At 63.4% G+C, this 57,024-nt stretch carries 48 protein-coding genes, 1 tRNA gene and 1 pseudogene (1 of these 50 only partly in view); 28 read left to right on the top strand and 22 right to left on the bottom strand.

Features of this window, described 5'->3' with window-relative positions:
* A protein-coding gene (gene mqo, locus ACLCGK_RS17785) for a malate dehydrogenase (quinone) (protein ID WP_410952571.1) crosses the window boundary here: on the top strand, positions 1–1,389 show its 3' portion. The gene continues 186 nt to the left of window position 1, outside the view; the window shows 1,389 of its 1,575 coding nt (coding positions 187–1,575); the start codon falls outside the window, past its left edge; its stop codon occupies positions 1,387–1,389.
* A 209-nt stretch (positions 1,390–1,598) separates the two neighbouring features.
* Here mqo and ACLCGK_RS17780 read toward each other — a convergent pair.
* Together ACLCGK_RS17780 and ACLCGK_RS17775 are read right to left on the bottom strand one after the other, a co-directional pair.
* Positions 1,599–1,675, bottom strand: a tRNA-Pro gene (locus tag ACLCGK_RS17780).
* Positions 1,676–1,755: 80 nt separating this feature from the next.
* Positions 1,756–1,977 (bottom strand): YgdI/YgdR family lipoprotein, encoded by a 222-nt coding sequence (locus ACLCGK_RS17775; protein WP_013971697.1) that lies wholly within the window; start codon positions 1,975–1,977, stop codon positions 1,756–1,758.
* A gap of 188 nt (positions 1,978–2,165) precedes the next feature.
* On the opposite strand from ACLCGK_RS17775, the gene moaB reads away from it, so the two are divergent.
* A complete protein-coding gene (moaB, locus tag ACLCGK_RS17770; protein WP_013971698.1) occupies positions 2,166–2,705 on the top strand; it encodes a molybdenum cofactor biosynthesis protein B in 540 nt (179 codons plus the stop codon).
* A 22-nt stretch (positions 2,706–2,727) separates the two neighbouring features.
* Entirely contained in the window at positions 2,728–3,915 is a 1,188-nt protein-coding gene (gene glp, locus ACLCGK_RS17765; RefSeq protein WP_410952574.1) for a gephyrin-like molybdotransferase Glp, read from the top strand.
* Here the strand turns inward: glp and ACLCGK_RS17760 are convergent.
* Positions 3,904–5,151: a glycosyltransferase family 4 protein gene (locus ACLCGK_RS17760; RefSeq protein WP_015269519.1), complete on the bottom strand. Its 1,248-nt coding sequence runs from the start codon at positions 5,149–5,151 to the stop codon at positions 3,904–3,906. The genes glp and ACLCGK_RS17760 overlap by 12 nt on opposite strands.
* 346 nt (positions 5,152–5,497) lie before the next feature.
* Between ACLCGK_RS17760 and yegS the strand changes: the two genes are divergently transcribed.
* Positions 5,498–6,385 carry a lipid kinase YegS gene (yegS, locus tag ACLCGK_RS17755; protein WP_367245546.1) on the top strand — a complete coding sequence of 296 codons (888 nt, stop codon included), beginning with the start codon at positions 5,498–5,500 and terminating at the stop codon, positions 6,383–6,385.
* Here yegS and ACLCGK_RS17750 read toward each other — a convergent pair.
* The 3 genes from ACLCGK_RS17750 to ACLCGK_RS17740 all read right to left on the bottom strand — a co-directional run bounded on the left by ACLCGK_RS17750 (position 6,369) and on the right by ACLCGK_RS17740 (position 8,796).
* A complete protein-coding gene (locus tag ACLCGK_RS17750; protein ID WP_013971702.1) occupies positions 6,369–7,028 on the bottom strand; it encodes a response regulator in 660 nt (219 codons plus the stop codon). The genes yegS and ACLCGK_RS17750 overlap by 17 nt on opposite strands.
* Complete coding sequence (locus ACLCGK_RS17745) at positions 7,018–7,914, bottom strand: sensor histidine kinase (protein ID WP_410952570.1); 897 nt, start codon at positions 7,912–7,914, stop codon at positions 7,018–7,020. The genes ACLCGK_RS17750 and ACLCGK_RS17745 overlap by 11 nt, the downstream gene beginning before the upstream one ends.
* A gap of 372 nt (positions 7,915–8,286) precedes the next feature.
* On the bottom strand, positions 8,287–8,796 hold the full coding sequence (locus ACLCGK_RS17740; RefSeq protein WP_367245549.1) for a histidine kinase: 510 nt from the start codon (positions 8,794–8,796) through the stop codon (positions 8,287–8,289).
* Positions 8,797–9,146: 350 nt separating this feature from the next.
* Between ACLCGK_RS17740 and ACLCGK_RS17735 the strand changes: the two genes are divergently transcribed.
* Positions 9,147–10,082, top strand: a complete 936-nt coding sequence (locus ACLCGK_RS17735) for a chemotaxis protein CheV (protein WP_013971705.1) — start codon at positions 9,147–9,149, stop codon at positions 10,080–10,082.
* Positions 10,083–10,138: 56 nt separating this feature from the next.
* Positions 10,139–10,942, top strand: a complete 804-nt coding sequence (locus ACLCGK_RS17730; RefSeq protein ID WP_410952569.1) for an MOSC domain-containing protein — start codon at positions 10,139–10,141, stop codon at positions 10,940–10,942.
* 129 nt (positions 10,943–11,071) lie between these two features.
* On the opposite strand, the gene ACLCGK_RS17725 is transcribed toward ACLCGK_RS17730, so the two are convergent.
* Positions 11,072–12,997 (bottom strand): transglycosylase SLT domain-containing protein, encoded by a 1,926-nt coding sequence (locus ACLCGK_RS17725; protein WP_015269526.1) that lies wholly within the window; start codon positions 12,995–12,997, stop codon positions 11,072–11,074.
* A 221-nt stretch (positions 12,998–13,218) separates the two neighbouring features.
* On the opposite strand from ACLCGK_RS17725, the gene ACLCGK_RS17720 reads away from it, so the two are divergent.
* Positions 13,219–15,147: an ATP-binding cassette domain-containing protein gene (locus ACLCGK_RS17720; RefSeq protein ID WP_264209835.1), complete on the top strand. Its 1,929-nt coding sequence runs from the start codon at positions 13,219–13,221 to the stop codon at positions 15,145–15,147.
* Between the two features lie 125 nt (positions 15,148–15,272).
* Here ACLCGK_RS17720 and ACLCGK_RS17715 read toward each other — a convergent pair whose 3' ends face one another.
* Positions 15,273–15,713 carry a universal stress protein gene (locus ACLCGK_RS17715; RefSeq protein WP_013971709.1) on the bottom strand — a complete coding sequence of 147 codons (441 nt, stop codon included), beginning with the start codon at positions 15,711–15,713 and terminating at the stop codon, positions 15,273–15,275.
* Positions 15,714–15,823: 110 nt separating this feature from the next.
* On the opposite strand from ACLCGK_RS17715, the gene ACLCGK_RS17710 reads away from it, so the two are divergent.
* The 7 genes from ACLCGK_RS17710 (at position 15,824) to ACLCGK_RS17680 (ending at position 24,288) form a co-directional block, all read left to right on the top strand.
* Positions 15,824–16,261, top strand: a complete 438-nt coding sequence (locus ACLCGK_RS17710; protein WP_015269528.1) for a hypothetical protein — start codon at positions 15,824–15,826, stop codon at positions 16,259–16,261.
* Between the two features lie 646 nt (positions 16,262–16,907).
* Complete coding sequence (fadB, locus tag ACLCGK_RS17705) at positions 16,908–19,055, top strand: fatty acid oxidation complex subunit alpha FadB (protein WP_023661155.1); 2,148 nt, start codon at positions 16,908–16,910, stop codon at positions 19,053–19,055.
* Positions 19,056–19,086: 31 nt separating this feature from the next.
* The gene (fadA, locus tag ACLCGK_RS17700) at positions 19,087–20,262 is read left to right on the top strand and encodes an acetyl-CoA C-acyltransferase FadA (protein ID WP_013971712.1); all 1,176 of its coding nucleotides are present in this window, start codon (positions 19,087–19,089) and stop codon (positions 20,260–20,262) included.
* A gap of 77 nt (positions 20,263–20,339) precedes the next feature.
* Positions 20,340–20,591 carry a DUF1653 domain-containing protein gene (locus ACLCGK_RS17695; RefSeq protein WP_023661154.1) on the top strand — a complete coding sequence of 84 codons (252 nt, stop codon included), beginning with the start codon at positions 20,340–20,342 and terminating at the stop codon, positions 20,589–20,591.
* 100 nt (positions 20,592–20,691) lie between these two features.
* Entirely contained in the window at positions 20,692–23,301 is a 2,610-nt protein-coding gene (gene topA, locus ACLCGK_RS17690) for a type I DNA topoisomerase (protein ID WP_015269531.1), read from the top strand.
* Between the two features lie 187 nt (positions 23,302–23,488).
* Positions 23,489–24,004, top strand: a complete 516-nt coding sequence (locus ACLCGK_RS17685; RefSeq protein WP_004376432.1) for a DUF6586 family protein — start codon at positions 23,489–23,491, stop codon at positions 24,002–24,004.
* 50 nt (positions 24,005–24,054) lie between these two features.
* Positions 24,055–24,288 (top strand): hypothetical protein, encoded by a 234-nt coding sequence (locus ACLCGK_RS17680; protein ID WP_410952568.1) that lies wholly within the window; start codon positions 24,055–24,057, stop codon positions 24,286–24,288.
* 49 nt (positions 24,289–24,337) lie between these two features.
* Here the strand turns inward: ACLCGK_RS17680 and sulA are convergent, their stop codons facing one another.
* Complete coding sequence (gene sulA / locus ACLCGK_RS17675; protein ID WP_013971717.1) at positions 24,338–24,814, bottom strand: SOS-induced cell division inhibitor SulA; 477 nt, start codon at positions 24,812–24,814, stop codon at positions 24,338–24,340.
* Between the two features lie 13 nt (positions 24,815–24,827).
* Entirely contained in the window at positions 24,828–25,436 is a 609-nt protein-coding gene (gene lexA, locus ACLCGK_RS17670; protein ID WP_004376420.1) for a transcriptional repressor LexA, read from the bottom strand.
* A 215-nt stretch (positions 25,437–25,651) separates the two neighbouring features.
* Between lexA and ACLCGK_RS17665 the strand changes: the two genes are divergently transcribed.
* The 4 genes from ACLCGK_RS17665 to nagZ (ACLCGK_RS17650) all read left to right on the top strand — a co-directional run bounded on the left by ACLCGK_RS17665 (position 25,652) and on the right by nagZ (ACLCGK_RS17650) (position 29,144).
* Complete coding sequence (locus tag ACLCGK_RS17665) at positions 25,652–26,365, top strand: TetR/AcrR family transcriptional regulator (protein WP_410952567.1); 714 nt, start codon at positions 25,652–25,654, stop codon at positions 26,363–26,365.
* A gap of 40 nt (positions 26,366–26,405) precedes the next feature.
* Positions 26,406–26,930 (top strand): L,D-transpeptidase family protein, encoded by a 525-nt coding sequence (locus ACLCGK_RS17660; protein ID WP_410952566.1) that lies wholly within the window; start codon positions 26,406–26,408, stop codon positions 26,928–26,930.
* A 22-nt stretch (positions 26,931–26,952) separates the two neighbouring features.
* Positions 26,953–27,951 (top strand): beta-N-acetylhexosaminidase, encoded by a 999-nt coding sequence (gene nagZ / locus ACLCGK_RS17655; protein ID WP_177328668.1) that lies wholly within the window; start codon positions 26,953–26,955, stop codon positions 27,949–27,951.
* A gap of 194 nt (positions 27,952–28,145) precedes the next feature.
* Positions 28,146–29,144, top strand: coding sequence for a beta-N-acetylhexosaminidase (gene nagZ / locus ACLCGK_RS17650; protein WP_178075723.1), 999 nt, complete (start codon positions 28,146–28,148; stop codon positions 29,142–29,144).
* Between the two features lie 196 nt (positions 29,145–29,340).
* Here nagZ (ACLCGK_RS17650) and ACLCGK_RS17645 read toward each other — a convergent pair whose 3' ends face one another.
* The 3 genes from ACLCGK_RS17645 to mfd are packed head-to-tail and all read right to left on the bottom strand — an operon-like array spanning position 29,341 to position 36,715.
* Complete coding sequence (locus ACLCGK_RS17645; RefSeq protein WP_410952565.1) at positions 29,341–32,682, bottom strand: SNF2-related protein; 3,342 nt, start codon at positions 32,680–32,682, stop codon at positions 29,341–29,343.
* A 1-nt stretch (position 32,683) separates the two neighbouring features.
* Positions 32,684–33,256 (bottom strand): CsiV family protein, encoded by a 573-nt coding sequence (locus ACLCGK_RS17640; RefSeq protein WP_410952564.1) that lies wholly within the window; start codon positions 33,254–33,256, stop codon positions 32,684–32,686.
* A 9-nt stretch (positions 33,257–33,265) separates the two neighbouring features.
* Entirely contained in the window at positions 33,266–36,715 is a 3,450-nt protein-coding gene (gene mfd / locus ACLCGK_RS17635) for a transcription-repair coupling factor (RefSeq protein WP_410952563.1), read from the bottom strand.
* 167 nt (positions 36,716–36,882) lie between these two features.
* Here mfd and ACLCGK_RS17630 point away from each other — a divergent pair, with 167 nt between their 5' ends.
* The 3 genes from ACLCGK_RS17630 (at position 36,883) to sthA (ending at position 41,154) form a co-directional block, all read left to right on the top strand.
* Positions 36,883–38,346, top strand: a complete 1,464-nt coding sequence (locus tag ACLCGK_RS17630) for a glyceraldehyde-3-phosphate dehydrogenase (RefSeq protein ID WP_031324543.1) — start codon at positions 36,883–36,885, stop codon at positions 38,344–38,346.
* 212 nt (positions 38,347–38,558) lie between these two features.
* The gene (locus ACLCGK_RS17625) at positions 38,559–39,557 is read left to right on the top strand and encodes an FAD:protein FMN transferase (protein ID WP_410952562.1); all 999 of its coding nucleotides are present in this window, start codon (positions 38,559–38,561) and stop codon (positions 39,555–39,557) included.
* Positions 39,558–39,759: 202 nt separating this feature from the next.
* Entirely contained in the window at positions 39,760–41,154 is a 1,395-nt protein-coding gene (gene sthA / locus ACLCGK_RS17620) for a Si-specific NAD(P)(+) transhydrogenase (RefSeq protein WP_013971726.1), read from the top strand.
* Positions 41,155–41,196: 42 nt separating this feature from the next.
* Here sthA and ACLCGK_RS17615 read toward each other — a convergent pair whose 3' ends face one another.
* Positions 41,197–41,919, bottom strand: coding sequence for a glycerophosphodiester phosphodiesterase (locus ACLCGK_RS17615; protein ID WP_013971727.1), 723 nt, complete (start codon positions 41,917–41,919; stop codon positions 41,197–41,199).
* Between the two features lie 31 nt (positions 41,920–41,950).
* Positions 41,951–42,535 carry a PilZ domain-containing protein gene (locus ACLCGK_RS17610; RefSeq protein ID WP_410952561.1) on the bottom strand — a complete coding sequence of 195 codons (585 nt, stop codon included), beginning with the start codon at positions 42,533–42,535 and terminating at the stop codon, positions 41,951–41,953.
* A gap of 93 nt (positions 42,536–42,628) precedes the next feature.
* Between ACLCGK_RS17610 and ACLCGK_RS17605 the strand changes: the two genes are divergently transcribed.
* The 3 genes from ACLCGK_RS17605 (at position 42,629) to ACLCGK_RS17595 (ending at position 45,873) form a co-directional block, all read left to right on the top strand.
* Positions 42,629–43,879, top strand: a complete 1,251-nt coding sequence (locus tag ACLCGK_RS17605) for a lipoprotein-releasing ABC transporter permease subunit (protein WP_015269543.1) — start codon at positions 42,629–42,631, stop codon at positions 43,877–43,879.
* Between the two features lie 7 nt (positions 43,880–43,886).
* Positions 43,887–44,570: a lipoprotein-releasing ABC transporter ATP-binding protein LolD gene (gene lolD, locus ACLCGK_RS17600; protein WP_169774647.1), complete on the top strand. Its 684-nt coding sequence runs from the start codon at positions 43,887–43,889 to the stop codon at positions 44,568–44,570.
* Positions 44,571–44,631: 61 nt separating this feature from the next.
* Positions 44,632–45,873: a lipoprotein-releasing ABC transporter permease subunit gene (locus tag ACLCGK_RS17595; protein WP_015269544.1), complete on the top strand. Its 1,242-nt coding sequence runs from the start codon at positions 44,632–44,634 to the stop codon at positions 45,871–45,873.
* Positions 45,874–46,091: 218 nt separating this feature from the next.
* Here the strand turns inward: ACLCGK_RS17595 and ACLCGK_RS17590 are convergent, their stop codons facing one another.
* Together ACLCGK_RS17590 and cinR are read right to left on the bottom strand one after the other, a co-directional pair.
* A complete protein-coding gene (locus ACLCGK_RS17590; protein WP_367245539.1) occupies positions 46,092–47,444 on the bottom strand; it encodes a heavy metal sensor histidine kinase in 1,353 nt (450 codons plus the stop codon).
* Positions 47,441–48,121, bottom strand: a complete 681-nt coding sequence (gene cinR, locus ACLCGK_RS17585; protein WP_015269546.1) for a two-component system response regulator CinR — start codon at positions 48,119–48,121, stop codon at positions 47,441–47,443. Before cinR ends, ACLCGK_RS17590 begins: the two co-directional genes overlap by 4 nt.
* A 264-nt stretch (positions 48,122–48,385) precedes the next feature.
* Here cinR and queF point away from each other — a divergent pair.
* Positions 48,386–49,207 (top strand): annotated as a pseudogene (queF, locus tag ACLCGK_RS17580) (NADPH-dependent 7-cyano-7-deazaguanine reductase QueF); the annotation flags it as partial.
* A 129-nt stretch (positions 49,208–49,336) separates the two neighbouring features.
* Here queF and ACLCGK_RS17575 read toward each other — a convergent pair.
* On the bottom strand, positions 49,337–49,600 hold the full coding sequence (locus tag ACLCGK_RS17575; RefSeq protein WP_015269548.1) for a DUF4404 family protein: 264 nt from the start codon (positions 49,598–49,600) through the stop codon (positions 49,337–49,339).
* A gap of 122 nt (positions 49,601–49,722) precedes the next feature.
* Positions 49,723–50,286: a phosphonoacetaldehyde phosphohydrolase-related protein gene (locus ACLCGK_RS17570; protein WP_039614142.1), complete on the bottom strand. Its 564-nt coding sequence runs from the start codon at positions 50,284–50,286 to the stop codon at positions 49,723–49,725.
* 200 nt (positions 50,287–50,486) lie between these two features.
* Between ACLCGK_RS17570 and ACLCGK_RS17565 the strand changes: the two genes are divergently transcribed.
* On the top strand, positions 50,487–51,194 hold the full coding sequence (locus ACLCGK_RS17565; protein ID WP_015269550.1) for a VacJ family lipoprotein: 708 nt from the start codon (positions 50,487–50,489) through the stop codon (positions 51,192–51,194).
* 164 nt (positions 51,195–51,358) lie between these two features.
* On the opposite strand, the gene ACLCGK_RS17560 is transcribed toward ACLCGK_RS17565, so the two are convergent.
* Entirely contained in the window at positions 51,359–51,658 is a 300-nt protein-coding gene (locus ACLCGK_RS17560; RefSeq protein ID WP_013971739.1) for a PilZ domain-containing protein, read from the bottom strand.
* A 281-nt stretch (positions 51,659–51,939) separates the two neighbouring features.
* Here ACLCGK_RS17560 and rssB point away from each other — a divergent pair, with 281 nt between their 5' ends.
* The gene (gene rssB, locus ACLCGK_RS17555) at positions 51,940–53,124 is read left to right on the top strand and encodes a two-component system response regulator RssB (protein ID WP_015269551.1); all 1,185 of its coding nucleotides are present in this window, start codon (positions 51,940–51,942) and stop codon (positions 53,122–53,124) included.
* Positions 53,121–53,603: an anti-sigma factor antagonist RssC gene (gene rssC / locus ACLCGK_RS17550; RefSeq protein WP_013971741.1), complete on the top strand. Its 483-nt coding sequence runs from the start codon at positions 53,121–53,123 to the stop codon at positions 53,601–53,603. The genes rssB and rssC overlap by 4 nt, the downstream gene beginning before the upstream one ends.
* Before the next feature lie 139 nt (positions 53,604–53,742).
* Here the strand turns inward: rssC and ACLCGK_RS17545 are convergent, their stop codons facing one another.
* The gene (locus tag ACLCGK_RS17545; protein WP_410952560.1) at positions 53,743–55,575 is read right to left on the bottom strand and encodes an alkaline phosphatase D family protein; all 1,833 of its coding nucleotides are present in this window, start codon (positions 55,573–55,575) and stop codon (positions 53,743–53,745) included.
* Positions 55,576–55,815: 240 nt separating this feature from the next.
* The gene (tal, locus tag ACLCGK_RS17540) at positions 55,816–56,742 is read right to left on the bottom strand and encodes a transaldolase (RefSeq protein WP_100413496.1); all 927 of its coding nucleotides are present in this window, start codon (positions 56,740–56,742) and stop codon (positions 55,816–55,818) included.
* Between the last annotated feature and the right edge of the window lie 282 nt (positions 56,743–57,024).

The raw sequence follows: 57,024 nt of genomic DNA, 5'->3' as shown, positions 1-57,024 counted from the left end.
GCCGAAGAAAGCTCCAATGCCTGGAACAACGCCGGCACCGGTCACTCCGCGTTCTGCGAGTTGAACTACACCAGTGTGGGCAAGGACGGCAATATCGATATCAGCAAGGCCGTGGGGGTCAACGAGCAGTTCGAGGTGTCCAAGCAGTTCTGGGCCTACCAGGTCGAGCAGGGCGTGCTGAGCAACCCGAAGTCGTTCATCAACAACGTGCCGCACATGAGTTTTGTCTGGGGTGACGACAACGTCGCCTTCCTGCACAAGCGCGTCGACGCCCTGCAGCACAGCTCGCTGTTCCGCGGCATGGAAATCTCGGAAGACCACGAGCAGATCCGCAAGTGGGCGCCGCTGGTGATGGAGGGCCGTGACCCGGGGCAGAAAGTCGCCGCCACGCGCATGGCCATCGGTACCGACGTGAACTTTGGCGAAATCACCCGCCAGTTGTTCGCCGCGATGACCCGCAACCCCAATGTGTCGCTGAACCTGCGTCATGAGGTGCGTGACATCGTGCGCAACGACGACGGCACCTGGCATGTGCGGGTGGTCGATCTGGCCAACGGCGGCGAGGAAAAGGCCGTCAACGCCCGCTTCGTGTTCATCGGTGCCGGTGGTGGCGCGCTGAAGCTGCTGCAGAAGTCGGGCATTCCTGAAGCCGAAGGCTACGCCGGCTTCCCGGTCGGTGGTCAGTTCCTGATGACCGACAACCCCGACCTGGTCGCCCGCCACCAGGCCAAGCTGTACGGCAAGGCCTCGGTTGGCGCGCCGCCGATGTCGGTACCGCACCTGGACACGCGGATGATCGATGGCAAGCAGGTGCTGCTGTTCGGCCCGTTCGCCACCTTCTCCACCAAGTACCTCAAGCACGGCTCGCTGCTGGACATGTTCGCCTCGCTGAACAGCCACAACGTGCTGCCGATGGTCAATGCCGGTATCGACAACATCGACCTCAGCACCTACCTGATGGGGCAGCTGATGCTCAGTTTCGATGACCGCATGAACGCGCTGCGCGAGTACTTCCCCAACGCCAAGAACGAAGACTGGAAGTTGCTGCAGGCCGGCCAGCGGGTGCAGGTGATCAAGAAGGACCCGGTCCTGGGCGGTGTGCTGCAGTTCGGTACTGAAGTGGTGGCGGCGCAGGACGGCAGCATCGCTGCGTTGCTGGGAGCTTCGCCGGGTGCCTCGACAGCGGCGCCGATCATGCTGACCGTGCTGGAAAAGACCTTCAAGGACCGTATCCAGTCGCCAGCCTGGCAGGCCAGGCTCAAGGAAATCGTGCCGAGCTATGGGCAAAAGCTGAACAACAACCTGGCGCTGACCAACCAGACCCGGGCATGGAGCAGCGAGCGCCTGCAGTTGCTGTATGTGCCGGTGGAGGCCGAGCAAGCGTTATGACCGCTTGACGCAGCCCTTTGTAGGAGCGGCCTTGTGTCGCGAGAGGGCTGCGAAGCAGCCCCGGCGATATCAGCGATGCCGGAATCTGGGGCCGCTTTGCGGCCCATCGCGACACAAGGCCGCTCCTACAGGGGGCGCGCGCGCTGGGGCAGGGCACTTTTCAACGCACAACAAAAAGCCCGCACAAGGCGGGCTTTTTGACGAGGATTTGGTCGGAGAGACAGGATTCGAACCTGCGGCCTTCTCGTCCCGAACGAGACGCGCTACCTGGCTGCGCTACACTCCGATGAAGGAAATCCTACTGCATACTTTTTTTGCACGCAAGCCCTTGTTGTTAAAAGGGCCTTTGCAAAAAACAGGCTGCGATCAGAGCTCTTTGACGGTGCGGATCTGGTCCTTGTTCAGGCGCGTGCGCTTGCCGTCCAACTGCTCGAATTCGTAGAAGCCGGAGTCTTCATCATACTTCGGTGTGTCGGTGGCCTGGATTTCGCGACCGTCGTTCAGGGTAATGACGGTTGGCGATGCGCAGCCAGCGAGGGCGCCCAGGCCCAAGGCGAGCAGGAAGGCGGGTAGGGTCCGTTGAATCATCGTGTTTCTCCAGTGCGATGGTGCTAGATGACATTAAGACGCAGGGTGTCCACGCAAGTTCCGTCTACAGTGCAGCATAGCGGCAAACCTGTGGCATTGATCGAGGGCAAGGGCCACGGGCGTCAAGCTGTGATGGGCGCGTGCTGTGTTATAACTGCGGCCATCCCATCTTCTTGTGACGGACCCCCATGAAAGCCAAGGCAGATACCCCCTTCGTGCCGCTGAACATCGCCGTGCTCACAGTCAGCGACACCCGCACCTTCGACACCGATACCTCCGGCCAGATGTTCGTCGACCGCCTGAGCGCGGCTGGCCATCGCCTGGCCGAGCGCGTGCTGCTCAAAGACGACTTGTACAAGATTCGCGCCCAGGTCGCCACCTGGATTGCCGATGACAGCGTGCAGGTAGTGCTGATCACCGGCGGCACCGGCTTTACTGGCCGCGACAGCACGCCCGAGGCCGTGGCCTGCCTGCTGGACAAGCAGGTAGAAGGTTTTGGTGAGCTGTTCCGGCAGATTTCCGTGGCCGACATCGGCACCTCCACCGTGCAGTCCCGCGCCCTGGCCGGGCTGGCCAACGGCACCCTGGTGTGCTGCCTGCCGGGTTCGACCAACGCGGTGCGCACGGGTTGGGACGGCATCCTCGCCGAGCAGCTGGACGCCCGTCATCGCCCGTGCAACTTCGTGCCGCACCTGAAGCAGGCAGCGGCCTGCGACAGCCGTGGCTGAGGTTACCCAGGCCCGGCCGCTGATGCCGGTAGAGCAGGCCTTGGAGCAGCTGCTGGCATTGGCCGAAGCGGCACCGATCCGTGATACCGAGAACCTGCCACTGGCCGAGGCCGAAGGCCGTGTGCTGGCCACCCACCTGGTGGCCTCGCTCGACCTGCCGCCTTGGCCGAACAGCGCCATGGACGGTTACGCCCTGCGCCTGGCCGACTGGCAGGGCGAACCACTGCCGGTCAGCCAGCGGATTTTCGCCGGCCATGCGCCGCAGCCGCTGCAGCCGGGTACCTGCGCACGCATCTTCACCGGGGCACCGCTGCCCGAAGGTGCCGACTGCGTCGAAATGCAGGAAAACACCGAAGTGGCGGAGGATGGGCGGGTACGCTTTCTCGAAGCGCTGAAGACCGGGCAGAACATTCGTCCCCAGGGCCAGGAAACCCGCAAGGGCGAACAGGTGATGAGCGCCGGCACCCGGCTTGGGCCGATCGAGCTGGGCCTGGCCGCGACCTTGGGCCACGGCCGGCTGGATGTGGTGCGCAAGGTGCGGGTGGCGGTGTTGTCCACCGGTGACGAACTGGTCGAACCTGGCCTGCCGCTGGGGCCGGGGCAGATCTACAACAGTAACCGCCGACTGCTGGTCAGCTGGTTGCAGCGGCTGGGCTGCGAGGTGGTTGATGCGGGCATCCTGCCGGATGACCTGGCACGTACCCGCACCTGCCTGGCTGAACTGGGCGATGTCGACCTGATCCTGTCAACCGGCGGTGTCTCGGTGGGTGAGGCCGACTACCTCGGTGCCGCCCTGCGCGAAGCCGGCGAGCTGGCCTTGTGGAAGCTGGCGATCAAGCCGGGCAAGCCGCTGACCTTCGGCCACTTCCAGGGCGTGCCGGTAATCGGCCTGCCGGGTAACCCAGCCTCGACCCTGGTCACCTTCGGCCTGCTCACCCGGCCCTACTTGTTGCGGCGTCAGGGCGTGACCGATGTTACGCCGTTGCGCTTTGACATGCCGGCCGGCTTTGACTGGCCCAAGGCTGGCACGCGCCGCGAGTACCTGCGCGCCCGCATCGAGCAAGGCCAAGTGCGCATCTACAAGAACCAGAGTTCGGGCGTACTGCGCAGTGCGGCCTGGGCCGAGGGGCTTGTAGAAGTGCGTGAAGGCAGTACACCGAAGCAGGGTGACAGCCTGCCCTTCATTCCCTTCAGCGAACTACTTGGCTGAGCGGCCCAGCCAGGCACTGGCCAGCGGCGCGGCCTCGACCGGTGCCGCCAGGGCCAGGCGCATGTGCACGTTCTCCAGTTGCTGGGCGGCCACGCTCCAGTCGTGGCGCTGGCGGGCAAACTGGCGCCCGGCGTCGCTCAACTGGCTCATGCGCCAGGGCTGGTTGAGCAACTGGGTGATCAGCAGCGCCAACTGGTCGCCATCCTCACTGCCCAGGTAGTGCTCACCGTTGTTCGCGGCCAGGCCTGAAACGCCCTTGCCAGTGGTGATTACCGGCAAGCCGGCGGCCATCGCTTCGAGGATTTTTACCTTGGAGCCACCGGCATAGCGCAGTGGTGCGAAGAACAGTGCCGAGCGCCGCTGCAGTTCACGCAGGTCGGGGCGGTAGCCGAACCATTCGATGCGCGGGTCGTTCCAGTGCAGTTTCCAGCTGGCCGGCATGGCATGCCCGGCAATCGCCAGGCGCACCGCCGGGTTGCTCATCCAGACCTGCGGCATGATGTCTTCCAGCGCCCATTCGATGGCCTCCAGGTTGGCACCATACTCGAAGTTGCCAACGAACAGCAGGCGCTGGCTGTGCAGCGCGGGTTGCACATGCTGGTAGAAATCACAGTCCACGCCATTGACCACCACGTTCACCGGGCGCCCGCTGATCTGCGCGATCAATTCGGCATCGTGGGCGCTGACTGCCACCAGTTCGGTGGGTTGGTGCAATACCCGCTGTTCCCAGCGTCGATAACGCCAGCGGTCGAAGGCGTTGAGCGGGCGTAACCATAGCGGCAGGCGATCGTGGTTGGCGCCCCCCATCACTGATTCCAGGGTGTGCTCGCTAAGCATGTACGGCAGCCCGCGTGCCTGCAGGGCTTTTTCGAAGGGCTGGAAGCTGTAGCTGTGCTCGATCTGGATCACGTCCCAGGGCTCGTCCAGCAATTGCTCGAAGCGGTGCCGCAGGCAAGGGGCCAGACCATTGATAATTGCGCGCATGGGGTAAGCGATAATCGGCGAGGCCAGCAGGTTGAGCGGGCTGTGCAGGGGCCGTCGGGGCAGCACGATCAGGCGCTCGAGCAGCGGCTCCAGGGCCTCGCGGGCGGCATCGTCAAGGGGGATCTTCGATTGCACCAGCAGGGTAATCCGGTGGCCCCGCTGTGCCAGTGCGCGTATCAGGTGGTATTGCCGGGTCTTGCTGCCGCTGGTGGTTGGCCAGGGCAGGTACGGCAGTGTCCAGAGAATGCGCATGACCCGGAATCCTCGCTAAAGGCTGCGGATAGCAAGACGCGCCCATGGGCAGCAGTGGTAGAACCACTGCCGGGGGCGCGTCCGTGGCAATAAAGTGTATCTGCTGAGCATAGCCGTGCATTGCCAGGCGTGTGGGAAAAGACAGGCCTACGCAATTAAATACTGGGAGCGGCCTAATGCCAGTCAGTTAAGGTTTCTACAGGCTTTACTGGGGCTGCAAAGCAGCCCCGAATTGCTTAACTGACAGGCACTGGGGAGCGGCCTGCTATTTTTTCGGGCGCATGCAACGATCCGCGACTGCAAAGGGTCGAGATCTGGGTTGATCACTTCACGGAGGCGCACAAACATGCGAGCGGGCAAGGCAATGCTGATCCTGCATGGCAAGCAGGCCATGAACGAAGACGTGCGCAGCGCCGTGCATGGCCTGCGCGACAGCGGCTGGGTGCTGGATGTGCGGGTCACCTGGGAGGCCGGTGACGCCCAGCGCCTGGTCACCGAGGCGCTGGCCGCCGGCTACGACCACATCGTCGCCGGAGGCGGGGATGGCACGCTGCGTGATGTCGCCGAGGCCATGGGGCTGGCAGGTACCAAGGCCAGCCTGGCGTTGTTGCCGCTGGGCACGGCCAACGATTTTGCCAAGGCCGCCGGCATACCCCTGGAGCCTGCCACGGCCCTGGCCTTGCTGAACATACCCGCACGGCCAATAGACCTGGGCCAGGCCGGCGACCAGCTGTTCCTCAACATGGCCACGGGCGGTTTTGGCAGCCAGGTCACGGCCAATACCTCCGAAGACCTGAAGAAAGTACTGGGCGCGGCCGCCTACCTGTTCACCGGGTTGTCGCGCTTCAGCGAACTGCAGGCCGCCTCGGTAGAGCTGCAAGGGCCAGGCTTCGACTGGCAGGGTGACCTGCTGGCGCTGGGCATCGGCAATGGCCGCCAGGCCGGGGGTGGGCAAGTGCTGTGCCCCGAGGCCCTGGTGAACGACGGCTTGCTCGATATCGCCATCCTGCCGGCACCTCAAGAGATGGTCGGGACGTTGCGTGAGCTGTTGGCCGGTAACGGTCTGTTCGTCAGGGCCAGGTTGCCCTGGGTGGAGATCAAGTGCTCGCAGGGGCTGGACATCAACCTTGATGGCGAGCCAGTGCAGGCCGAAAAGTTACGCTTCCAGGCCAAGCCCGCTGCATTGCGGCTACACCTGCCGGAGGGGTCTCCGTTGCTCAGTCGTCCAGGCTGATGATTTTCTCGCGCACGGCGAACAGCACCAGGCCGGCCACGTCATGGATTTGCAGGCGTTTCATGACTTGCGAGCGGTGGGTTTCCACTGTCTTGATCGACAGGCCCAGGCCGGTGGCGATTTCCCGGGTGGACTTGCCACGCACGATCAGGCGCAGGATCTCCAGCTGTCGCGCCGTGAGATTATGCCGCTCGCCAGCTGGTTGCTTGCCCTGCCTGGTGTGCAGCAGCGCCTGGTTGATGACCGTATGAGCGACGGCTGGGCTGAGATAGCGCTCGCCGTTGCGCACCGCGGCCAGGGCCTGTTCCAGCTCGGTGGCGCTGGTGTCCTTGAGCAGGTAGCCGTGGGCGCCACTTTCCAGTGCCCGCATGATCAGGTCCGGGTCGGTGTGCATCGACAGGATCAACACTTTGCAGGTGCTGCCGCTGGCGCGTAGTTGGGTGAGGGCGTCCAGGCCGCTGGTCGAGCGCATGGAGATGTCCAGCAAGACTATGTCCGGCGCCAGCGTGCGCACCTGTTCGAGCAACTGGCTGCCGTCGTCGGCTTCACCGATCACGTCATAGCCGGGAATGTCGCACACCAGTGCGCGCACACCGGCGCGAATCAGCGAATGGTCGTCTACCAGCAGCAGTCTACAGGTCATGGGTTGCAGTGCTCCTGGCGCGTTGCTGAGTGCGCGGTGGCCATGGGAACATCGCCTCGATGTGCGTGCCCAGGCCGAGCTGGCTGGTGATGTCCAGGCTGCCCTGCAACGCGGTTACCCGCTCCTGCATACCGGCCAAGCCCCGCTGGCCTGCTTCGGCCGGTTGCCTGGCGGGCACGAAGCCGCGGCCATCGTCTTGGATTGACAGCGCCAACCCCTCGGGGGTGCGCTGCAGGCGGATGACCAGATTGCGTGCCTGGGCGTGGCGCAGCATGTTGGTCACGGCTTCCTGGGTAATGCGGAACACCGCCATGGCCACGGCCTCGTCGATGCCCCCCAGGCGCTGGTTGCATGCCAGGCTCCAGTGAACGCCGCTGTTGCCCAGGGTGCGCACCAGGTGTGCGCGCAGGCTGGCTTCCAGGCCCAGGCTGGCCAACTGCCGCGGGTTGAGCAGGGCGGAGACATCGCGCACGTTGCCCAAGGTGTCATCCAGCGTGCTGCGCAGCGCGTCGCAGTGGCCTTGCAGCTCGTCGGGCATGCGCTTCTGCAGCCACTGCAGCTGCAGCTTGGCGGCGGTGAGCAACTGGCCGATGTCGTCGTGCAGTTCCCGGCTCAGGTGCTGGCGCTCGCCTTCCTGGACTCTGAGCATGCGCTCGGCCAGTTCCGCCGGGCGCAGGCTGATCGACCTGGCACCCAGGGCCAGGTGCACGGTAGCGCCCAGTGTGGCGACCAGTTGCAGCACCAGAAGGCTGGCCGGGATCACCTGATCGGCCAGGTACAGCAACAGGTTGGCGACCAGCGAGGCCATGCACAGCCCGACAGTTGCCCAGCGCAGCAGGGTAGTGCGGGAGCAGCACCGCGAAGAAGTCTTCAAGCGTGGAAACATAGGTAGGGAAGCCACTGAAGTATTGCTGATGGAGGCCTTGCACAATCCATGTCAGAGGCTTTGGAGCAGTACTTGCCTTTTTCTTTCAAACACATGATCTTGCGACCTTGCTGCTCGCAAGCGTTTTTGGGGGTGCATATTACCACTTCGCAGTGCATTGGTCGCGATCGGGTAACGCCATGAAACGCCGGCGGGGCGGGCGCTGGAGGGTGGCAAAGTGCCGCTTTGCTTGATCGCGCAACAGGCACTTGCCATGGAACTTGTGCGCTGTTGATTCAACTTGGCCCCCCCCAACCTGAAAAGCCTCGAGAATTTTCCAGATTCGGCCAGGGTGGGCCTGAATAAGCGTGCCCGGCTGCATTTTGCGCCAGTTCAATAGGTAGCAGATGAGCGGCCGGAGTGCGTGCTGCCTGCCGTCTCGGAATGCGGGTGGATGCATACGCTGCCTTGCTCATCGCAGGGTGTGCAAGGTTGTGCAAACGTTTGCTGCACGGCCTTGGCCAGTTCACCCAGCAGCACCAGCTGCTCGCCGATGTCCAGGTTAAGCCGCCCGGTGCAAGGGTCGACCAGTTCCAGCTGCCAGGCTAGCAGGGTCAGGCAAGCCCCTACTGCGGGCAGGGCTTCGCGCTGCAGGCAACCGACCTGGCAGGCCGGTGCCAGCAACTGCTGCAGGGCGGTGGTGTAATGGGCGATTTCACGCAGGCCCAGATGTGCGGCCTGTCGAGCGAGGTTGTCTAGGGCATTTTCCAGGTAGTGGCAAGCATCCGGGTCGTTGTCGATCAGTTCCAGATGCTGCAGGCATTCCTGGGCCTGGGTCAGCAGTACCTGGGCATCCAGCAGGAAACCCTGCAGGGCGTTATCGAACGACAAGGCGCTGTCCATCATGATGCCCCCGCGCGTGGGGCTGGCACAGGGGACGGGCACGCCAAAACGATAGCTAGCAAAAGCCTGACTCCATTCATGCAATGAGAATGGCGTCACATTAATGGCTAAAGGATATCGCGAACATCAGGTTTCACCCGATTGTGGCTAAGGGTTTCCCTGATAAGGGCCTCAGGTGGGGAACTTTTACTGTCCCGCTGAATCACCCGCGCTTCCCGCAGTAAAGCATGATGGTAAAGTGATATCAATTGCCTTCACGGCATTTTCCCGCAAGGGTCAAGGTGTGCGTGAAGCCGCCGATACAGGGTGGCTGATTTCACTTTTTCCGACTTAAGCCTGGGGGCTTTCCAATGGCTGGCATTCTCGACACGGTAGACCAACGCACGCAACTGGTGGGTGAGAACCGACTGGAAATCCTGATGTTTCGCCTGGCCGGCCGCCAGTTGTTCGCGATCAACGTGTTCAAAGTGCAGGAAGTGCTGCAGCTGCCCAAATTGACCCTGATGCCCCAGCGCCACGCTTTCGTCTGCGGCGTAGTCAACCTGCGCGGCCAGACCCTGCCGGTGATCGACCTGTCCCAGGCGATCGGCATGCGCCCGCTGCAGCCGGGGCCGGACAGCACCATCATCGTCACCGAATACAACCGCTCGGTGCAGGCTTTCCTGGTGGGCGGTGTCGACCGCATCGTCAACATGAACTGGGAGGCGATCATGCCGCCGCCGTCCAGCGCCGGACGCCAGCATTACCTGACGGCCATCACCAAGGTCGATGACAAGCTGGTGGAAGTGATCGACGTGGAGAAGGTGCTGGCCGAGATCGTGCCCTACAACGCCCGGGTTTCCGGCGACAAACTCGCCGATCCGGTGCTGGCCCGGGCCCGCGGCCGCGAAGTGCTGCTGGTGGACGATTCCAGCGTGGCCCTGGCGCAATTGCGCGACACCCTGTCCCAGCTGGGCGTGAAGCTGCACGTGGCCAGTGATGGTCTGAAGGCGCTGCGCATGCTCAAGGGTTGGGCCGACGCTGGTGAGGATGTGTGCGAGAAGCTGCTGATGGTGTTCACCGACGCCGAGATGCCGGAAATGGACGGCTACCGGTTGACCACCGAGATCCGTGGCGATGCCCGTTTGCGCCGGCTGTACGTGGTGTTGCACACCTCGCTGTCGGGCAGTTTCAACGAATCCATGGTGAAGAAGGTAGGCTGCGACAACTTCCTGTCCAAGTTCCAGCCCGATCGCCTGGTCGACGTGGTCAAGCAACGCCTGTTGCTGGATGCCGCTACTGCGTGATCCCGGCCCCTGCCGGGTATAAGCTTGGCGTTTTGGCATGACGCGAGGCGGCAGGGATGTTTCTCAGTGAGCTGTATCGGTACCCGGTGAAGTCCGGGCAGGCGCAACGCCTGCAGGCTTCACCGGTGGGGTTGCTGGGGTTGCAGGGCGACCGGCGCTGGATGGTGGTGGAGGAAGAAAACGGACGCTTCCTTACCCAGCGCGCCTGGCCTCATCTAGGCCAGATCAAGGCAAGTGATGATGACAGCGGCCAGTTGCTGCTGGAATCACCTGGGCAAACTCCCTTGCGGGTACCTGTGCCACCTACCGATGACGCCCTGCGCGGCGTGACCATCTGGCGCGATACCTTGCGTGTGCCGGATGCGGGCGATGCGGCGGCGGCCTGGCTCAGCCAGTTGCTGGGCAAGGCCGTGCGCCTGGTGTATTGCCCGGAGCAGCGCGCGCGTTATCTGCCCAATGGCTATGGCTTCAACAGTGACCGGGCGGCGTTCCCCGACGGTTTCCCGTTGTTGCTGATCAACCAGGGATCGCTGGAAGAACTCGACCGCCGTATCGGCCGGCCCATGGAGGTGCTTCGCTTTCGGCCCAACCTGGTGGTGCAGGGGGCCGAACCGTTTGCCGAAGATGGGTGGAAGCGGATCCGTATCGGCAGCCTGGAATTTCGCGTGCTCAAGCCCAGTGTGCGCTGCATCTTTACCACCATCGACCCGGCTACCGGCGAGCGTACCGAGGACCGCGAGCCGATGGCCACACTCAGGACCTTTCGCGAGAAGGAGGGGGATGTACTGTTCGGGCAGAACCTGGCGGTGGATGGCGGTGGGCGGTTGGAGGTAGGGATGAAGGTCGAAATCCTGGAGTAGCTGTGTTGCCTGTTCCGGCTCTTTCGCGGGCTTGCCCGCTCCCACAGGTACTGCACCGCATTCAAACCCGGTGCAATACCTGTGGGAGCGGGCAAGCCCGCGAAAGGGCCGGCACAGGCTCAGTAGCAATCACATGTCATCGAAATACCGCTCATGCCAATCCACCAGTGGCTGCGGCGAGTTCAGCTTCTGCCCATAGATCACCGAATACGACAGTACGTTCTGCACATACTGGCGCGTTTCGTCGAACGGGATCGACTCCACCCACACATCGAAGCTCAGGTGCTTGGCGCCTTTGAGCCACTGTCGCACGCGTCCCGGCCCGGCATTGTAGGCTGCCGAAGCGAGCACCCGGTTACCGTTGAACTGGCTGTGCACCTGGCTCAGGTAGGCCGCGCCCAGCTGGATGTTCTTGTCCGGGTTGAGCACCTGCGCCGGTGATGCCAGCGGGATACTGAACTTGCGCGCGGTTTCCTTGGCCGTGGCCGGCATCAACTGCATCAGGCCGCTGGCACCGACCGGGGAACGGGCATCCTCCATGAACGCACTTTCCTGGCGGGTAATGGCGAAGACCCAGCTCGAATGCAGGCCGCGGACCTTGGCCTCGCGCACCAGGGTGTCGCGGTGGGCCATCGGGAAGCGGATGTCCAGGTCGTCCCAGTACTGCGCCTGGCTGATGGTGCGAATGGCCGGGAAGTACCAGCGCAGGTCGTAGCCCAGGCGCGCCTGGGCGACCATTTCGTCGCGGCTGAAGTGGCGGCTGACGTGGTACCACTCGCGGCGGCCTTCGACGATCTGGCCACGGGCGTGGAACTCCAGGGCACGGCGGATGCCCGGGGTGTTGCGGACTTTGTTGACCAGCTGCGGGCTGAGCACCAGCGGCTTGTTGTTCAGCTGGTAAGGGGTTTGTGCCCGGTCGGCGGCGAGGAAACCGTAGAAGTCACGTTCGCGCGCCACGGTCTTGTACAGCAGCGGGATCTGTGGGTTGTTCGGTTGCGCCAGCTCCAGGCTGCGCGCCTGCCAGTACTTCCAGCGGCTGCTGTTGGCCAGGTCCTGGGGCAGGCGGCGGGTCAGCTCGTAGGCGTCTTCCCAGCGGCCCAGGCGCAGCAGCAGGCGCAAGCGCCATTCGCTGACGGTGTTGTCACGCAGCTCGGGGTCATAACGGGTCATCAGGTCGAGCGCGCGCGGGTCGTAGCGGCGCGCCAGGGTCAGGCCGATTTCGCGGGCGATGGCCACCTTCTCGTCGCGTGAAAAGTGCATGCGCTGGGCGTAGTCGTCGAGCAGCGCCATGGCCCGCTCCGGGTCCTGTCGGGCCAGGCGGCGCAGGCCGAGGCTGACCACGTCGGACATGGCTTCGTTGGCCGGGGTGAAGCGCGACGGCTGGTTGAGCAGCTCGGGTTTCTGCGCCACATCTACCAGCAGGCGCCCCTGCGGCGCGAGGGTGGTCAGGGTCTTGACCAGGTTGTTGGCCAGGCCGTAGTTGCGCGCCTGGGCCGCCAGCTTGGTGCGTTGCCAGCGCTTGGCCTCGGTCAGTTGGCCCTCGGCCGCCCACATGCCGAACAGTGTGTCGCAGGTAGCCGGCTGCGACTTGCCGACGTTCCACAGTTTGTCGGCCGTGGCAAAACCCTCGGCGCGCAGGCCGTGGCTGAGCTGGTACTGGCCGTTGAGGCAGTCCAGTTCGGTGAAGTTGAGCTTGGGGTCGTAGTACTTGACGAAAGTGTTCCATTCGCCGCGTTCGGCCAGCCAGCGCAACCAGCGCAGTTTCATCCAGTTGGCCTGGGGCAGGTCGCCATGCTTGGCAAGGAAGCCTTCGATTTCCTGGTTGCTCGCGGTTTTCAGGCGGGCGGTGAGTTCGTCGTAGGCCAGGTAGGGCGTCAGCGGGTAGTCGCTGAGGGCCTGGGCATAGCGCAGGTACGGGCCTTTGTCGCCTTTGGCCAGCGCGCGCTTGGCCTCGTCATAGTACTGGCGTTGCAGGGTAAGATCGGCGGCCTGCGCCGCGCAGGTGGCGGCGGTGAGCAGCAGGCAGGATGCAATATGTAACAGGCGGCTGCGCATGATACGTCCGGGCAGTTGAACCATGGGGAAGTGACGGCGGAGCCAGCACTGTTGGAAGCTATTGCCTTAGCTTAGCTGTTTGCCGGCGGCGGGTGAAAGCACTGTGCTTGTATCGGGATATTAAGTTCGACCAGATGTCGCAAAGCCCTTGCCGGATGACCAGGCGGATGCCGTCGGGGGCCAAGTCAGGTAGAATGCGCGCCCGATTTATGGAGACCAACATGACCCTGCTCAAATTCAGCGATGTGTCCCTCGCATTCGGCGCCATGCCGCTGCTGGACAAAGTGTCCTGGCAGATCGCTCGTGGCGAGCGGGTGTGCATCATCGGCCGCAACGGCACCGGCAAGTCGAGCATGCTGCGCCTGGTCAAGGGCGAGCAGAAGGGCGACGACGGCGAAATCTGGCGTGCCCCGGGCCTGAAGATCGGCGAGCTGCCGCAGGAGCTGCCGGTGGCCGACGAGCGCACGGTGTTCGACGTGGTGGCCGCAGGCCTGGATGGTGTGGGCGATCTGCTGGCGCAGTTCCATCACCTGAGCCTGAACATCCAGGGTGATGAAGACCTGGAAAAACTCATGCACGTCCAGCACGAGCTGGAAGCCCGTGACGGCTGGCGCCTGCAGCAGGTGGTGGAAAGCACCCTCAGCCGCCTGCAGCTGCCGGCCGACAAGACCCTGGCCGAACTGTCCGGTGGCTGGCGCCGTCGCGTGCTGCTGGCCCAGGCGCTGGTGTCGGAGCCCGACCTGCTGCTGCTCGACGAGCCGACCAACCACCTGGACATCGGTGCCATCGCCTGGCTCGAAGAGGCCCTGCGCGGCTTCAATGGCGCGGTATTGTTCATCACCCACGACCGTTCGTTCCTGCAGAACCTGGCCACCCGCATCCTGGAACTGGACCGCGGCGGCCTGATCGACTGGAACGGCGACTATGCCAGCTTCCTGGTGCACAAGGAGGCCGCACTGGCCGCCGAGGAAACCGCCAACGCGTTGTTCGACAAGCGTCTGGCCCAGGAAGAGGTATGGATTCGCCAGGGCATCAAGGCCCGCCGTACCCGCAACGAAGGCCGCGTACGCGCACTGAAGGCCCTGCGCGTGGAGCGCAGCGAACGCCGCGAGCGCCAGGGCAAGGCCAACATCCAGATCGAGGCGGCGGAAAAGTCCGGCAAGCAGGTAATGGTGCTGGAGAACGTCAGCTTCCATCACCCGGAAGGGCCTGTGCTGGTCAAGGACTTCTCCATGGTCCTGCAGCGTGAGGACCGCATCGGCCTGCTGGGCGCGAATGGTACCGGCAAGACCACGTTGCTAAAGCTGATGCTCGGTGACCTGGAGCCGACCGCAGGCAAGGTCGAGCGCGGCACCAAGCTGGAAGTGGCCTATTTCGACCAGATGCGCCACCAGCTCGATCTGGAAAAGACCGTTATCGACAACCTGGCCGAAGGCCGGGACTTCATCGAGATCGACGGCCAGAACCGCCATGTGCTGAGCTACCTGGGCGATTTCCTGTTCAGCCCTCAGCGTGCCCGTACGCCAGTCAAGGCGCTTTCGGGTGGCGAGCGGGCACGGCTGTTGCTGGCCAAGCTGTTCAGCAAGCCGGCCAACCTGCTGGTGCTTGACGAGCCGACCAACGACCTGGACGTGGAAACCCTCGAGCTGCTCGAGGAGGTGCTGTCCAACTACAAGGGCACCGTGCTGATGGTCAGCCACGACCGGGCCTTCCTCGACAACGTCGTCACCAGCACCCTGGTGTTCGAAGGCGAGGGCAAGGTGCGTGAATACGTCGGTGGTTACGAGGACTGGATTCGCCAAGGGGGCTCGCCGAAGCTGCTGGGCGTGACCGAGAGCAAGGGCGGCAAGTCCGAGCTCAACAGCGCGGTGGTGGAGAAGGTAGAGGCCAAGCCGGCGCCAGCGCCTGTTGCAGAGGTGGCCGAGGGTTCGAAGAAGAAGCTCAGCTACAAGCTGCAACGTGAGCTGGAAATGCTGCCGGGGCAGATCGACGAACTGGAGCAGCGCATGGCCGAGGCCCAGGAAGAAGTGAATGCGGCGGGCTTCTATCAGCGGCCGATTGCGGAAACCTCGGCAGTGCTGGCCAAGATCGAGAAGCTGCAGAGTGAGCTGGATGTGCTGGTGGAGCGCTGGGCCGAGCTGGAAGGCTGATCGGCGTTAGCCAGGCCCGGCCATTTCGCGGGCTTGCCCGCTCCCACAGGATCACCACAGCTTTCAAGGCTTGTGGAGAACCTGTGGGAGCGGGCAAGCCCGCGAAGAGGCCGGCACCGGTTGAATCATTCCTTCTTCTGCAACCGCACCGCCAGTACATCGCACGGCGCACCATGCAGCACGTCATTGGCCGTGGACCCCAGCAGCAACGCCAGGCCATGACGGCCATGGCTGCCGACCACGATCAGGTCGCACTTCTGGTCCTTGGCCAGCTGGTGGATTTCCTGGCGCGGCTGGCCATAGGTCAGGTGCGAGTCGCCGCGGTGGATGTCCGGGTATTTGTTGAACAGGCGGTCCATGCGCTCCTTGGCCTGGTCGAACTGCTGCTGTTGCAGCTGCGACAGGTCCATCGGCACGTCGCCGCCGAACGCCATGGCCATCGGCTCGACGATGTGTACCAGCGAAACCTTGGCATTCGACGGCGCGGCCAGCGCCATGGCGCGCTTGATCACCGGGTCGCATTCTTCGGTCAGGTCGACGGCGACCAGAAGATGTTCGTAGGACATGAGCGGAACTCCTGACAATCGCGATAGAAGAAGTATGGTCGCTTTCGGGCGGGTCTTCCGTGAAAAATGGCTAACCAGCTCATTTGCAACGTTTTATGGGAACTACTGATATGACGGTATTGCTGGTGGTGTCAATCCTCGCGCTGATTCTCAGCCCGCTTTCCTGGCTGCGCACCTCGCGCAAGCAGAGCGAGCAGATGAAGCTGCGCCTGGAGGCTCGGCGCATGGGTTTGGCCATGCAGCTGGCGCCGCAGCAGTGGCCGCACTGGCTGGAAAAGGAGCCGCCAAGCCCGTGCCCGCAATACCACCGGGCCCGTCGCCGCGGGCATGAGGACAGCTTCTGCTTCTGGCAGATCACCCCGGGGGTGTGGTGGAACCAGTGGCGTGAACCCTGCGAGGACCCACGCTTCATGGAGGCCTTGGCACGCTTGCCGGCGAGTGTCTACAAGGTCGAGGCCGATGCCCGGATGATCGCGCTGTACTGGACCGAGCGGGGTGATACCGCTGTGTTGCAGGATATTGCCCACGTCCTCGAAGCCCTGGCTTGAGACCTGTCTTGCACGGGCCCTGTAGGAGCGGCCTTGTGTCGCGATCGGGCTGCGCAGCAGCCCCTGGGATATCAGAGAAAAGCAAAGATTGCCGGGGCTGCTGCGCAGCCCGATCGCGACACAAGGCTGCTCCTACAAGGGTATGCGGCGCTTCTTAAACCTCTATAACGACAAAGCGGCGGCTTGGCCGATCCCCTGAAGGGGTGGGGTGCCAAGTCGCCGCTTTGCGTTCTGCTGCGCAGAAAAGGCCAGGCAGGCCGGGTATGCATTCAAGCAAGTGCCAGTGTAGCCGTTCGAGGTCGCCGCGCAAGGCAAAAGCTGCAGCATTCTTCTGCGGTTCATGGTCAATCGCCGACATGAATGGTCAGCAATCACTGTCATCATGTTTTGTACCAGGACGCTACAAAATGACCGGAAAGTCGTGTTTTCACCTTGCTCGCGAGCATTTGACAACGCCGATCTTTTCGGAGAATGTGTGCACACCCAAATCAAACGGGCGTATGAATTGAGCGTTTGTATGTCATGACGCCAAGCCATACTTCCGACTAGCGCGCTGACGGGTGTGCCTGGGGCAGGGCAGCTAGGCCTGCTTTTGCTGCAGCGATCGGCGTGTACAGTTCAGCTTCCATATCGTGGAGATCAGTTGATGATTTACGAAGGTAAAGCCATCACGGTTAAGGCTCTTGAAAGTGGCATCGTCGAGCTCAAGTTCGACCTCAAGGGTGAGTCCGTCAACAAGTTCAACCGCCTGACCCTGAACGAACTGCGCCAGGCCGTCGATGCCATCAAGGCCGACGCCTCGGTCAAGGGCGTGATCGTCAGCAGTGGCAAGGACGTGTTCATCGTCGGCGCCGACATCACCGAGTTCGTCGACAACTTCAAGCTGCCCGAGGCCGAACTGGTCGCCGGCAACCTGGAAGCCAACCGCATTTTCAACGCCTTCGAAGACCTCGAAGTGCCGACCGTCGCCGCCATCAACGGCATCGCCCTGGGCGGCGGCCTGGAAATGTGCCTGGCCGCCGACTACCGGGTCATGTCCACCAGCGCCAAGATTGGCCTGCCGGAAGTCAAACTGGGTATCTACCCGGGCTTTGGCGGTACCGTGCGCCTGCCGCGCCTGATCGGTTCGGACAACGCCATCGAATGGATCGCCGCCGGCAAGGAAAACCGTGCCGAGGACGCCCTGAAAGTGGGTGCCGTCGACGCCGTGGTCGCGCCTGAACTGCTGATGGCCGGTGCCCTTGACCTGGTCAAACGCGCCATCAGTGGCGAGCTGGACTACAAGGCCAAGCGCCAGCCCAAGCTGGAAAAGCTCAAGCTCAACGCCATCGAGCAGATGATGGCCTTCGAGACTGCCAAGGGCTTCGTCGCCGGCCAGGCCGGCCCTAACTACCCAGCCCCGGTCGAAGCCATCAAGACCATCCAGAAGGCTGCCAACTTCGGTCGTGACAAGGCCCTGGAAGTGGAAGCCGCAGGCTTCGCCAAGCTGGCCAAGACCTCGGTTGCCGAAAGCCTGATCGGCCTGTTCCTCAACGACCAGGAACTCAAGCGCAAGGCCAAGGCGCATGACGAAATCGCCCACGACGTGAAGCAGGCCGCCGTGCTCGGCGCCGGCATCATGGGTGGCGGCATCGCCTACCAGTCGGCGGTCAAGGGCACCCCGATCCTGATGAAGGATATCCGCGAGGAAGCCATCCAGCTGGGCCTGAACGAGGCCTCCAAGCTGCTCGGCAATCGCGTCGAGAAGGGCCGCCTGACCCCGGCCAAGATGGCCGAGGCACTCAACGCCATTCGCCCGACCCTGTCCTATGGCGATTTCGCCAATGTCGACATCGTCGTCGAGGCCGTGGTCGAGAACCCGAAAGTCAAGCAGGCCGTGCTGGCTGAAGTGGAAGCCCAGGTGAAGGACGATGCGATCCTCGCTTCCAACACCTCGACCATTTCCATCAACCTGCTGGCCAAGGCGCTCAAGCGCCCGGAAAACTTCGTCGGCATGCACTTCTTCAACCCGGTGCACATGATGCCGCTGGTGGAAGTCATCCGTGGCGAGAAGTCCAGTGAAGTGGCGGTTGCCACCACCGTGGCCTACGCCAAGAAAATGGGCAAGAACCCGATCGTGGTCAACGACTGCCCGGGCTTCCTGGTCAACCGCGTGCTGTTCCCGTACTTCGGCGGCTTCGCCAAGCTGGTAAGCGCCGGTGTCGATTTCGTGCGTATCGACAAGGTCATGGAAAAGTTCGGCTGGCCGATGGGGCCGGCGTACCTGATGGACGTGGTCGGCATCGACACCGGCCACCACGGCCGCGACGTGATGGCCGAAGGCTTCCCGGACCGCATGAAGGACGAGCGCCGCTCGGCCGTTGACGCACTTTACGAGGCCAACCGCCTGGGGCAGAAGAACGGCAAGGGCTTCTACGCCTACGAAACCGACAAGCGCGGCAAGCCGAAGAAGGTCGCCGACGCCACCGTGCTCGACGTGCTCAAGCCGATCGTCTTCGAGCAGCGTGAAGTCACCGACGAAGACATCATCAACTGGATGATGATCCCGCTGTGCCTGGAGACCGTGCGCTGCCTGGAAGACGGCATCGTCGAAACCGCCGCCGAAGCCGACATGGGCCTGGTCTATGGCATTGGTTTCCCTCCCTTCCGCGGTGGTGCGCTGCGCTACATCGACTCGATCGGTGTGGCCGAATTCGTTGCCCTGGCCGATCAATACGCCGACCTGGGGCCGCTGTACCACCCGACCGCGAAGCTGCGTGAAATGGCCAAGAACGGCCAGCGCTTCTTCAACTGAGCGGTCAACGAGCTAGAGCGAGAGATTTGATATGAGCCTGAATCCAAGAGACGTGGTGATTGTCGACTTCGGTCGCACGCCGATGGGCCGCTCCAAGGGTGGCATGCACCGCAATACCCGCGCCGAAGACATGTCGGCGCACCTGATCAGCAAGCTGCTGGAACGCAACGACAAGGTCGACCCGAAAGAAGTCGAGGACGTGATCTGGGGCTGCGTCAACCAGACCCTCGAGCAGGGCTGGAACATCGCCCGCATGGCCTCGCTGATGACCCAGATCCCGCACACCTCCGCGGCGCAGACGGTCAGCCGCCTGTGCGGCTCGTCGATGAGCGCGCTGCACACCGCCGCCCAGGCGATCATGACCGGCAACGGTGATGTATTCGTGGTCGGTGGCGTGGAACACATGGGCCACGTCAGCATGATGCATGGCGTCGACCCCAACCCGCACCTGTCCTTGCATGCCGCCAAGGCTTCCGGGATGATGGGCCTGACCGCGGAAATGCTCGGCAAGATGCACGGCATCACCCGTGAGCAGCAGGACCTGTTCGGCCTGCGTTCGCACCAGCTGGCCCACAAGGCCACGGTAGAAGGCAAGTTCAAGGATGAAATCATCCCGATGCAGGGCTACGACGAGAACGGCTTCCTGAAGGTGTTCGATTTCGACGAAACCATTCGCCCGGAAACCACCCTCGAAGGCCTGGCGTCGCTGAAGCCGGCGTTCAACCCGAAAGGCGGTACCGTCACTGCCGGTACCTCGTCGCAGATCACCGACGGTGCATCGTGCATGATCGTCATGTCCGGCCAGCGCGCCATGGACCTGGGTATCCAGCCATTGGCGGTCATCCGTTCCATGGCGGTAGCTGGTGTCGACCCGGCAATCATGGGCTACGGCCCGGTGCCGTCGACCCAGAAAGCCCTCAAGCGTGCTGGCCTGACCATGGCCGACATCGACTTCATCGAGCTCAACGAAGCCTTCGCTGCACAGGCCCTGCCAGTGCTGAAAGACTTGAAAGTACTCGACAAGATGGATGAGAAGGTTAACCTGCACGGCGGCGCCATTGCCTTGGGCCACCCGTTCGGTTGCTCCGGGGCACGAATTTCCGGCACCCTGCTCAACGTCATGAAGCAGAATGGCGGTACCCTGGGGGTGGCGACCATGTGTGTCGGCCTCGGCCAAGGTATCACCACTGTCTTCGAACGCGTCTGATCGCGTAGCGGGACAGCGACCGGGGCCTTGTGCCCCGGTTTTGTTTTTTACAGGTTTTATTCAAGAGGGTGGGCAACATGCAGATACAACCAGGCGTATACCGGCATTACAAAGGGCCTGAGTACCGTGTCTTCAGTGTTGCGCGGCACTCCGAGAGCGAAGAGTGGATGGTGTTCTACCAATGCCTGTATGGTGATTACAGCTTCTGGGTACGGCCACTTTCGATGTTCCAGGAGTCCGTCGAGGTTGACGGCGAGCAGGTGCCACGCTTTGCTTTGGTCAAGGCCGAAGAGGGGCTGCCCGGGTTGCTGGGCAAGTCGCACGAGTGATAGTCCGAACTTGACCTCACACTTTTGCCACTATATATAGCGGTGCCGCGTCTGGCACCTGACGCGTTTTTCATCTTCAGATTCAGGAATACTCCGATCCATGGGCAAATCGCTGGTCATTGTGGAATCCCCGGCCAAGGCCAAGACCATCAACAAGTACCTGGGCAACCAGTACGTGGTGAAGTCGAGTATCGGCCATATCCGAGACCTCCCCACCAGCGGTTCGGCCAGCGCCAGCAAAGAGCCAGCCGCCAAGCGTGGCAAGGCCGCGGGTGAGGCTCCGGCCCTGTCGCCGAAGGAAAAGGCCCGCCGCCAGCTGGTGGCACGCATGGGCGTCGACCCCGACCACGGCTGGAAGGCCAAGTACGAGATCCTGCCTGGCAAGGAAAAGGTGATCGAAGAGCTGCGCCGCCTGGCGAAGGACGCCGACACCATCTATCTCGCAACCGACTTGGACCGCGAAGGGGAAGCCATTGCCTGGCACCTGCGCGAGGCCATCGGCGGCGACGACACCCGCTACAAGCGCGTGGTGTTCAACGAAATCACCAAGAAGGCCATCCAGGAAGCCTTCTCGCAGCCGGGCGAGCTGGATATCGACCGGGTCAACGCGCAGCAGGCGCGGCGTTTCCTCGACCGCGTGGTCGGCTACATGGTTTCGCCGCTGCTGTGGGCCAAGATCGCCCGTGGCCTGTCCGCCGGCCGTGTACAGTCGGTGGCGGTGAAGCTGGTGGTGGAGCGCGAGCGTGAAATCCGCGCGTTCATCCCGGAAGAGTACTGGGAAATCCACGCCGACCTCGGCACCGCCAAGAACGCCAAGGTGCGTTTCGAAGTGGCCCGCGAGAAAGGTGAGGCCTTCAAACCGCTGAACGAAGCCCAGGCCATGGCCGCGCTGGAGAAGCTCAAGGCTTCCAGCTACAGCGTGGTCAAGCGCGAAGACCGCCCGACCAGCAGCAAGCCGTCGGCACCGTTCATTACCTCCACCTTGCAGCAGGCCGCCAGCAACCGCCTGGGCTTCGGTGTGAAGAAAACCATGATGATGGCCCAGCGCTTGTACGAAGCCGGCTACATCACCTACATGCGTACCGACTCGACCAACCTGTCGGCCGACGCCCTGGATATGGCGCGCAGCTACATCGAGCGCGAGTTCGGCAAGCAGTACCTGCCCGAGGCTCCGCTGGTGTACGGCAGCAAGGAAGGCGCCCAGGAGGCGCACGAAGCGATTCGTCCTTCCGACGTGAACACCCACCCGAGCAAGCTCAGTGGCATGGAGCGTGACGCCGAGCGCCTGTATGAGCTGATCTGGCGCCAGTTCCTGGCCTGCCAGATGCCGCCGGCGCAATACCTGTCCACCAGCGTCACCGTGGCTGCAGGCGACTTCGAGTTGCGTGCCAAGGGCCGTATCCTCAAGTTCGACGGTTACACCCGTGTGCTGCCGCAACAGAGCAAGCCTGGCGAAGACGACGTGTTGCCGGAAATGGTCCAGGGCGAAGCGCTGAAGCTGATCCAGATCGACCCGAGCCAGCACTTCACCAAGCCACCGGCGCGCTTCACCGAAGCCAGCCTGGTCAAGGAAATGGAAAAACGCGGCATCGGTCGCCCGTCGACCTATGCGGCGATCATTTCGACCATTCAGGACCGTGGCTATGTGACCCTGCACAACCGCCGCTTCTATTCCGAGAAGATGGGCGACATCGTCACCGAGCGCCTGTCCGAAAGCTTCTCCAACCTGATGGACTACGGCTTTACCGCCGACATGGAAGAGAACCTCGACGACGTGGCCCAGGGCGAGCGTGACTGGAAGAACGTGCTCGACGAGTTCTACGGCGACTTCAGCAAGAAACTGCAGACCGCCGAGTCCAGCGAAGACGGCATGCGCGCCAACCAACCGACCATGACCAACATTCCGTGCAAGGAATGTGGCCGGCCGATGATGATCCGCACCGCCTCCACCGGCGTGTTCCTCGGTTGCTCGGGCTACAGCCTGCCGCCGAAAGAGCGCTGCAAGGCCACCGTCAACCTGGTGCCGGGCGACGAGATTGCCGCCGACGACGAGGGCGAATCGGAATCCCGCGTGTTGCTGGGCAAGCATCGCTGCCCGATCTGCGCCACGGCGATGGATGCCTACCTGCTGGACGAGAAGCACAAGCTGCACATCTGCGGTAACAACCCGGATTGCGCTGGCTACGAGATCGAGGAAGGCAACTACCGCATCAAGGGTTACGAAGGGCCGAGCCTGGAGTGCGACAAGTGTGGCAGCGAGATGCAGTTGAAGACTGGCCGCTTCGGCAAGTTCTTCGGTTGCACCAACCCGGCGTGCAAGAACACTCGCAAACTGCTCAAGAGCGGCGAGGCGGCGCCACCGAAGATGGACAAGGTGGACATGCCAGAGCTCAAGTGCGAGAAGGTCGACGATACCTACGTGCTGCGTGATGGCGCTTCGGGGCTGTTCCTGGCCGCCAGCCAGTTCCCCAAGAACCGCGAAACCCGCGCACCGCTGGTGCTGGAGATCGTGCCGCACAAGCATGAGATCGATCCGAAGTACCACTTCCTGTGCGATGCACCGCAGAAAGACCCGGAAGGCCGCCCTGCAGTGATCCGCTACAGCCGCAAGACCAAGGAGCAGTATGTGCAGTCCGAGGTTGATGGCAAGCCGACCGGCTGGAAGGCGTTCTACGACGGCAATGCGTGGAAGGTTGAAGACAAGCGCTGATCTGTCAGTGCTGTAATTGGGGTCGCTTCGCGCCCCTTCGCGGGCTTGCCCGCTCCTACAGGTACAGCGCAGGCCTTGGGCTTGATGGAGTTCCTGTGGGAGCGGGCAAGCCCGCGAAGGGGCGCAAAGCGGCCCCAATCATTTATGATGAGGCTATCCGCCTTGCAGCCTTAGGGAGGGCACTGAAATGGCCCAGGAACTCTACACCCGCACCAATCAGAAACTGTTCTTTGCCGGCCTCGCCCTGGAGTCCATGGCCAAGGCCGAACAAAGCCAGGCCATGAATGCCCAGGGCCTGGTCCAGGCCGAACGCGAGTCGGCGCTGTTCCATCTCTACGGCGCATTGTTGGGCCTGTGTCATGAAATTGGTGGCTTCTACCGCCTGCCAGTTGTTGCAACGGTCGAGCAAGCACTGGCTGACGACGCCCTGAACGGTATCGCCATCCCGGAAGTGGCCGAGCTGCTGGAGCTGGCCCGCCAGCGCGAAACCTGGCTGGCACAAATGCTTGGTGCTTATGCCGATTTGTTCCGACCACCGGTCGCGAAAAAAACGCCGAAAACCGACGTTACCCAGCCATTGATTCAGGCGGTCAATCTCGATGAGCCCGAGCATCCGGCGCTGTCGCATGCCGAACTGGAAAGCTGGCGCAGCGACCTCAAAGGCCTGGTGAGACGTTTCCGTGACGCGTTGAGTGAGTGCTGATAGCTGCTACGGCTGGTACAATGCTGGCCTTTCGCGGAGAACTGCCATTTATGTCTACGTCGTTTCTGGAAATTGTCGAGTTGCCTGATGGCCGCATCGAACTGCGTCGCGCCGAGGATGAGGGCTCTCTGGTAACCCTGGATTTCTCGGAAGACGCCAAGGCGTTTCTGCAGGGTCAGCATGTGGAAGTGGCCAAGGCCATGCTCAGCATGGGCGTACAGATGGCCGGTCGCCTGATGGATGGCGAGCTTGAGCGTGATGAAGGGCCGCGAGTGCTGCACTGATGTGCAGCAGGGCATCAGGTTTTATGCAGTGACAGGCAAAGCCTGAACATCAGCCGAGGCGGATGTTCAGGCTTTGTGCGTTTCCGGCACTGGCAGCGCGCAGCAATTGCTGGCGCGCAGTGGCGTTGACATTGCCCAGCCAGCTGACGACGGTGTGGCTGCGGCCCAGACGCAAGGCTTCGCAGGCCAGTTGAAGCGGGCTTTGATTGCCACGAGGTTGCAGCAGCAGGATGCGTTCACGGTTGAGCCCGGCATCGCGCAGCCAGGCCTGGGTCAGGCTCGACGGCGGGGCGATCAGGGTCAGCCAGCGGGTCTCGTCCTCTTCGCTCAGTTCGCGCAGCACGGGTGCCAGCAGGCTTTGGCAATGCCCGGGGGCTCCGCGCAGCGACAGTTCGCTGAACAGCTCGGGCTGGCTGCTCTTGCGCGCCACTTCGCTGGCTTTCAGGCCAGGCAGTACGGGCTGGGCGAGGAATGCTTCGAACAATGGCAACTGAGCTTGCTCGGGTACGTGAATGAACTGCTGCATGACGCCTCCTGGATCAGCGGCGAATGACGCCGACGCTCAAGCCCTCGATCACCAGCTCCTGTTCTTTCAGGTCGACTTCGATGGGGGCGAATTCGGGGTTTTCGGCAAGCAGCCACACCTTGCTGCCTTCGCGCTTGAAGCGCTTGACGGTGACTTCGTCGCCGATGCGGGCCACGACGATCTGGCCATTGCGGGCTTCGCGGCAGGTGTGTACCGCCAGCAGGTCGCCATCGAAGATGCCGACGTCCTTCATGCTCATGCCGTGTACGCGCAGCAGATAGTCGGCCTGGGGGTGGAAGAAGTCGGGGTTGATGTTGCAGGATTGCTCGATGTGCTGTTCGGCAAGGATCGGCGCGCCGGCGGCAACCCGGCCGATGATCGGCAGGCCGCTTTCTTCGGCCTTGGCTTCCAGGCCGGGGATGCGAATACCACGGGAGGCGCCCGGGGTCATCTCGATCGCGCCTTTGCGGGCGAGGGCCTTGAGGTGCTCCTCGGCGGCGTTGGGCGACTTGAAGCCCAACTCCTGAGCAATCTCGGCGCGCGTCGGCGGGAAGCCGTTGTCTTCCAGGCAACGCTTGATGAACGCGAGAATTTCGGCTTGGCGTGGCGTCAGTTTCAACATGGTGAGCGCTCTGTCTTTTTGTACAGTGACTGGGATTATATACAGTACTGGATGCGCTGCAAGCCAAAACCCGCAATAAACAGTAGCAATGGCGCTTGCAGCCACCCGCCTGGCGTTTTTAAATGGCGACCGACCAGTCACCGAGCCTTGACAGAAACAGGGCTGAAACGTATGTTTCAAACACCTGTTTGTCTGGCGGAGTAGTCGGAGTAGTCATGGCCCAATCGGAAACCGTTGAACGCATTCTCGATGCTGCCGAGCAGCTGTTCGCGGAAAGGGGGTTCGCAGAAACCTCGTTGCGGCTGATTACCAGCAAGGCCGGGGTCAACCTGGCGGCAGTCAACTATCACTTCGGCTCCAAGAAGGCCCTGATCCAGGCAGTGTTTTCGCGCTTCCTCGGGCCGTTCTGCGCCAGCCTCGAACGTGAGCTGGAGCGGCGCCAGGCCAAGCCTGAGCACAAGCCGAGCCTCGAGGACCTGCTGGAAATGCTGGTCGAGCAGGCTTTGGCCGTGCAGCCGCGCAGCAACAATGACCTCTCGATCTTCATGCGCCTGCTGGGCCTGGCCTTCAGCCAGAGCCAGGGCCACCTGCGGCGTTACCTGGAAGACATGTACGGCAAGGTGTTCCGCCGCTACATGCTGCTGGTCAACGAGGCCGCGCCGCGCATTCCGCCGCTGGAGCTGTTCTGGCGCGTGCACTTCATGCTTGGTGCTGCCGCCTTCAGCATGTCTGGTATCAAGGCCCTGCGGGCGATTGCCGAAACCGATTTCGGCATCAATACCTCGATCGAGCAGGTAATGCGCCTGATGGTGCCGTTCCTGGCTGCAGGCATGCGTGCCGATAGCGGTGTAACCGACGACGCCATGGCCGCCGCGCAGCTGCGCCCGCGCACCAAGACCAGCGCAGGCGCCACCACCGCCAAGGCCTGAAGGCTGGGCGGGGCAGGGCGCTTCGGCTAAGCTAGCGCCCATGCCTGACCTCGACTTCCTGCACATTTCCCTCGCCGATCAGCGCCTTTATGGTTTTGCCGATGGCCAGCTGCGCGTACGCCTGCCGGTTTCAACGGCGCGCAACGGCGCCGGCGAGCGCAACGGCTCGGGTTGCACGCCGTGTGGCTTGCATCAGGTGCGAGCGAAGATCGGCGCGGGCTTGCCGCTGAATGCGGTATTGGCCGGGCGGCGCTGGACCAGCGAGGTGTGGTCGCCGGCCTTGCATGCGCAATACCCCGGCCGGGACTGGATCCTCACCCGCATCCTCTGGCTTAGTGGCTGCGAGCCGGGTGTCAACCGCCTGGGTGCGGTCGACACCTTCCGCCGTTATATCTACCTGCACGGCACCCCGGATACGGAACCCTTGGGCGTAGCGCTGTCCCATGGATGCATACGCCTGCGCAACATCGATTTGCTAAGCCTGTTCGAGCAGGTGCCGGCCCATTGCCCGGTGCGCATCGAGCAGGCCGCCTGCCCCCAGTGGGCTTCTCTCAGTCTTCAATGAAGGATTACCCATGACTGTCAGCCTGCAAGGCTCCCTGATGGTGGATATCGCCGGTAAATGGCTGACCGCCGAAGACCGTCACCTGCTACGCCAACCTGAAGTGGCTGGCCTGATCATTTTTGCCCGCAACATCGACAGCCCGCGCCAGGTGCGTGAACTGTGCGCGTCGATCCGTGCCATCCGGCCTGACCTGATCCTGGCGGTGGACCAGGAGGGCGGCCGGGTGCAGCGCCTGCGCCAGGGCTTTGTGCGCCTGCCGGCCATGCGTGCGCTGGCCGACAATGACAACGCCGAGTACCTGGCCGAGCAGTGCGGTTGGTTGATGGCGACCGAGGTGCTGGCGGTTGGCCTGGACCTCAGCTTTGCCCCGGTACTCGACCTGGACCACCAGCGCAGCGCCGTGGTGGGCAGCCGCGCCTTCGAGGGTGACCCGCTGCGTGCCACGCAACTGGCCGGGGCGTTCATCCGTGGCATGAATGCGGCGGGTATGGCGGCTTGTGGCAAGCACTTCCCGGGGCATGGCTGGGCCGAAGCGGACTCGCATGTGGCCATCCCGACCGATGAGCGCAGCCTCGAACAGCTGCGCCAGGCCGACCTGGTGCCGTTCACCCGCCTGAGCGGGCAATTGGCGGCAGTGATGCCGGCGCATGTCATCTATCCGCAGGTCGACAACCAGCCGGCTGGCTTCTCGCGGCGCTGGTTGCAGGACATCCTGCGTGGCGAGCTGGGCTTTGACGGGGTGATCTTCAGTGACGATTTGTCGATGGCCGGCGCACATGTTGTCGGGGATGCGGCGAGCCGCATCGAAGCAGCACTGAGCGCCGGTTGTGATATGGGGCTGGTTTGCAATGATCGGGCGGCGGCGGAGCTGGCACTGAGTGCGGCACAACGCATGAAGGTAAAACCTTCGCCACGCATCGCAGGCATGCGCGGGCAAGGGTTTGCGCGGACTGACTATCGTCAGCAGCCTCGTTGGCAGCAGGCATTGTCCGCGTTGAAGGACGCTCAACTGGTCGACTGACGAGGCTACACCCTGCTCGGTCCGAGACAGGATCCTGCGTTTTCGATGTGCGTATTGCGTGAGTACACCGGGAAATGTGCCCCGGTGTACCAGGCAGCACGCATTCCAGAGACTCGGGCAAAGCGGAGATTTCTCCGCTTCGCCCGTAATGGGTTTCTGATATTCGATTAGAGGATTTTGTAATGACAGTTTGTATGCAGGGGGCCTTGATGGTCGATATCGAAGGCACAGGGCTGACGCCTGAGGATCGTCGGTTATTGCTCCAGCCTGAAGTAGCTGGTTTGATCATCTTTGCTCGTAATATTGCCCACCCGCGTCAGGTGCGGGAGCTGTGCGCTTCGGTACGTGCTTTGCGCCCTGACCTGATCATTGCGGTCGATCAGGAAGGTGGGCGGGTGCAACGCTTGCGTGAAGGGTTCGTCAGGTTGCCATCCATGCGGCAGATCGCCCAGAGCGATGATGCCGAGCGATTGGCCGGGCATTGTGGCTGGTTGATGGCAACCGAGGTGCTGGCGATCGGGCTGGATTTGAGTTTTGCTCCAGTGCTCGATCTGGATCATGGGCGCAGTGCAGTCATTGGTGCGCGTGCCTTCGATGGTGATCCTGAGCGTGTCACTCAGTTGGGTGGGGCGTTCATCCGGGGCATGACTGCAGCGGGCATGGCAGCATGCGGCAAGCATTTTCCTGGGCATGGCTGGGCTGAGGCCGATTCGCATGTGGCCATTCCCGTAGATGATCGCAGCCTGGATGAACTGCGCAAGACGGACCTGGTGCCATTTACCCGATTGGCACGCCAGCTGTCGGCAGTGATGCCTGCGCATGTGATCTATCCCCAGGTCGATAGTAAGCCCGCCGGTTTTTCGAGGCGCTGGCTTCAGGACATTCTCAGGGGGGAGCTTGGCTTCGATGGCGTGATTTTCAGTGATGATCTGTCCATGGCCGGTGCCCATGTGGTCGGAGATGTTGCTGGTCGCGTCGAGGCTGCTTTCGGTGCGGGATGTGACGTGGGCCTGGTATGTAATGACCGGGCTTCGGCAGAGCTTGCTCTGCTGGCTGCGCAGCGCTTGAAAGTCAAGCCATCGCCGCGCCTTGCTCGGATGCGAGGCTTCAGTTTTGCGCGCACTGACTATCGCCAGCAGCCGCGGTGGCTGGAGGCGTTGGGGGCGTTGCGAGAGGCGCAGTTGGTCGATTGACCGCGCCGGCCCCTTCGCGGGCATGCCCGCTCCCACAGGTGCGGCACCGCCCTTGAGGGCACTGATATCCCTGTGGGAGCGGGTTTACCCGCGAAGGGGCCGGCACAGGCAGCACAACAGCCTGAAAAGCAGCGCTGTACCTGTGGGAGCGGGCGTGCCCGCGAAGAGGCCGGTACAGGCAGCGAAGGATTCTGGGCTACCGCTCGCGCTTCCCGGGCAGCGGCGCAAACAGCGCTTCGATCTCTTCATCCCCCAGCCGCCATTGCCCGGCCTGCCCGCCATCCAGCAGGCTTGCCGCAAGCGCGGCCTTCTCCTGCTGCAACAGCTGGATCTTTTCTTCCACCGTTCCCCGGGTGATCAGCTTGAACACGAATACCGGCTTGTCCTGGCCAATGCGGTAGGCGCGGTCGGTAGCCTGGTTTTCGCTGGCCGGGTTCCACCAGGGGTCGAAGTGGATCACCGTGTCCGCGGCTGTCAGGTTCAAGCCCACGCCACCCGCCTTGAGGCTGATCAGGAACACTTCGCTGTCACCCTGCTGGAACTGCTGCACCGGCGTGCGCCGGTCGCGGGTGTCGCCGGTCAGCAGGCTGTAGCGAATCTTGCGCTTCTCCAGTTCCTGCTCGATCAACGCCAGCATCGAGGTGAACTGCGAGAACAACAGCACCCGGCGCCCTTCGCTCAACAACTCTTCGAGCATTTCCAGCAACGCGCCCAGTTTGCCCTTTTCGGCCTGGTTGCCTTTGCTTTCCACCCCTTTGACCAGACGCAGGTCGCAGCATACCTGGCGCAGCTTGAGCAGGGCGTCGAGGATGACGATCTGACTGCGCGCGGCGCCATTGCGGGCGATTTCATCGCGGACTTTCTTGTCCATGGCCACCCGTACGGCCTCGTAGGTGTCACGCTGGGCATCGCTAAGCTCGACCCAGTGCACCATCTCGGTCTTGGCCGGCAGCTCGGTCGCCACCTGCTCCTTGGTGCGGCGCAGCAGGAACGGGCGGATGCGGCTGGCCAGGTGGGCCATGCGCTCGCTGTCGCCGTGGCGCTCGATCGGTGTGCGGTAGTCCTGGTTGAAACGCTTCAGGTCACCCAGCCAGCCGGGCATGAGGAAGTGGAAAATCGACCACAGCTCGCCGAGGTTGTTTTCCATTGGCGTGCCGGTCAGGCAGACGCGCTGATTGGCCCGCAGCTCGCAAACTGCGAGGGCGGCCTTGCTGGTGCTGCTCTTGATGTTCTGTGCCTCGTCCAGCACCAGCACATGCCAGGCATGGGCGCGCAGGTGCTCGAGGTCGCGCGGCACCAGGGCATAGGTGGTCAGGACCAGGTCGTATTCATGCAATTTGGCGAAATGCTTGCTGCGCCCCGGGCCTTGCAGGGCCAGCACGCGCAGCCCGGGGGCGAAGCGCTGGGCTTCGTCCAGCCAGTTGGGTACCAGGCTGGTCGGCATCACCGCCAGGGCTGGAGCGCTCAGGCGGCCGGACTGTTTTTCCAGCAGCAGGTGTGCCAGGGCCTGCAGTGTCTTGCCCAGCCCCATGTCGTCGCCGAGGATGCCGCCGGTGCCCATCTCGCGCAGCGCCTGCAGCCAGTTCAGGCCCTGTTGCTGGTAAGGGCGCAGGCTTGCCTGCAACCCGGTCGGCGGTTCTACCTGCAAATCACGGGCATCGCGCAGGCGACGGCCCAGGTCGCGCACATGCTCGCCACCCTCCCAATGCAGGGGCAGGCCGTCGATGTCGTTCAGGCGTGAGGCATCGGCACGGTCCAGGCGCAGGGACGGGCCTGCGGCGTCTTCGTGCAGGTACAGTTCGCCCAAGGTGCCCATCACTGCCTTGATGCGGCCATAGGGCAAGGCAACGCGCAGGGCCGGGGCATCGAGGCGGCCACGGTTGAGGTCGATCAGCAGGTGCTCGTCGTCACTGCGCCGGGCCAGTTCGCTGGGGCGCAGCAGTTCCGGGTTGCTGCGCAGCAGTTGCAGCACGATCGGCAGCAGGCTGTGGCGCTGGCCGTCGACCACGATGCCCAGCTCCAGGTCGAACCATTCATGGCCGGGCGCTTCGTCGATGGTGGCGTACCAGTCGTCCACCTCTTGCAGGTTGAAGGCGAAGTCGCGGTGGATGTCGATTTCCCAGCCGGCCTCGCGCAGGCGCGACAGGTCTTTGCGGGCAAAGCGCAGCCAGGCTTCATCGTCGGGCAACTGGTACATTTCACCGGCGCTGTCGGGTAAAGCCTTGCTCTGCCGGGTAGCAGCCTTGAAACCCAAGTCGCGTAGCGCCTTGCGCAGCGCCTGTTCGGCCTGGGGTTGGCGGCGAATGCTTTGGCTGGTGGCGTCCACCAGGCGGGTCAGCGGCTTGTCGTCGTTGCCTATGGCGCGCAGGCCGTCGTAGTCGAACGCCAAGGCGGCACGGTGTTGCATCTGCCGTTGCATGCGGCCGGTCTTGGGCATGTAGGCGCTGAATTCGAGGCTGCCAAGGGTCAGCTGGGGCCTGGGCTGAACATGCTCGATCACTTCACTGCGCACACTTGTGGGAGTCGGGACCTGGCGGTTCAGCGCGTTCAGCCGGTGGCTCAGTGGAATGATCAGATGCTCCGGCACCGTCGGTGCGCTGGCCAGCTGGCTGGCAACGAAGGGGTCAAGATCATGCAGCAGTTTGCCGGTAAGCCCCGTCTGGGTGTCAATGTAGTAGAGGGGGTCCAGTGGCAGTGCCATATCGTGCACTTTGTCAGCGTTCTGCCAGGCGCCACGATAACTACCGTTGTCGAGCCTCACCCAGCGGAATTCGGCATGTAGTGCTGGCCCGGGGGATAACAGCGTTTGGTGGCCCAGCAGCAAGCGTCCGCTAGCCAGTGCGAACTCGTACAGCTCGGCGCCTTTTTTACCATCCAGCCTGGCAATGGGCAGGCTGGAATCTTTGCCAAGGGCGTCAACCAGCCTCAGGATGCGCAGGTCTTCATCCGTTACATAGCGTGGCGTGTAGTAGAGCAGTTCAGGCAGCGAACTGGGGCGCCCCAGGTTGAGCTGGCCATCAGCTTGCCGGGTGCCTTTGAAAACGCTGAGTATGCACCGGCCATGCTCGTTGCTGAGCAGATAGTAGAGCGAGGGGCCTTTGCGTTTGGTGGGCTCTGCAGGCGCGGCCGTAACCTCCAGTGCTTCGACCCAATGGGCAAGTTCAGGGGGCAGGTCGAGCGACTGTTGTGCGGCTTCGGTGGGGGGATGCGAAGGTTCCTGAGTGCCTTCGGGGCAATCCGGTCCCTGTTCCAGCAGGTAAAGAGCGGCGGCGCAATGCTTGCAGTTCTCGCCTACCGGGCAAGAGCACGTGCCCTCGCATTCCAGGCTATCTTCAGTCAAGTCCAGGGTAATGCGCTGGTAGTAGGTGCGGCCGGACGAACCTGTACATTGCGCGCGGATCGTCAGGTCGAGGATCGACACGATCTCGCTTCTGCCGTCCTCGGCATATTCCTGGCCGCGCCTCAGGGTCTTGCGATCAAACGCAAGAGTCCAGCCGTTGTGCCCGCGCACAAAGATCTGCGCAACGCTCTCGCTCACATCATTGCTCCATCATCTCCGGGTCCATCGCCGGCATTTTCGGCGTACCCGGTGGTGTCACCTTCAGCAGCACGGCCAGGTGCCCACCGTCGAGGAAGGTCAGCTGGCCGCCCTTGACGTTGCTGTTGCTCTGCTTGAACTGCTCGCTTTGCAGCACGCTGCCGTTACCGTCCAGCTGGTTGACCCAGAAATTGGCCTCGACCGCGATGAAACGGCCCTCGGCGATGCTCAGGTTGCCTTCGATGGGGAAGTGGCCGAACTGCTCGGCGCCTTCACCCAAGGCGATGCGGCTGGGCTCGCTGCCCACTTGCTGCTGCCAGGCCTTGTGCATCAACACGGTGTAGTCGGCGGTGGCTTCCAGGCGGGTGGCTTCGTCTTCCAGCGCCAGGCGACGCTCGGCGTCCTTCTCCAGGCGCGGAGCGCCGGCGCTCCAGTCTTCGGGGGCAAACGGGCTGGTGAAGGCGGGCACGCTGTTCTGCCGCACCAGGATCATTTCTACCTGATACAGGCCTTCGGCGAAGGCGGCTGGGGCGAACAGCGCCAGCAGCAGGGTCAGGCAACGGATGGCACGCATGGGTCTTCCTTAGGCAGGCTGTGGGGTCAGGCGCTCGAACAGCGCCTCCAGGGTATTGAAACGTTCGTCGGGGCGCTCCATGGGCACCAGGAAACGGAACTGGGTGGCGCCTTCGAACTTGTAGCGTTTGGGCTGGCCCTGGATCAGCTTGATCAGGGTCAGCGGGTCGACCGGGGTCTCGGCCTCGAACTCGATCTTGCCGCCGTTGGGGCCGGCGTCGACTTTCTTGATGCCGAGCTTTTCCGCGTGCAGCTTGAGCGAGGTCAGGCGCATCAGGTTCTTGGTCGGCTCGGGCAGCAGGCCGAAGCGGTCGATCATTTCCACCTGCAGGTCCTTGAGGCCTTCTTCATCGGCAGCCGAGGCAATGCGCTTGTACAGGATCAGCCGTGCATGCACGTCGGGCAGGTAGTCCTCGGGGATCAGTGCCGGCAGGCGCAGGTTGATTTCCGGGCCACCGCCCAGCGGCTGCTCAAGGTTGGGCTGGGTACCCTTGCGGATCGCCTTGACCGCGCGTTCGAGCATTTCCATGTACAAGGTAAAGCCCACCGCCTGGATCTGCCCGCTCTGGCCTTCGCCCAGCAGCTCGCCGGCTCCGCGAATCTCCAGGTCGTTGGTGGCCAGCACGAAGCCGGCACCGAGGTCCTGGGTGTTGGCGATCGCCTCCAGGCGTTTTTCGGCGTCGGCGCTGACTTTCTGCCGGGTTGGCGTCAGCAGGTAGGCGTAGGCCTGGTGGTGGCTTCGGCCAACACGGCCGCGCAGCTGGTGCAGCTGGGCCAGGCCGAACTTGTCGGCGCGCTCGATGACGATCGTGTTGGCGCTGGGCACGTCGATGCCGGTTTCGATGATGGTCGAGGCCACCAGCACGTTGAAGCGCTTGTGGTAGAAATCGCTCATCACCTGTTCCAGCTCGCGCTCGCGCATCTGCCCGTGGCCGATACCGATGCGCGCCTCGGGCACCAGTTCGGCAAGCTCGGCGGCGCATTTCTCGATGGTTTTCACATCGTTGTGCAGGTAGTACACCTGGCCACCACGCAGCAGCTCACGCAGCAGCGCCTCCTTGACCGTGCTCTTGTTCTGCTCCATGACGAAGGTGCGTACCGACAGGCGGCGCGCCGGTGGCGTGGCGATGATCGACAGGTCGCGCATGCCCGCCACCGCCATGTTCAGCGTACGCGGGATCGGCGTGGCGGTGAGGGTGAGGATGTCCACTTCGCTGCGCAGGGCCTTGAGCTGTTCCTTCTGGCGCACGCCAAAGCGGTGCTCTTCGTCGATGATGGCCAGGCCCAGGTCCTTGAAGCGTACATCGTCCTGCAGCAGCTTGTGGGTGCCGATGAGGATGTCGATCTTGCCTTCGGCCAGATCGGCGGCGGCGTTGGCCACCTCCTTGGCCGACTTGAAGCGGCTCATCACCTCCACGGTCACCGGCCAGTCGGCAAAGCGGTCGCGGAAGCTGTTGTAGTGCTGCTGGGCGAGTAGGGTGGTGGGCACCAGCACGGCCACCTGGCGGCCGCTGTGTACGGCGATGAACGCTGCGCGCATGGCCACTTCGGTCTTGCCGAAGCCGACGTCGCCGCACACCAGGCGGTCCATCGGCTTGGGCGCCAGCATGTCGGCACGCACGGCTTCGATGGCAGCCTGCTGATCCGGGGTTTCCTCGAACGGGAAGCCGGCGCTGAAGGTGGCGTAGTCGGCGGACGGGTCAGCAAATGCATAGCCTTTGCGCGCGGCGCGGCGGGCATAGATATCGAGCAGTTCGGCGGCGACGTCGCGCACTTGTTCGGCGGCCTTGCGCTTGGCCTTCTGCCAGGCCTCCGAGCCCAGCCGGTGCAGCGGTGCCAGGGCATCGTCGCTCCCGGTGTAGCGAGCGATCAGGTGCAGGTTGGCCACCGGCACGTACAGCTTGGCGCCCTCGGCGTATTCCAGGGTGAGGAATTCGGCGGCCTGGCCGTCGATTTCCAGGGTGGCCAGGCCCAGGTAGCGGCCCACGCCATGGTCGATGTGCACCACCGGCGCGCCTTCGCGCAGCTCGGTCAGGTTCTTGATCACCGCGTCGTTGGCGGTTTCGCCGCGCTTGTCGCGGCGCCGGCGCTGCATGACCCGCTGGCCGAACAGCGGGCTTTCGGCGATCAGGGCCAGGCCTGGGTCGTCCAGCAGCAGGCCTTCGTCCAGTGGGGCGATGGTGATTGCCAGGCGTTCGCTGCCGGTGATGAAGTCGGCCCAGCCGTCGACGGTATGCGGGCGCAGTTTCAGCCGCTCGAGCAGCTCCAGCAGCACTTCGCGGCGGCCCGCCGATTCGGCGGTGAACAACACCCGGCCGGGGAACTGGTCGAGGAAGTTGGCCAGTTCGGCCAGGGGCTGGTTGGCCTTGGCCTCGATTGCCAGGTTGGGCAGGGGGCGTGCCGGGAAGCGCTCGCGACCCACACCCGGGTTGAGGTCTTCGGTGCTGACCACTACCCGTGGCCATTGCTTGAGCCGGGCAAAGCAGTCTTCCACCGGCAGGAACAGCTCGGCCGGCGGCAGCAGCGGCCGGCTCAGGTCGCCACGGCGGTCTTCATAACGCCCGCGCACGTCGTTCCAGAAGTGTTCGGCGGCCTGTTCCACGCCGGGCAGCGAGAACACCTGGGTGTCGGCTGGCAGGTAGTCGAACAGGGTCGAGGTTTCTTCGAAGAACAACGGCAGGTAGTACTCGATGCCGGCGGGGATGATGCCGCTGGCCAGGTCCTGGAAGATCGCGCTGCGGCGGAAGTCGACATCGAAGCGCTCGCGGAAGCGCGCCTTGAAGCGGGTCACTTCCTCTTTCTGCATCGGGAACTCGCGCGCCGGCAGCAGGCGCACCGAATCCACCTTGTCGATCGAGCGCTGGGTCTCGGGGTCGAAGGTGCGCAGCGTCTCGATCTCGTCATCGAACAGGTCGATACGGTAGGGCAGCTTGCTGCCCATCGGGAACAGGTCGATCAACGCGCCGCGCACGGCGAACTCGCCATGCTCGTAGACGGTGTCGACGCAGCGATAGCCACTGGCCTCCAGGCGCAGGCGCATCTGCTCCACGTCGATGGTCTGGCCCACGTCCAGCACCAGGCTGCTGCCCAGCAGGAAGCGGGTCGGCGCCAGGCGGTGCAGGGCGGTGGTGACCGGCACCACCAGGATGCCGTGGCTCAGCTCGGGCAGGCGGTAGAGGCTGGCGATGCGCTGGGAAATGATGTCCTGGTGCGGCGAGAACAGGTCGTAGGGCAGGGTTTCCCAATCAGGGAACGGCAGCACCGGCAGGTCCGGGGCAAAGAAGCGAAGTTCCTGTTCCAGACGATCGGCAGCCTGGCTGTCGGCAGTCAGCAGCAAAGTGAAGCGGCCCGCGCTGCTGGCGGCCTCGGCGATGGCCAGGCTGAGGGCGGCACCGGGTAGATTGCCCCAGGTTTGTTTGCCGGCCGTGGCCGACATTTGCGGTAGGCGCAGAACTGACACGGGAGATTGCACTCCAAGCGTTGCGGCAAAGAGATCGATTGTACCGGTGACGGTGCCGGCTGTCAGGTTCGAAAGGGCATGAACGCTGGCTTGCGTGGCCGCGACAGGCACTCATTGCCCGCAACGCGTTGGGGCGTCATAATGTAGCCCCTTTTTTCTGTCCCTACATGTGGAAGGTTCCCGTGACTCAGAAGCCCGACCAGTGTCTTGGTGAGTGGATCGATCGTGAAGCCCTGGCTGAAGCGATGATCCCGCTTATCGGTCAGCTCTACCGCAACAACAACGTGGTGAGCTCGATTTATGGCCGTAGCCTGATCAACCGTTCGGTTATCTCGATCCTCAAGGCGCACCGCTTTGCGCGTCATCGTCAAGCCGACGAAACCGAACTGTCCGTCCACGAGACATTCCCCCTGCTCAAGGCCATGAGCGAGCTGAAACTGGGCGCCGCTTCGGTCGACCTGGGCAAGCTGGCCAACAAGTTCAAGCAGGAAGGCAATGGCCGCACTGCCGAGCAGTTCGTCCGTGAAGAACTGGCCGAGGTGGTTGGTCAGCAGAACGCTTCGGCGCGCAAAGGCACCGACGTTGTCCTGTACGGCTTCGGCCGCATCGGCCGCCTGCTGGCGCGCATCCTGATCGAGAAGACCGGTGGCGGCGACGGCCTGCGCCTGCGCGCCATCGTCGTGCGCAAGGGCGCCGAGAACGACCTGGTCAAGCGTGCCAGCCTGCTGCGCCGTGACTCGGTGCACGGCCCGTTCGATGGCACCATCACCATCGACGAAGCCAACAACACCATCACCGCCAACGGCAACCTGATCCAGGTTATCTACGCCAAGAGCCCGAGCGAAGTCGACTACACCCAGTACGGCATCGAAAACGCGCTGATCGTCGACAACACCGGCGTATGGCGTGATGCCGACGGCCTGGGTCAGCACCTGGCCTGCCCGGGCGCTGCCCGCGTGATCCTCACCGCACCTGGCAAGGGCGCGCTGAAGAACATCGTGCACGGCATCAACCACGGTGACATCGCTGCCGATGACAAGATCATCTCGGCCGCTTCCTGCACCACCAACGCCATCGTGCCGGTGCTCAAGGCCATCAACGACCAGTACGGCATCGTCAACGGCCACGTCGAAACCGTTCACTCGTTCACCAACGACCAGAACCTGATCGACAACTTCCACAAGGGCAGCCGCCGCGGCCGCGCCGCGCCGCTGAACATGGTCATCACCGAAACCGGCGCCGCCACTGCTGCCGCCAAGGCACTGCCAGTGCTGAAGGGCAAGCTGACCGGCAACGCCATTCGCGTACCGACGCCGAACGTTTCGATGGCCATCCTCAACCTGAACCTCGAGAAGGCCACCAGCCGCGACGAGATCAACGAGTACCTGCGCCAGACCGCCATGCACTCGGAACTGCACAAGCAGATCGATTACGTCAGCTCGCAGGAAGTGGTTTCGACCGACTTCGTCGGTTCGCGCCACGCCGGTGTGGTTGACGCCGAGGCGACCATCTGCAATGACAACCGCGTTGTTCTGTACGTCTGGTACGACAACGAATTCGGTTACAGCTGCCAGGTGGTTCGTGTGATGGAAGAGATGGCCGGTGTGAACCCGCCAGCGTTTCCGCACTGATACGCTTGTAAGGCAATGAAAAAACGGGAACCTTCGGGTTCCCGTTTTTTTTTCGCCTGATTAACTGATCGGGCATTTACTGTGCCTGTACTGGCCCTTTCGCGGGCACGCCCGCTCCCACAGGGATATCACAGGGCTGGAGGGCAGTGGGGTACCTGTGGGAGCGGGCGTGCCCGCGAAAGGGCCAGTACAGACATTCGAGATCTCGATAATTGCGCGCATTTCTTTGTTTCTTGCTCATGCTGCTCACCGCCTGCAACCAGGGCCCCACCCTGGAGCGCCTGGGCGGCCCGACCATGGGCAGCAGCTACAGCATCCAGTACGTGCGCGAACCCGGCGGCCCGGCGCCGGTTCAGGTGCAGGCGGCAGTGGAAACCATTCTGCACGACATCGACCAGCACTACTCGACCTACCGCGGCGACTCCACCATCAGCCGTTTCAACCAGTTGCCCGCCAACCAGTGCCTGGTGCTGCCGGCCGACATGCTCGAACTGGTCAGCCTTGGTCAGCACCTGGCCGAGCAGAGCGGCGGCGCCTTCGACCTTACCGTCGAACCCTTGCTCGACCTGTGGGGCTTCGGCCCCCAGGCCCGTCACGAACAGGTGCCCGACCCGTCGGCCCTGGCCCAGGTGCGCCAGCGCGTGGGCTACCGGCACTTGCACATCGACGGCCAGGCCCTGTGCAAGGACGCCCCGGTGCAGCTCGACTTCAACAGCATCGCCGCCGGGCATGCCGTCGACCTGATCGCCGCGCGCCTGCAGGCCATGGGCGTGGCCAACTTTGTCGCCGAAGCCACCGGCGAGCTCAAGGCCACCGGCCGCAAACCGGATGGCAGCCCCTGGCGCATCGCCCTGGAGCTACCCCGCGAAGATCGCCAGATAGCCCGCCAGATCATCCCGGTCAATGGCCTTTCGGTATCGACCTCGGGTGACTATCGGCACTATTTCGAGGAGAATGGCCGGCGCTATTCGCACACCTTCGATGCCCGCCTCGGGCGCCCGGTGCAGCACGACCTGGCCGCAGTCACCGTGCTCGATGCCTCGGCGCTGCAGGCCGACGGCTATTCGACGCTGCTGTTGATCCTGGGCCCGGAACGTGGCTGGGATTTTGCCGTGGCGCATGGCCTTGCCGCGGTATTGGTGACTCGGGCCGAGGGTGGCTTCGTCTCCCGAGCTACGCCCGCATTCGAACGGGCAGTGAAAGGCGAGTGAAAGCACAAGCAGGGATGATCGCCGCCAGGGAATGGTTCACACATGTAGTGCGGGCGAAATTGGCCTACGACGCGACCAAGGGTTAATGTGCGCGGCGTTCACGCTTGATTAGACTGCACCCGAATTTTCTCATGGCGCCCCGGCGGCATGATCGCGCCCCGCGAGCGACCGTAGCTTGCGGGCCAGTTCTGAAGGAGTACGCATGGCTGTCTACAACTACGACGTAGTGGTGCTGGGTTCCGGCCCGGCCGGAGAAGGTGCGGCAATGAACGCCGCCAAAGCAGGGCGCAAGGTGGCGATGGTCGATAGCCGTCGCCAGGTCGGGGGCAACTGCACCCACCTGGGCACCATCCCGTCCAAGGCACTGCGTCACTCGGTGCGGCAGATCATGCAGTTCAACACCAACCCGATGTTCCGTGCCATCGGTGAGCCGCGCTGGTTCTCGTTCCCCGACGTGCTGAAAAGCGCCGAGAAGGTCATCGCCAAGCAGGTAGCGTCGCGCACCGGCTACTACGCACGTAACCGCGTGGATGTGTTCTTCGGCACCGGCAGCTTCGCCGACGAGCAGACCGTCGAAGTGGTCTGCCCGAACGGTGTGGTGGAAAAGCTCAACGCCAAGCACATCATCATCGCCACCGGCTCGCGCCCGTACCGCCCGGCCGATATCGACTTCCACCACCCGCGCGTCTACGACAGCGACACCATCCTCAGCCTCAGCCACACCCCACGCAAGCTGATCGTGTACGGAGCCGGCGTGATCGGTTGCGAATACGCCTCGATCTTCAGCGGCCTGGGTGTATTGGTAGAGCTGGTAGACAACCGTGGCCAGTTGCTGAGCTTCCTCGACTCGGAAATTTCCCAGGCGCTGAGCTACCACTTCAGCAACAACAACATCACCGTGCGCCACAACGAAGAGTATGAGCGCGTCGAAGGCCTGGACAACGGGGTGATCCTGCACCTGAAGTCGGGCAAGAAGATCAAGGCCGACGCCTTGCTGTGGTGCAACGGCCGCACCGGCAACACTGACAAGCTGGGCCTGGAAAACATCGGCATCAAGGTCAACAGCCGCGGCCAGATCGAGGTCGACGAGGCCTACCGCACCAGCGTGCCGAACATCTACGGTGCCGGCGACGTGATCGGCTGGCCAAGCCTGGCCAGCGCTGCCCATGACCAGGGCCGTTCGGCAGCTGGCAGCATCGTGGACAATGGCAGTTGGCGCTTCGTCAATGATGTGCCGACCGGTATCTATACCATTCCGGAGATCAGCTCGATCGGCAAGAACGAGCAGGAACTGACCCAGGCCAAGGTGCCGTACGAAGTGGGCAAAGCCTTCTTCAAGAGCATGGCTCGTGCACAGATCGCCGGCGAGCCGCAAGGCATGCTGAAGATCCTGTTCCACCGCGAAACACTGGAGGTGCTGGGCGTACACTGCTTCGGCTACCAGGCTTCGGAAATCGTCCATATCGGCCAGGCCGTGATGAACCAGCCGGGCGAGCTGAACAACCTGAAGTATTTCGTCAACACCACATTCAACTACCCGACCATGGCCGAAGCCTATCGGGTAGCTGCCTACGATGGCCTGAACCGGCTTTTTTGAGTGGCTCCGACCGGTGGCCTGAGCCGGTCGGAGAGACCGATTTCAACCCTGCCCGAGGGTGGTCCTGGCCAAACCGGGAAAGTCTGTAATCAGGCTGTCCACACCGAAGTCAGCGAGCCGGCGCATCAGTGCCGGTTCGTTGACCGTCCACACCGACACGTGCAAACCCTGGGCCTGGGCTTTCAGCAGGCGCTCGGGGGTGCACAGCGTCCAGTTCAATGCCAGCAGGTTGCAGCCGTAGTTCTGTGCCACCTTCAATGGGTCGAGCCAGGCGTATTCGGCTACCAGCCCGCGTTTGACGTCCGGCACCAGCTCCAGGGCGGCACCCAGCACTTCGCGTGAGCTGGAGGTAATGGTCACCTTGTCCAGCAGGCCGTACTGCTGGGCCAGTTCGCGGATCGCCAGCACGGTGGTCGCGGCGCGGGTACGCGAGGCGCTTTTCACTTCCAGCTGCCAATGCTCGAACGGGCACTTCTGGAACAGTTCTTCCAGCCTCGGAATCGGGCAGGGCTGGACATGGCCCGGGCCGCCTTTGCGGGCATCTATCTTGACCAGGTCTGCGGCCGGGTGCTCGACCACCTTGCCGCGTTTGCCGGTGGTGCGCTTGAGGGTCGGGTCGTGGATCACCATCAGCTCGTTGTCGGCCGACAGGTGCAGGTCCAGCTCGCAGCGGGTCACGCCATGGGCGAGGCATTGCTGGAAGCTCTTCAGGGTATTCTCGGGCGCTTCGCCCTTGGCGCCGCGGTGGCCGTAGATCAGGGTCACGTTCGTTCCTTCAAATCAGAGAAAAATGGGCTCAGGAGGCGGGGTCGTTCTGTTCCAGCTGCTGGCGCCGTTGCTGCTGCTGGCGTTGCAGGATGTAGCGGGCCAGCAATTGCCGTTGGGCGTCGGTCATGTCGGTGAATTCGGTGCCGACCTCGAAGCCGCCCTCCGGGCGCGGGTCGCAATGGGTGACCTTGCCGCGCAGCAGCAGGCCGTGGGCGCGCGGCATCAGCACCATCTTCACCTTCACCCGGGTGCCGGGGGCAACCGCTGAGGCTTGTGCGAACTCGATGCCGCCTTCGGAAATGACCACCGGCTGGGGCTGGCCAACTTCGCCGAGCAGGGTCTGGGCAACTACTGCGCTAAGCAGGTCGAGACGTTTGTTCTGCGCGCGCAGGAAAGCGGCGAGGGTGCGGTCCTTCTCACTCAGCTGGCGCAGCAGGTGCTGCGACTCGAAGTCGGACAGGTGCAGCTCGCTGAGCAGGTTGAACAGAGGCGAATCATCTTGCAACACATCTGGGTCAAGGGCTTCGGCCGCGCTGAGGGGGCTGATTTGAAGTGCGATCCGATCTTCGATGCGGTAGTATTCGCGGCGATCTTCTTCGTCTAATGTCGTCATGGCGAACCCAAGGTAGCGGCGGTGTTCCGAGTGTAAAGCCGCCGTAGGCGCCTCGCCACAAGGACGTTCCCTTTCATCCGAACAAGCCCCGACATGTTCAGACCTCTTTTCGCATTCATCGGCACGCGTTATACCCGTGCCAAACGTCGCAATCACTTCGTCTCGTTCATTTCCCTGACCTCGATGATCGGCCTCGCCCTGGGCGTGGTGGTGATGATCGTGGTGCTCTCGGTCATGAACGGTTTCGACCACGAGATGCGTACCCGCGTGTTGGGCATGATCCCCCATGCCACGCTGGAGAGCGGCCAGCCCATTGCCGACTGGCCGGCCCTTGCCCAACAAGTAAAGCAGAATCCGCAGGTGGTGGCGGTTGCGCCCTTCACCCAGATGCAGGGCCTGCTGACCCACGAAGGCAAGGTGCAGAAGGTGCTGCTCAACGGCATCGACCCGGCCCGCGAGCGCGAAGTGTCGATCATCGACAAGTTCGTCCTGCAAGGCCGCCTGGACCAGCTGGCGCCGGGCGAGTGGGGCATCATGATCGGCGACAAGGCCGCGGCCAAGCTGGGCGTGGGCATCGGCGACAAGCTCACCTTCGTCGCCCCCGAGGTCAGTGTGACCCCGGCCGGCATGTTCCCGCGCATGAAGCGCTTCACCGTGGTCGGTACCTTCCACGTGGGCGCGGGCGAAATCGACGGCTACCTGGGCCTGACCAACATCAGCGACCTGTCCCGGCTGCACCGCTGGAAGCCTGACCAGGTCCAGGGCCTGCGCCTGAAGTTCGACGACCTGTTCCAGGCGCCGCGGGTGGCCTGGGACATCGCCCAGCGCCTGGGTGACCAGGAGTTCTACAGCCGTGACTGGACCCGCACCCACGGCAACCTGTACCAGGCGATCCGTATGGAAAAGGCCATGATCGGCCTGCTGTTGCTGCTGATCGTGGCGGTGGCGGCGTTCAACATCATTTCCACCCTGGTGATGGTGGTCAACGACAAGCGTGGCGACATCGCCATCCTGCGTACCTTGGGCGCCACGCCTGGGCAGATCATGCTCATCTTCATGGTCCAGGGCACGGTGATCGGGGTGATCGGTACCCTGATCGGCGCCGTGGTCGGGATCGTCGCCGCGCTGAACGTCAGTGCGGTGATCGCCGGCATCGAGAAACTGATCGGGCACAAGTTCCTCAACGCCGACGTGTACTTCATCGATTACCTGCCGTCGCAGATCCAGGCCCAGGACGTATACATGGTCTGTGGTGCGGCGCTGGTCCTGAGTTTCTTCGCCACCCTGTACCCGGCCTGGCGTGCGGCCCGCACCCAGCCTGCAGAGGCGCTACGTTATGAGTGAGTCGCGCATGAGTGATAAAGCCGTTCTGAGTTGCCGCAACCTGGGCAAGTCCTACGACGAGGGCCCGGAGTCGGTGCAGGTGCTGTCCGGGCTCAACCTCGAGCTGCACGCCGGTGAGCGGGTAGCCATCGTGGGTAGCTCCGGCTCGGGCAAGAGTACCTTGCTCAACCTGTTGGGCGGCCTCGACCGGCCGACCCAGGGCAGCGTCTGGCTGGCCGGCGAGGAGCTGTCGGCACTGGGCGAGCGTGCCCGTGGCCTGTTGCGCAACCGCGAGCTGGGCTTTGTCTACCAGTTCCACCACTTGCTGCCGGAATTCACGGCCATCGAAAACGTGTGCATGCCGTTGCTGATCGGCCGCACGCCGATCCCCGAGGCCCGTGAGCGTGCCGAGGCGCTACTCAAGCGTGTTGGCCTGGCCCACCGCTTCAACCACAAGCCGGCCGAGTTGTCCGGTGGTGAGCGCCAGCGGGTGGCGATTGCCCGGGCACTGGTCAACCGCCCCGGCCTGGTAATGCTCGACGAGCCGACCGGCAACCTCGACCACCACACCGCCCAGGGCATCCAGGAGTTGATGCAGGAGCTGTCCAGTGCGTCGCGCACGGCGTTCCTGGTGGTCACCCACGACCTCAACCTGGCGCGCCAGATGGACCGTGTATTGAAGCTCGACGACGGCCACCTGGTGGCTATCTGATCGACTGCACGGGGTGGCCGGTGCCGCCCCGTTTTCCTGTTTTCATTGGGTGTTTTCGTACATGTTCAGACCCTTGCCCATCTTCATCGGCGCGCGCTATACCCGAGCCAAGCGCCGCAACCACTTCATCTCGTTCATCTCGATGACCTCGATGATCGGCCTGTCGCTGGGCGTGCTGGCGATGATCGTGGTGCTGTCGGTGATGAACGGTTTCCAGCGCGAAATGAGTTCGCGCATCCTCGGCCTGGTGCCGCATGCCGCCATCCTCGGCGTGCAGCCGCTGGACGACTGGCACAAGGTCGCCGACGCGGCCATGCGCGACCCGGCGGTGATGGCGGCAGCGCCGATTACCGAAATGGAAGGCATGCTGTCGTACAAGGGCGCGATGCAGCCGATCCAGGTCGGCGGTATCGACCCGGCCGAAGAGGGCAAGGTCTCGATCGTCGGCCAGCATATCGTCCAGGGCCGCCTGCAGGACCTGCAGCCGGGAGAATTCGGCGTGGTCATCGGTGAGCTGACTGCGCGGCGCTTCCGCCTGAATACCGGCGACAAACTGACCCTGATCGTGCCGGAAATCAGCAAGGAGCCGGGCGGCATCACCCCGCGCATGCAGCGCCTGACCGTGGTCGGTATCTTCAAGGTCGGCGCCGAGCTGGACGGCTCGCAGGCTTACATCCATGTGGACGATGCCGGCGCCATGCAGCGCTGGGCGCCGGGCCAGGTGCAGGGCGTGCGCCTGAAGCTGCACGACCTGTATGCCGCACCGCAGGTGTCCAAGGCCATCGCTGCCGGGCTGGGTGATGCCTACCGTGCCGATGACTGGTCGCATACCCAGGGCAGCCTGTTCAGCGCCATGAAGATGGAAAAGACCATGATCGGCCTGCTGTTGCTGATGATCATTGCGGTGGCAGCGTTCAACATCATCGCCACCCTGGTGATGGTGGTGAACGACAAGGGGCCGGACATCGCTATCTTGCGCACCCTGGGCGCCACGCCCGCGCAGATCATGGGCACGTTCATGGTCCAGGGCAGCCTGATCGGTATTGTCGGGACGCTGATCGGTGGCGTGCTTGGGGTGGTTGCGGCGTTCAACGTCAGCCAGATCGTCGGTTGGCTGGAGCGGGTGAGCGGGCAGCACATCTTTACTTCGGATGTGTACTTCGTCAGCAGCTTGCCGTCGCAGTTGCAGTGGGGCGATGTGGCGATCATCTGCACTGCCGGGTTGGTGATGAGCTTCCTGGCGACCATTTACCCGGCTTATCGGGCATCGCAGGTGCAGCCGGCGATTGGTCTGGCAGTTTGAGTGACTGTTGAGGGCCTCATCGCCGGCAAGCCAGCTCCCACCCCGACCGCATCGGCCTCAAGCCCTGCGCAGTCCCTGTAGGAGCCTGGCTTGCCAGCGATGAGGCCAGTACAGGCAGTACAAGACGGTCGCCCCCACAGGATTGCATCAAGCTCAAGACCTGCGCTGTACCTGTGGGAGCTGGCTTGCCGGCGATGGGCTGCAAAGCAGCCCCGATGTCACTGGTCTTCAGTGAAATCGATCACGAATCGCGTCCACCCGTCCGCACACTCCGCCCTGATGCGCCCACCATGGGCCTGCACGATCGACCGGGTAATCGCCAACCCCAACCCGGCATGCTCGCTACTGCCTTCCCGCCGCGCCGGGTCCACCCGGTAGAAGCGGTCGAACAACCGCGGTAGCGCCGCCGGCTCGATAGCCGCCCCGGTATTGGCCACGCCAATCCTCGGCCCTGGCCCCAATGTCACCTGTATCAGCCCTCCCGCCGGGGTAAAGCGCAAGGCATTGTCCAGCAAGTTGGACAGCGCCCGGCGCAGCATATGCCGGTCGCCCTGTAGCAGCGCCTCACCCTCGCGTAGCATCTGCACGCCGCTGTCCTCTGCCAGCGGCGCGTAGTACTCCAGCAGCGCATCCACCTCCTCATGCAGCACCAGCGGTGCTTGCCCCGGCACCAGCAGGCCATGGTCGGCCTTGGCCAGGAACAGCATGTCGTTGATCATCTGCGCCATCCATTGCAGTTCCTCGAGGTTGCCGTGCAGGGCTTCGCGGTACTCTTCGAGGCTGCGCGGGCGGGTGAGGGTGACCTGGGTGTGGGTCAGCAGGTTGGACAGCGGGGTGCGCAGCTCGTGGGCGATGTCGGCAGAGAATGCCGACAGGCGCTGGAAGGCATCGTCCAGGCGCTGCAGCATGGCGTTCATGGCCGTCGCCAGTTCGGCCAGCTCTTCGGGCATCTGTGCCACCGGCAGGCGGGTGGTGAGCGAGCGCGCCGATACGCTGGCAGCCACCTGGCCCATCTGCCGCAATGGGCGCAACCCGCGGCGTGCAGCCCAGGCACCGAGCAGCGCAGTGGCCAGCGCCGAAAGGCCCACCGTCAGCCAGATCAGCCGTTGCATGCCCTGCAGGAAATGCTGGTGATGAGTGATGTCGAGGTACAGGGTCAGTTGTGGCGACTGCGGGGCGCCTTGCGCCAGGTGCACGGCCAGGCTGCGGTAGTCGGTGCCTTGCGCATGCAGGGTTGCCAGCCCGTCGGGCAGCGGTGTCCGGGGCAGGCCTGTGCGGCTTTCGAACCAGGTGGCGCCGTCGCTGCCGTTGATGCGCAGGGCCAGGTCGGCCTGGTGGCCCAGTTCATCGCGCAAGGCGGGCAGGCGCGCCTGCAGCTCGGCCGGGGTGGTGATGCCGGCCAACTGGGTGCGGAACAGCGACAGGCGCGAGTCCAGCAGTTGCTGGTCCAGTTCGACGAAGTGCTGCTCGCTGGCCCGGCTGAATATCAGGCCCGCGCCGAGCGAGACAGCAGCGGTGCATGCGGCGAACAGCAGGGCCAGGCGGCTGCCGAGGGAGACCCGACGCATCACTCCGCGCGCTCTTCGAGTACATAGCCCATGCCGCGCACGGTATGGATCAGCTTGTTGGGGTGCGGGTCGTCGATCTTCAGGCGCAGGCGGCGGATCGCCACTTCGATCACATTGGTATCGCTGTCGAAATTCATGTCCCACACCTGCGAGGCGATCAGCGATTTGGGCAGCACCTCGCCCTGGCGGCGCAGCAGCAGTTCAAGCAGGGCGAACTCCTTGGCAGTCAGGTCGATGCGCTGGCCGGCGCGCTCGGCGCGGCGGCGGATCAGGTCCAGGCGCAGGTCGGCCAGCCCCAGGGTGGTGTCCTGGCTGGGGCTGGTGCCCCGGCGCAGCAGGCTGCGCACCCGCGCCAGCAGTTCGGAGAAGGCAAACGGCTTGACCAGGTAATCATCGGCGCCCAGCTCCAGGCCGTGCACCCGGTCCTCCACGGCATCGCGGGCGGTGAGAAACAGCACCGGGGTGTCCAGGCCGGCCTGGCGCACGGCCTGGAGGATCTGCCAACCGTCACGGCCGGGCAGCATCACGTCGAGAATCAGCAGGTCGTGGTCGCCGGTCAGGGCAAGGAACTGGCCGGTCTCGCCGTCAGTGGCCAGTTCGGTGGCGAAGCCGGCCTCGTTCAGGCCCTGGCTCAGGTACTGGCCGGTACGGGCCTGGTCTTCGACGATCAGCAGTTTCATTAAGCGGCAGGACTCCAGATGGCAGCGTGGGAACCTGTGGCAGCGGGCGTGCCCGCGAAGCATGCAACGCGCTGTATGGCACCGGCTTCGCCGGTGTTCGCGGGCAAGCCCGCTCCTACAGGGACCGGGTGATGCTGAGATGATACGTGACGATGCACCGGCTTGCCCCAAACTGACGAAGATGTAATCCCGCTGACTTGCGCTCCAAGGCAGGGTGCAAAACCGGTAGACTAAGGGCAATTTCGAACCTTCAGGTCAGTTTCCATGCATCCCGCTGCCGAACATTCCCCGCTGGGCAAATCCAGCGAATACATTGCCACCTATTCCCCGGAGCTGCTGTTCCCGATCCCGCGTACCGCCAAGTGGGCCGAGCTGGGCGTTACTGCCCAGACCTTGCCGTGGCAGGGTGTGGATTACTGGAACTGCTTCGAGCTGAGCTGGCTGCTGCCATCGGGCAAGCCGGTGGTGGCGATCGGCGAGTTCGCCATCCCCGCCGACTCGCCGAACATCATCGAGTCCAAGTCGTTCAAGCTGTATCTGAACTCGTTGAACCAGACGGTGTTCGCCTCGCTTGGCGAGCTGCAGGCGTGCCTGGAGAAAGACCTGTCCGCCGCCGCCGGCAAGCCGGTGGGCGTGAAAGTGCGCACCCTGGCCGAGGTCGAGGCCCAAGGCGTGGTGGCGTTGCCGGGGCAGTGCATCGATGCGCTGGACGTTGCCATCAGCAACTACGAACAGCCACAGCCAGAGCTGCTGCGCTGCAACCCGGAGCAACAGGTGGAAGAAACCCTGCACAGTCACCTGCTGAAGTCCAACTGCCCGGTCACCGGCCAGCCGGACTGGGGCAGCGTGGTGGTTGAGTACAAGGGCAGGGCGCTGGACCATGCCAGCCTGCTGACCTACCTGATCAGCTTCCGCCAGCATGCCGACTTCCACGAGCAGTGTGTGGAGCGGATCTACCTGGACTTGAAGAACCTGCTGCAGCCGGAGCATTTGACGGTGTATGCGCGCTATGTGCGCCGAGGTGGGCTGGATATCAACCCTTACCGCAGCACGGGGGCGATCAGCCCGGACAACAAGCGCCTGGTTTGGGAGGAAGAGTGGGGTTTGTTTTGTGCCCCATCGCTGAAAACCCAGCTCCCACAAGGGTCGGTGTGTCGCCGACCCTGTGGGAGCTGGCTTCCCGGCGATGGGGTGTGCAAAGCACCCCCGGCTATGTCAGATCCCCATGCTGTGCAGCGAGTTGGCAATGCTGCGCAGGGTGGCGGTGAGGTCGGGGTGGTCGGCCTCGAAGCGTTCGATCGCCAGGTTCACGCCGTCCACCAGATTATGGTCTGGCGTGGCTTCCTCAAGCTTCAGTTGCGCCTCGATCTGGCGCGCTTCTTCGTGCAGCGCGGCCAGTTCCTCGTCCGAAAGCGGCACGTTGCGGTCCAGTTGCTCGCGCAAGCTGTTCAGGCGCTCTTGCAATTCGCGGGCAGGCATTGGCAGTTCTCCATCAATGGCTTGGCAAGCCATGGACCTCAGCGAAGCGGCAAAGGTTCTGGCCTGTCTTCAGCGTAATCCACCTGCCGTTGCTTTGCATGATCCGCGTCAACGGTGCTGTATCAGGGTTTTTCGCCTTTGCGCCGGCGCTGGGCAATGTCCTGCAGACAGGTCTCCAGCGCTTCCAGGTGGTCGATCACCGAGTGCACGCCCAGGCTGAACAGTTCCAGCGTCGCCTTGCCACGGGCCAGGTCCTGCTCCTGCGGGGTCAAGGCTTGCCATTGCCGCGAGCTGCGGTCGCAGAACGGGCTGCAGGCAGCCAGCCCCACCGTCCACAGCCCCGCATTCAGACCAGATTGCAGCAGGCGTGGGTCGCCGCTGACCAGCACGCAGCCGTCCAGGCGTTCGCTGTCCAGCGTCATCAGGGCCTGCCAGCAGGCGTTCGGCGCCGGCCAGCGCACGCCGTTCACCGAATGCCCCGGCAGCCAGGCGGGCAGTACGTGCGCCAGGCGCTTGCTTTGGGGGGCGTCGAGGTCGTCCAGCCAGATGCACGGCACCTGGCGCTGGCGCAGGCTGGCGAGGGTGGCCAGCGCGCCGGGGGCGGGCGAGGGGGTGCCGTTGGCGGCTTGCACCAGGCAGCCGCGCAAGCCGAACAGCACAGCGGTGAAGGCGGGTGCATTGTCCATGGCAACTTCCCTCAAATAGTCCGCAGGCTATTCGGCGATTGTTACCGCCCTGTGACAACCGGCACCGCGCAACAGTTGTTCACAAAATATTGAGCAGCGATGTGTAAAGCTGTTTATCAGCCCACAAGCCTCTATACTGCCGCCGTACAGCAGCGCACCCGTTTGCGCTTGCGGCCGAGAAATTCGATGGAGAAACACCTATGCGTAGGATCGGTGCCAGTGTGATCGAACGAGTCACCCAGGCCTGTGTCTGCGCCAGCATGCTGCTGGCGCCCGTGGCAGCCACCCAGGCAGCCACCGAGGAAGATCCCTGGGAAGCGGTCAACCGCCCGATCTTCCGTTTCAACGATACCCTCGACACCTATGCCCTCAAGCCATTGGCCAAGGGCTACCAGGCGGTCACCCCGCAGTTCCTCGAGGATGGCATCCACAACATCTTCCGCAACCTGGGTGACGTGACCAACCTGGCCAACGACCTGCTGCAGTTCAAGCCCCATGCGGCGGGCGTGGACACTGCGCGGCTGATCGTCAACACCACCTTCGGCCTGGGCGGCTTCTTCGACGTGGGTACCAAGATGGGCCTGCAGCGCAACGACGAGGACTTCGGCCAGACCCTCGGCTACTGGGGCGTGCCGAGCGGCCCGTACGTGGTCATCCCGCTGCTGGGCCCGAGCACCGTGCGTGACGGCGTGGCCAAATACCCGGATACCTACACCAAACCCTACCGCTACATCGACCATGTGCCGACGCGCAATTCGATCTTTGCCCTCGACATCATCGACACCCGCGCCGACCTGCTGTCGGCAGAGAAGCTGATCCAGGGTGACAAGTACATCTTCATTCGCAACGCCTACCTGCAGAACCGCGAGTTCAAGGTCAAGGATGGCGAGGTCGAAGACGACTTCTGATCCTGCACGTGCTTGGTCCTGTGCAGTCCCCGTGTAGGAGCGGCATTGTGTCGCGATAGGGCCGCAAAGCGGCCCCGGCAACTCATGCGGCGAAGCTGAATCCGGGGGCTGCCGCGCAGCACATCGCGACACAAGGCCGCTCCTACAGGGGGCCAGCAGGGCCATCAATGCATCGCCACAATCCGCAACCCGAACTTCTGCTGCCCGCCCGGCTGGTCGGCAATCCACACCACTTCCGTGCTGGCGTGCAGCCCTTTCAGCGCCGGATGCTCGGACTCGATCCGTACCTCGATATGGTCCCCCACCTGGAAGCGCTGCGGTGCCTGCACCTGCATGCCGCCGCTGGACAGGTCAAGGCACACTGCCGCGATTACCTGGCCTTCGTGCAGAAGGCTGACCTCGGTGTCGATGCGCATGCGGATGAAATCGCGTTTCTCGCCGTGGCTGGAGGGCGTGTGGGGCATGCTGCATCCTTCCTATCGGGTTGCGCTGGTCGACTTTCTTATAACTCTCGGTGATTTGCCCTGTAAAGTGCGCCGGGGTCGACCCTTGCATGCTTGAAACGCCTGCCGGATGGGAGTACCGTCTGCGCCTTACAAGGTAGCTCTCGCAGTTGCCAGACAGTTGCCGGGCAGGTGTTCTTGTCCTACAACTCAAGTAGAGTGTGACCATAAAGAATTCCCGTAGCTGGCCGTCTGCCTTGCCGACACCGCTGCACCAACCTAAATCGGCGCCGTTCGCCCACATGCAGAAAACCAGTGCAACGCTGCTGATCATCGATGACGACGACGTGGTCCGTGCAAGCCTCGCCGCCTATCTTGAAGACAGTGGCTTCAGCGTCCTCCAGGCCGGCAATGGCCAGCAGGGGCTTCAGGTCTTCGAAGAACACCAGCCCGACCTCGTGATCTGCGATCTGCGCATGCCGCAGATGGGCGGCCTCGAACTGATCCGCCAGGTCAGCGAGCGCGCCCCGCAGTTGCCGGTGATCGTGGTGTCCGGTGCCGGCGTCATGAGTGATGCGGTGGAAGCGTTGCGCCTGGGCGCTGCCGACTACCTGATCAAGCCGCTGGAAGACCTGGCCGTGCTCGAGCATTCGGTGCGCCGCGCCCTGGACCGCTCGCGTCTGGTGCTGGAAAACCAGCGCTACCGCGACAAGCTCGAAGCCGCTAATCGCGAACTGGAAGCCAGCCTGCACCTGCTGCAGGAGGACCAGACCGCCGGTCGCCAGGTGCAGATGAACATGCTGCCGGAAAGCCCTTGGGTGGCCGGCGAGTTCGCCTTCGAGCACCAAATCATCCCGTCGCTGTACCTGTCGGGTGATTTTGCCGATTACTTCCGGGTGGACGAACGGCGCATCGCTTTCTATCTCGCCGACGTCTCCGGGCATGGCGCATCGTCAGCGTTCGTCACCGTGCTGCTGAAGTTCATGACCACACGGCTGTTGTTCGAATTCAAGCGCGGCAGCAAAATGCGCGAGTTCAAACCCTCGCAGGTGCTCAGCCACATCAACCGCGGGCTGATCAACTGCAAGCTGGGCAAGCACGTGACCATGGTTGGCGGGGTGATCGATGAAGACACCGGCCTGCTGACCTACGCCGTTGGCGGCCATCTGCCGCTGCCGGTGCTGCACACCCCCGAGCACACCCGCTACCTGGAAGGCCGCGGCCTGCCGGTGGGGCTGTTCGACGAGGCTACCTACCAGGACCTGGTAGTGGAGCTGCCGCCGCAGTTCAGCCTCAGCCTGATGTCCGATGGCATTCTGGACCTTTTGCCGGGTGACACGCTCAAAGATAAAGAAACCGCCCTGCCGGAAATCGTCAGGGCAGCAGGTGGCAGCCTGGATGGGCTGCGTCAACGATTCGGATTGGCTACGCTTGGGGAGATGCCGGATGATATCGCCCTATTGGTGTTGAGCAGGAACCTTCAATGAGTACCGGTAGAATCCAGTTCGCCGAGCAGAGCGGCACCTTCGTCCTGAAATTCGTCGGTGAAGTGCGCCTGACCCTGTGTTCGGCGCTGGATGCGACGATCGAGAAGATTTTCACCGCATTGAACTTCTCGGCGATTGTCATCGACCTGACCGAAACCGAGAGCATCGACAGTACCACCCTGGGCCTGCTGGCCAAGTTGTCGATCCTGTCGCGCCAGAAGGTGGGCCTGTTGCCGACCGTGGTCACCACCAACCCGGACATTTCCCGGTTGTTGCAGTCGATGGGCTTCGACCAGGTGTTCAACATCGTCGATCGGCCGATCCCGTGTCCGGAATGCCTGACCGACCTGCCATCCCAAGACCAGAATGAAGATGTGGTGCGCTCCAAGGTGCTGGAGGCGCACAAGATCCTCATGGGCCTGAACGACTCCAACCGCGAAGCCTTCCATGACCTGGTCAATGCGCTGGAGCGGACCTGATCTTCAGCCTGTACCGGCCTCTTCGCGGGTAAACTCGCTCCCACAGGTTATGCACCAGTCTTGAGTCATGCACTCTACCTGTAGGAGCGGTTTACCCGCGAAGAGGCCGGCAAGGCCAACACAAGCATTGCCTGCCTGATCATCCTCGCCGCGCAAACTCGGTAGCCTCACCCCCACCCGCATCCAGCTGATACACCCGCGCCGGCCGCCCCTGTTCATCGAAGAACACCTGCCCCAACCCCGCACCATTCCACAACCGCTCGCCAGCCTTGCTATGGCTGGGCGTACGCGGCACCACCTCCATTTCCCGTCGCTTGGTAAACCAGTTGAGCGGCGAGCGTGGCGCATACAGCCAGCGGTTGAGCCGGTCGAGCACATCCAGCAGGCGCCGCGGGAATTCGTTCTTGATCCCGCTGCTGGTCACCTGCCACAAGTGCGGGCTGCGCTGGCGGTGGCGGATCAGCACTTCATAGACGAACGAGTAATGCACATCGCCGGACAGCACCACGTAGTGCCCCGGCGTGCGCGAGTGGCGGAAGATGTTGAGGATGACCTGCGCTGCGCCGCGGTGGGCCATCCAGTTCTCGGCATCCACCAGCAGCGGGTAGCCCAGCCAGCTGAACAGCTTCTGCACCGTCTCGATCAGCTTCACGCCAAAAATCGGCGCAGGTGACACGATGATCGCCGACGGGTGGCCCAGCAGTGCTTGCTGCAACTCGCTCAGCGCCTCCCAGTCGAGCAGCCCGGACGGCTTGGCCAGGCTGCTTTCGCTACGCCAGCGGCGGGTGCGGGTGTCCAGCACCAGCAAGGGTGGGTTGGTGGGCAGGCTGAACTGCCAGCCCTGGAAGCGCAGCAGTGCGCCGATCAGCTCATCCTGGGTCTGGCTGTTCAACGCCTGGCATTGCCCGACCAGTGGCTTGCAACCCTGCGGGTCGTTACCCCAGGCCTGGCACAGCAGGTAGCCGAGCAGGGCATTGCCGATGATCCGCCGCGAGAAGGGGTGGCCGTAGGCGGTTTCTTCCCATAGCGCCGATAGGTTCCAGTCGTCGGTGATGTCGTGGTCGTCGAAGATCATCAGGCACGGCAGGTGGGCCATCACCCGCGCTACCTGGCCGAGGTTGTCGGCAAACGCCTGGATCAGCGGCAGCTCCTGGCGGTAACGTGCCTGGCGCGGTGCGGTGAGCCCGCCGGGCATGTCCAGGTTCACCAGCTGCCAGGGCACCGGTGACCACACCAGCAGGTACATGGCCATCACCTCGGCGAAGGTCACCAGGTGGTTGTCGGCGTTGCTGGACGAGAATATCGGCTTGCGCTTGCCGCCGAAAAAGCGCTCGCGCAGGGTTTCGTTGCGTTCCTGCGCTGGCAACAGGTCGGCGCGATGATAATAGCAGGCCGGGTGCTGGTACAGCGCCTGGCTGTCGGGCACCACCGCGCCCTCCAGTTGCTCGTCGAACAGGCCCAGGCGCGCAATCAGGCTGTGGATGGCGCGCAGCATCGGGCCGGCGACGTCGTCGGCATAGACCTGGTCGCCGGTCATCAGCAGCACGGCGGGGCGTTCCGCGGGGCTTTCGCAGGCCTCCAGCAGGCGGTCGGCGCAGAGTAGGCCATCGGCGGCCGGAAAATGCGGCTTGCGGCAGGAACCGTGCAGCAGGTGGTCGAGCCGATCACGCAGTACCAGGCTTGGGCGCCGGGCGCCGGGGTAGAGCAGGTGCGGCGCCCAGCCTGCGATGCCCTGGCCGTTGATGAGCAGGTCATAGTCGAGCAGCTGGTTGCAGGGCAGCGGCTGGGCGAAGTGGATGTCCAGCAGATGGATGAAGGCGTGCTGGCCCACCGCGACCACCTGGCAATCGACTTGGGCCTCGCCTGCCGGGAAGATGAATTCGGCTTGCAGCGGTTGCGTGGCGACCAGCCAGATGGCCAGGCGCTGGGGTTCCAGGCGGCGCAGTACCGGGCCGGCGAGTACGAGGGGCAATGGGGTAGAGGGGAGGTCATCAACAGTTCTGGGGGCTAATGCGGCCCATCCCCGGCAAGCCAGCTCCCACAGATACAGCGCTGATCTCGAAGGCTGTGCAGTAACTGTGGGAGCTGGCTTGCCGGCGATAGGTCCATTGAATTCAACAAACTGCTAAAGCCCGGCACTTGATGGGGGCCAGACGAAAAACGGGCGGAAAATGCTGAACACTTCCCGCCCGTCAGGCAATCCCGAAATGTATCAGGCCTTTTCAGCCATCAACTTCTCCAGCTTCTCCTGGTCCCGCGCGAACTGGCGAATGCCCTCGGCCAGTTTTTCGGTACCCATGGCATCTTCGTTCATCGCCCAGCGGAACTGGCTTTCGTTCAGCTGTTGCTTGGGCTCGCCGGCATTGCCCGGCTTAAGCACCTGTGGCAGGTCGCCCTGGTCATCGCTGAGTTGCTGCAGCAGTTCCGGGCTGATGGTCAGGCGGTCGCAGCCGGCCAGCTGTTCGATCTGGCCGATATTGCGGAAGCTGGCGCCCATCACCACGGTGCCGTAGCCGTTGGCCTTATAGTAGTTGTAGATGCGAGTGACCGACTGCACGCCCGGATCTTCGGCGCCCACGTATTCCTGGCCGGTGCTCTTCTTGTACCAGTCGTAGATACGGCCCACGAACGGCGAAATCAGGAACACCCCGGCATCGGCGCAGGCCTGGGCCTGGGCGAAGGAGAACAGCAGGGTGAGGTTGGTCTGGATACCTTCCTTCTCCAGCTTCTCGGCGGCGCGAATGCCTTCCCAGGTGGAGGCCAGCTTGATCAGCACACGGTCGCGGCCAACGCCGGCGGCTTCGTACAGATCGATCAGCTTGCGCGCCTTGGCCAGCAGCGCGGGTTCATCGAACGACAGGCGGGCATCGACCTCGGTGGAGATACGACCCGGGATGACCTTGAGGATGCCCGAACCCACGGCCACCGCGAACTTGTCGCAGGCCAGGTCGACATTACCCTTGGCATCGGCCTTCACCTGCTTGAGCAGCTCGGCGTAACCTGGGATGGCCGCAGCCTTGAGCAGCAGCGACGGGTTGGTGGTGGCATCGACCGGTTTCAGGCGGGTGATGGCGTCCAGGTCCCCGGTGTCGGCGACCACGGTGGTGAACTGCTTGAGTTGTTCCAGCTTGGAGGTCATGGGCGTGCTCTGTCCTGTGCAATGACTCGACATTACCCGAGCCCCGACGGCCACTCAAGGGCTCGCGAAGCGCGGTGCGAAAGGTGAGGATTCGAGTCGCAAGCGGCCCCTAGGTTCCGCATGCACAAAAACGGCGATCACCCAGCCCTTGGGTTGCGCTGTCATGAAGAGGACTAGGTTCGTAAGCGCGACGCGGCTTCTGTGGGAGCGGGCGTGCCCGCGAAGAATCCAACACGGTGCATGGCACCGGCTGCGCCTTTGTTTGCAGGGAAGAGCGATCCC

It is taken from the genome of Pseudomonas sp. S1(2024), assembly GCF_046557535.1.
The sequence above is the reverse complement of the archived record's forward strand: the minus strand, read 5'-3'. Positions and strand labels throughout refer to the sequence as shown.

Coding starts and splice junctions, on each gene's coding strand:
- topA (WP_015269531.1), top strand. CDS start 20,692: ATGGGCAAATCGCTGGTCATTGTGGAATCCCCGGCCAAGGCCAAGACC.
- ACLCGK_RS17665 (WP_410952567.1), top strand. CDS start 25,652: ATGGCCCAATCGGAAACCGTTGAACGCATTCTCGATGCTGCCGAGCAG.
- moaB (WP_013971698.1), top strand. CDS start 2,166: ATGAAAGCCAAGGCAGATACCCCCTTCGTGCCGCTGAACATCGCCGTG.
- ACLCGK_RS17630 (WP_031324543.1), top strand. CDS start 36,883: ATGTGGAAGGTTCCCGTGACTCAGAAGCCCGACCAGTGTCTTGGTGAG.
- ACLCGK_RS17685 (WP_004376432.1), top strand. CDS start 23,489: ATGGCCCAGGAACTCTACACCCGCACCAATCAGAAACTGTTCTTTGCC.
- ACLCGK_RS17775 (WP_013971697.1), bottom strand. CDS start 1,977: ATGATTCAACGGACCCTACCCGCCTTCCTGCTCGCCTTGGGCCTGGGC.
- ACLCGK_RS17695 (WP_023661154.1), top strand. CDS start 20,340: ATGCAGATACAACCAGGCGTATACCGGCATTACAAAGGGCCTGAGTAC.
- ACLCGK_RS17565 (WP_015269550.1), top strand. CDS start 50,487: ATGCGTAGGATCGGTGCCAGTGTGATCGAACGAGTCACCCAGGCCTGT.
- ACLCGK_RS17575 (WP_015269548.1), bottom strand. CDS start 49,600: ATGCCTGCCCGCGAATTGCAAGAGCGCCTGAACAGCTTGCGCGAGCAA.
- ACLCGK_RS17720 (WP_264209835.1), top strand. CDS start 13,219: ATGACCCTGCTCAAATTCAGCGATGTGTCCCTCGCATTCGGCGCCATG.
- ACLCGK_RS17740 (WP_367245549.1), bottom strand. CDS start 8,796: ATGGACAGCGCCTTGTCGTTCGATAACGCCCTGCAGGGTTTCCTGCTG.
- ACLCGK_RS17760 (WP_015269519.1), bottom strand. CDS start 5,151: ATGCGCATTCTCTGGACACTGCCGTACCTGCCCTGGCCAACCACCAGC.
- fadA (WP_013971712.1), top strand. CDS start 19,087: ATGAGCCTGAATCCAAGAGACGTGGTGATTGTCGACTTCGGTCGCACG.
- yegS (WP_367245546.1), top strand. CDS start 5,498: ATGCGAGCGGGCAAGGCAATGCTGATCCTGCATGGCAAGCAGGCCATG.
- rssB (WP_015269551.1), top strand. CDS start 51,940: ATGCAGAAAACCAGTGCAACGCTGCTGATCATCGATGACGACGACGTG.
- ACLCGK_RS17570 (WP_039614142.1), bottom strand. CDS start 50,286: ATGGACAATGCACCCGCCTTCACCGCTGTGCTGTTCGGCTTGCGCGGC.
- ACLCGK_RS17730 (WP_410952569.1), top strand. CDS start 10,139: ATGTTTCTCAGTGAGCTGTATCGGTACCCGGTGAAGTCCGGGCAGGCG.
- ACLCGK_RS17605 (WP_015269543.1), top strand. CDS start 42,629: ATGTTCAGACCTCTTTTCGCATTCATCGGCACGCGTTATACCCGTGCC.
- ACLCGK_RS17710 (WP_015269528.1), top strand. CDS start 15,824: ATGACGGTATTGCTGGTGGTGTCAATCCTCGCGCTGATTCTCAGCCCG.
- ACLCGK_RS17560 (WP_013971739.1), bottom strand. CDS start 51,658: ATGCCCCACACGCCCTCCAGCCACGGCGAGAAACGCGATTTCATCCGC.
- ACLCGK_RS17610 (WP_410952561.1), bottom strand. CDS start 42,535: ATGACGACATTAGACGAAGAAGATCGCCGCGAATACTACCGCATCGAA.
- rssC (WP_013971741.1), top strand. CDS start 53,121: ATGAGTACCGGTAGAATCCAGTTCGCCGAGCAGAGCGGCACCTTCGTC.
- glp (WP_410952574.1), top strand. CDS start 2,728: ATGCCGGTAGAGCAGGCCTTGGAGCAGCTGCTGGCATTGGCCGAAGCG.
- ACLCGK_RS17595 (WP_015269544.1), top strand. CDS start 44,632: ATGTTCAGACCCTTGCCCATCTTCATCGGCGCGCGCTATACCCGAGCC.
- sthA (WP_013971726.1), top strand. CDS start 39,760: ATGGCTGTCTACAACTACGACGTAGTGGTGCTGGGTTCCGGCCCGGCC.
- fadB (WP_023661155.1), top strand. CDS start 16,908: ATGATTTACGAAGGTAAAGCCATCACGGTTAAGGCTCTTGAAAGTGGC.
- sulA (WP_013971717.1), bottom strand. CDS start 24,814: ATGCAGCAGTTCATTCACGTACCCGAGCAAGCTCAGTTGCCATTGTTC.
- ACLCGK_RS17640 (WP_410952564.1), bottom strand. CDS start 33,256: ATGCGTGCCATCCGTTGCCTGACCCTGCTGCTGGCGCTGTTCGCCCCA.
- lolD (WP_169774647.1), top strand. CDS start 43,887: ATGAGTGATAAAGCCGTTCTGAGTTGCCGCAACCTGGGCAAGTCCTAC.
- lexA (WP_004376420.1), bottom strand. CDS start 25,436: ATGTTGAAACTGACGCCACGCCAAGCCGAAATTCTCGCGTTCATCAAG.
- nagZ (WP_178075723.1), top strand. CDS start 28,146: ATGCAGGGGGCCTTGATGGTCGATATCGAAGGCACAGGGCTGACGCCT.
- cinR (WP_015269546.1), bottom strand. CDS start 48,121: ATGAAACTGCTGATCGTCGAAGACCAGGCCCGTACCGGCCAGTACCTG.
- tal (WP_100413496.1), bottom strand. CDS start 56,742: ATGACCTCCAAGCTGGAACAACTCAAGCAGTTCACCACCGTGGTCGCC.
- ACLCGK_RS17660 (WP_410952566.1), top strand. CDS start 26,406: ATGCCTGACCTCGACTTCCTGCACATTTCCCTCGCCGATCAGCGCCTT.
- ACLCGK_RS17735 (WP_013971705.1), top strand. CDS start 9,147: ATGGCTGGCATTCTCGACACGGTAGACCAACGCACGCAACTGGTGGGT.
- ACLCGK_RS17745 (WP_410952570.1), bottom strand. CDS start 7,914: ATGTTTCCACGCTTGAAGACTTCTTCGCGGTGCTGCTCCCGCACTACC.
- ACLCGK_RS17725 (WP_015269526.1), bottom strand. CDS start 12,997: ATGCGCAGCCGCCTGTTACATATTGCATCCTGCCTGCTGCTCACCGCC.
- ACLCGK_RS17715 (WP_013971709.1), bottom strand. CDS start 15,713: ATGTCCTACGAACATCTTCTGGTCGCCGTCGACCTGACCGAAGAATGC.
- ACLCGK_RS17750 (WP_013971702.1), bottom strand. CDS start 7,028: ATGACCTGTAGACTGCTGCTGGTAGACGACCATTCGCTGATTCGCGCC.
- ACLCGK_RS17680 (WP_410952568.1), top strand. CDS start 24,055: ATGTCTACGTCGTTTCTGGAAATTGTCGAGTTGCCTGATGGCCGCATC.